Source organism: Mycobacterium sp. (assembly GCF_025933915.1).
Lineage (GTDB): Bacteria > Actinomycetota > Actinomycetes > Mycobacteriales > Mycobacteriaceae > Mycobacterium.
The window spans coordinates 1-49,048 of sequence record NZ_JAICZA010000014.1 but is presented as its reverse complement, the minus strand read 5'-3'; the positions used below and the strand labels follow the sequence as shown (position 1 = coordinate 49,048).

Sequence of the window (49,048 nt, the reverse complement as noted above, 5' to 3'; positions counted from 1 at the left end):
GGTGGAATCGAAAAGGCCACCCGCACGCAGGCCCGCGATCACCCCGAATCCGATTCCCAGCACCGCCTCGACGGCCAGGGCGATCAACGACAGCCGCAGGGTAATCGGAAACGCATGTGCGAGAACGTCACTGACCGGGAGCCCGGAATAGGCGCGGCCAAGGTCACCGTGCAGAACTCCGCCGAGGTAACGCAGGTACTGCACGATGAACGGATCGTCGAGGTGGTAGCGGGCGTGCAGCTGCGCGGCGACAGCCGGCGTCAGCGGGCGGTCGCCGGCGATCGCGGCCAACGGGTCGCCGGGCAACAGGAAGACCATGCCGTAGATCAGCAACGTGGCGCCGACGAATACGGGCACCATGACGGCGATCCGGCGCGCGATATACCAACCCATGTCAAACCTTGACGATGTTCTCGTAGTCGGGCAGCCCGTTCCAGGTGACCGTGACGTTGCTGACCTCGGACGACCACCCGACCACGCTGATGTAGTTCCACAGCGGAACAACGGGCATGTCGTGGAAGAGAATTCGTTGGGCCTCGTTCGCCAGCACGGTGGCCTGCGGCAAGTCGGGTGCGGCTTCGGCCGTCGCCAGCGCGGCGTCGAACTGCCGGCTGGAGTAGCCGACGTCGTTGGATCCCGCGCCGGTCGCGAACAGCGGGGCGAGGAATTCGATCATCGACGGATAGTCGCCTTGCCATCCGGCGCGAAACGCGGTGGCGATGCTGCGGTTGGTGATCTGGGTGCGAAAGGCCGCGAAGGTGGGCTGCGGCGCGCCGACCGCGTCGATGCCCAGCACGTTCTTGATGCCGTTGGCCACGGCGTCCACCCAGTCCTGGTGTCCCGCGTCGGCGTTATAGGCGATCGCGTAGCGTCCGCTCCACGCCGAGATCGCATCGGCCTGCGCCCAGAGTTGCCGCGCCCGTCCGGGATCGAAGTCCAACGCGTCGCTGCCGGCGATGTTCGGATCGAATCCGGGAAGAGACCGGGCAGTGAAATCGCGTGCGGGACTGCGGGTGTCGACGAAAATCTGTCGGGAGATCTGCGGCCGGTTGATCGCGGCCGACAGCGCCAGGCGGCGCAGCCGGCCTTCCTCACCGCCGAAATGCGGCAGCCGCAACGGGGTGTCCAGGCTCTGGTTTATCGCGGCCGCTCCGCTGGTGACCTTGTCGCCGAGGTCGCGCTTGTAGACCGGCAGGGCGCTGGGTGGGATGGTGTCCAGCACGTCGAGGTTGCCCGAGAGCAGGTCGGCGTAGGCGGTGTCCAGGTTGGCGTAGAACTCGAACCTCAGCCCCCTGTTGTGCGGCCTGCGGTTGCCGCGGTAACCGGGGTTGGGCCGCAAGTCGATTCGGACGTTGTGCTCCCATGCCGGCCCGTCCGGTCCCTCGGCGAGTTGGTACGGGCCGTTGCCGATCGGATGTTGGCCGAACGCGTTCATGTCGCGAAAGGCGGCCTCCGGCAACGGATAGAAGGCGCTGTGGCCCAATCGCAACCTGAAGTCGATGGTCGGTGCCTTCAACCGAACGGCGAACTCCAGGTCGTTGACCACCCGCAGCCCGGACATGGTGGTCGCCGTCGGCTTGCCGTCCCGGGTGAGACCGGCGACCGCGTCGAATCCCTGTATCGGGCTGAAGAAGCTTTGCTGCAGTTGGGCATTGGTGCTCAACGCCCCGTAGTTCCAGGCGTCGACGAACGAATGCGCCGTCACCGGTGAGCCGTCGGTGAACGTCCAGCCGGGTTTGAGGATGATGCGGTAGTCGACATTGTCGGCGGTGTCGATCGACTGGGCGACCTCGGGCGACGGATGGCCGGCGGCATCGTAGGACATCAGCCCGGCGAAGAGCCGGTCGAGGATCCGGCCGCCTTGGCTGTCGTTGGTGCCGGTCGGGATCAGTGGGTTCGGTGGTTCCCCGCCGTTGACCACCACCAGATCCGGGCTGAGGACACCGCCGCCACAACCCACCAGCGAAGCGACCGTGAGCATTGCGACGGCGAGCGGGGCCAGCAAGGCCACCGGGGTCCGCATCCGACGCATGACACCCGACCCTAGGGCCTGAAGTCGCGCGGCGGTGGCCCGGTCGTGGCTCGATCAGACCGCGGTGACCGGGTGCACCTGCAACTCACAGGCCTCAATGGTCGCCGACACCGTCACGACGTTGGTGGTGTCGGGCGGATTGACGAGCAGCTCCGTGTACGTGGGGCACGGCTTTCCCTCGCCGTCGACGGCAACGCTCTCCACGATCGCCTGCCCCTGGGTCGAGATGGACAGAATGACGGCGGGTGCCACATTGACGCCGGCCGCCAGGCCGCCCATGTAGCCGCGCAGCGTGGGCCGGGCATGCACCGATGGGCCGCCAGCGCCCGAGTCGACCCCGGCATATCCCGTGAGCGTGCAGGGCTCGGCGCCGCCGGCGAGGGCGAACATCAGGGTCACCGCGCGGTGCCCCGCCGCGGCCTCGGTGGGGGCGGCCGTCACGGCGATCTGGTCCGACCAGCACGGCGTCGGCGCGTCGAGAGTGTCGGCGGGTATGGCCGCCGCGGGCCACCCCAGCACGGCGGCGGCGGCGTAAGTCGTTGCGGCCGCGGCAAAACTGGGGACCAGTCGGTGGATGCTCCGCACATGACCCGGCACACCGGTGATTATCCGCCATGAGCGCGGGCTTTGACCCCGGATTCGAGCGCTCGGTTGCCGCTCCCGCGGCTACGGCGCGCACGGCTAGCCTCGATTGCCCGGCTCCGCACTCGCACCGTTTCGGCGCTCGTCGTCGCCGGGCTAGGCTCGATTGCCGAAGAGCACGACGCCGGCCACCTGACGGCGCAGTCTCGACACAGGAGAGAAGCCAGTGACCGCCACCCACTCCGCGGGCCCCTCGTCCTACCCCCCGTCGGCGCAATTCGCCGAGCAGGCCAACGCGGGCGAGGAGCTGTACCGCGAGGCCGAGCAGGACCGGCTGGCTTTTTGGGCCAAGCAGGCCAATCGGCTGTCCTGGGCGAAGCCGTTCACCGAGGTGCTGGACTGGTCCGGCGCACCGTTCGCCAAGTGGTTTGCCGACGGCAAGCTCAACGTCGCTTACAACTGCGTGGACCGCCATGTGGAGGCCGGCCACGGGGATCGGGTCGCCATCCACTGGGAGGGCGAACCCGTCGGCGATCACCGCAGCCTGACCTATTCCGATCTGCAAGCCGAAGTGTGCAGGGCCGCCAACGCGCTGACCGATCTCGGTCTGGTGGCCGGTGACCGGGTGGCGATCTACCTGCCGCTGATCCCCGAGGCGGTGATCGCGATGTTGGCCTGCGCGCGGCTGGGCATCATGCACAGCGTCGTGTTCGCCGGCTTCACCGCCAAAGCGTTGCAAGCCCGCATCGCCGACGCGGACGCCAAGCTGTTGATCACCAGCGACGGGCAATACCGTCGCGGCAAGCCCGCGCCCCTCAAGGACGCCGCCGACGAGGCGGTCTTGGACCCGGACAGCCCCATCGAGCACGTTCTGGTGGTGCGGCGCACCGGAATTGACGTGGCCTGGAATGACGGCCGCGATCTGTGGTGGCACGACGTCGTCGACGCGGCCTCCCCCGAACACGCCCCGCAGCCGTTCGACGCCGAGCAGCCGTTGTTCCTGCTGTACACGTCGGGAACCACCGGCCGGCCCAAGGGCATCGTCCACACCAGCGGCGGCTATCTGACGCACGCCTCCTACACGCACTACTACGTCTTCGATATCAAGGCCGACAACGACGTGTTCTGGTGCACGGCCGACATCGGCTGGGTCACCGGACACACCTACGGTGTCTACGGCCCACTGTCCAACGGGGTCACCGAGGTTCTCTACGAAGGCACGCCCGACACCCCGACCCAGCATCGCCATTTCGAGATCATCGAAAAGTACGGCGTGACAATCTATTACACCGCGCCCACGCTGATCCGCACGTTCATGAAGTGGGGCCGCGAAATTCCCGACGCGCACGACCTGTCCAGCCTGCGGCTGCTGGGTTCGGTCGGCGAGCCGATCAATCCTGAGGCATGGCGCTGGTATCGAAGGGTGATCGGCGCCGAGCGCCTTCCGATCGTCGACACCTGGTGGCAGACCGAGACGGGGGCCACGATGATCTCCCCGCTGCCCGGAGTCGCTGCGGCGAAACCGGGTTCGGCGATGACGCCGCTGCCGGGTGTCTCGGCGAAGATCGTCGACGACCACGGCGACGAGCTGCCACCCGGCAACGACAAGGGCGAGCACGCCACCGGTTACCTGGTGTTGGACCAACCGTGGCCGTCGATGCTGCGCGGCATTTGGGGCGATCCGCAACGTTACGTCGAGACCTACTGGTCCAGGTTCGCCGAGCAAGGCTGGTATTTCGCCGGTGACAGCGCCTATTACGACGCCGACGGGGCCATCTGGGTGGTAGGCCGGATCGACGACGTGATGAACGTGTCGGGTCATCGGCTCTCGACCGCCGAGGTGGAGTCGGCGTTGGTCGGCCACGTGGCGGTGGCCGAGGCGGCGGTGGTCGGCGCGACCGACGAGACAACCGGTCAGGCCATCTGCGCGTTCGTCGTCCTGTGCGCCGAATTCGAAGTGCACGACGGGATCGTCGACGACCTGCGCGTCGAGGTGGCCCGGGAGATCTCCCCTATCGCCCGTCCGCGCGAGGTGCACGTGGTGCCGGAGCTACCCAAGACCCGCAGCGGCAAAATCATGCGCAGGCTGTTGCGGGACATCGCCGAAAACCGGGAATTGGGCGACACTTCGACGCTGCTCGACCCCGGCGTGTTCGACGCGATCAGAGAGGCGAAGTAGTCGGTGCGGTTCAGCCCGGTAACGGGGCGAACCCGGTACCGGGCCGGTGCTTGGCGTTGATGTCGGCCAGCACCGCGTTGAACGACACCACCACCGCCGGGGTGTGCAACGGGATGTACTTGACAATGCAGGTCGGCAGGTTGTCGCTGAACGCTCCGTGGATCATCCCGACCAACTCGTTGTTCACGGTCACCGGCGCGCCGGAGTCACCCGGTTGGCCGCAAACCTGCATCACGATGGTGCCCGGGGTCTGACCCATTCCCCAGGTGACGCCGCACGAATTGCCGGTTGTGCGGCCCTGTTTGCAGGCGATCTCGCCGAAGGCCGGGTCCGGACCGATGCCGCTGATCAAAAACCCGTTGAAGTTGGCCACCGGTGTCACTTTGGCCGGATCGAACTTGATCACCGCGTAGTCGAGGTTGTCGTTACCGGCGACCATGGTGCCCAATACGCCCGCGTTTTCCGCGCCCTCGGCGGCGACATGAGCGCCCGGGCCCCCGCAATGCGCGGAGGTGAAACCGATGAGCTCGCCCGCGGCATCGCCACCGATCGTGGTCAGGGTGCACATGGTGTCGCCGTTGATGACGATGCCCGCACCACCACCCAGCGGGATCCTGACATCAGCGGCGGCGGCGTGGCCATGCGAACCCAGCGCGGCCACGAGCAGGGCAACTATCGCTACCGAGAAGCACCGGTGCGCCCTCCGCACAGCCTCACTCCCATCGGTCGGCCGGACATCGCGGCCGGCTTCGCCGAGTGTAATCGGCCGGGAAGCCCTTGGTCGCTCCAGCGGCGCGCCCCGAACCGACCGCTTTCTGTCCGAACCGAACTGGCCGGTGGCTGGTCGCAGTGTTCGGCTGGCCTCGTCTGGCTTCGTCTATTCAGGCGCCGCATGGCAACATAAAACGCGACGACGACGAGCCTGGCGATGACGAAAGAGGACGGTCTGTGAGCAAAGCCGATGGCAAGAACGGTGTGCCCAGCACGCTGACCACGATTCCGTTGACCGACCCACATGCCAGCCCCGCCGAGCCGTCGATCGGCCACCTGATCAAGGATGCGACCGCCCAGGTCTCCACGCTGGTGCGCGCCGAAGTCGAACTCGCCCGCGCCGAGATCACCCGGGACGTCAAAAAGGGCCTCACCGGTAGCGTTTTCTTCATCGCCGCGCTGGTGGTGCTGTTTTACTCCACCTTCTTTTTCTTCTTCTTCGTCGCCGAACTGCTCGACACCTGGCTGTGGCGCTGGGTGGCGTACCTGATCGTCTTCGGGGTCATGGTGGTGGTCGGCGCCCTGCTGGGCCTGCTTGGCTTCCTCAAGGTGCGCCGGATCCGCGGGCCGCGCCAGACCATCGAATCGGTAAAAGAGACCCGCACCGCGCTGACGCCCGGCCATGACAAAGCCGCCGGCTCGGAATTCAGGGCCGAGCAACTCACCGAGCGCCACGGTAGGCACGCGAAGCCGGGAAACGGCGCCGCACCCGATCCCTCGGGCTGGTAGATGGCGCCGCCGGATCCGTCGGTAACCCGCATCGACGGGCCGTGGCGCCATCTGGATGTGCACGCCAACGGCATCCGCTTTCACGTCGTCGAGGCCCTTCCTCCCAGCGCGGCCGGCGGCCTGCCCCCGACGGCGCGGCCGTTGGTAATGCTGCTGCACGGATTCGGATCGTTCTGGTGGTCCTGGCGTCATCAGCTGCGCGGGCTGACCGGGGCGCGGGTGGTCGCGGTCGACCTGCGCGGCTACGGCGGCAGCGACAAGCCGCCCCGCGGCTACGACGGCTGGACACTGGCCGGCGACACGGCCGGGCTCATCCGTGCGCTCGGACACTCCTCGGCGACACTGGTCGGTCACGCCGACGGCGGGTTGGCCTGCTGGGCCACCGCGCTGCTGCATTCGCGGCTGGTGTCGGCCATCGCGCTGATCAGTTCGCCGCACCCCGCGGCGTTGCGACGATCCACGTTGACCCGACGCGACCAGGGTTATGCGCTGTTGCAGACGCTGCTGCAATATCAAGTGCCGTTGTGGCCCGAACGCCTGTTGACCCGAGACAACGCGGCCGAGATCGAACGCCTGGTCCGCAGCCGAAGCTGCGCCAAATGGCTTGCATCCGAGGACTTTTCCGAAACCATCGGCCATCTGCGCACGGCGATTCAGATCCCGGGGGCCGCGCACTGCGCACTGGAATACCAGCGCTGGGCGGCGCGTAGCCAGCTGCGCGACGAGGGCCGGCGGTTCATGAGGTCGATGTGCCAGCAGCTCAGTGTGCCGCTGCTGCACCTACGCGGCGAGGCGGATCCCTACGTGCTCGCGGACCCGGTCGATCGGACGCAACGCTATGCCCCGCAGGGGCGCTACGTATCCATCGCCGGCGCAGGGCATTTCAGCCACGAAGAGGCGCCCGAGGACGTCAACAGGCATCTGACGAGATTCCTCGACCAGGTGCACGGGTCCCGAGCCAGTCTCAACTGACGCAGGACCCGGTGCCCACCATCTGCGTGTCACCGATTTTGGCGAGCTGACCGGCCACCTCCTCGGCCGTCAGCACGAAGCCGGTGTCGGGGTCGTCGACCGCCGCGCCGAACACCACACCGAGCACTTGACCGTCGAGGTCGATCAACGGGCCGCCCGAATTGCCTTGCTCCACACCGGCTCTGATGGTGTAGACGTCGCGGGTTACCGGTGCCGGGTCGCGGTAGATGTCGGGACCGCTCAACTTGATCAGCTCCCGGATCCTGGCCGGGGTCGCGGTGAAGTTGCCCCCGCCGGGATAACCCAGCACGACGACGCTGGCACCTGTTTTCGCCTCGGTCTGCGCGAAAGGCAAAGGGGGCGGCGGCAAGTTGGGGACCGCCAGGATCGCGATGTCGACCGACGGATCGTAGGAAACCACGGTGGCGTCGAGAGGATTGCCGCTGGCGTAGATCTGAACGCTGTTGGAGCCGGCCACCACGTGCGCATTGGTCATCACCCGGTCGGGCGCGATCACGAATCCGCTGCCCTCCAACACTTTCTGGCAGCTGGGCGCCAGGCTGCGCACCTTGACCACGCTTGGGGCGGTGGCCTGCACCACGGGATTTCTGGCCAACTCGGGGTCGGGCGATTCGACCGGAATGACCGGGGTGCGGCTGAACGGCTCCAGCACCGCCGGCAGGCCGGAGGTGTTCAGCAGCGCGGAAAGCCGCTTGGGCACCGTTTGGAGCCACGGCGGCGCTACCTCGTTGACCTGAGCCAAGACTCGCGAACCCCGGACCGCGGCGGCCAGCTCGGGCTGGTCCTTCGACTGTGTCAGCGGCGTCGCCAACAACCACGCCGCCGTCAACACCACGACAAGCTGAACTCCCACCCCGATGATCGAGTCGACCGTTCGGATGGAGCGGCTGCGGATCGCGCCCCGGACGGCGCGTCCCAACACCACGCCGGCGACCTCACCGATGACGACCAGCGCGAGGATCAAAAACAGTGCCGCAAACAATTTGGCGCGCGGCGCCGCGATGTGGCTGACGAGGTGGGGCGCCAGCAGCACCCCGGCGATCGCGCCGAGCAACACCCCCACAAAGGAGAGCAGCGAACCCAACGCGCCCGACCGCCAGCCCGAGACCGCCGCGATGAAGGCGACCGCCAGCACGGCGACGTCCAGCCACTGCGACGGGGTCATCGAATTCATGTTCATCGGGGCGGCTCACCCCGTTCACCGACCAGCGCCATCGCCGCGTCCAGCTCCCGCTCGTCGTCCGTGTCCCAGGGCCGGGCCCAGCCGGCGACGTCGAGCAACGCGGAGATCACCTGGCCAGTGAATCCCCAGACCAGCATCTCGTTCAGCAGAAAAGCCGGGCCGGCCCACCGGCGGCCGAGATCGCCGCGATATACCATCAGCCGGTTTTCCGGGTTGATGAAGGCGCGCACCGGAACTCGCGCCACGATCGCCGTTTCGGCCTCGTTGACGACGGTGACCGAGCCGGGATCCGGCGAGTACGCCAGGACCGGGACGACGTGAAACTGCGAGGGCGCGATGAACATCCGCTCCATGGTGGCCAGCGGATGAAGCCTGCTGACGTCGATTCCGGTTTCCTCGCGGGCCTCGCGCAGGGCGGTGGCCACCGGGCCGTCGTCGGTGGCGTCGGCGGCGCCGCCGGGAAATGCCGCCTGGCCGGCGTGGTGGCGCAAGGTCGACGCTCGCACGGTGACCAACAGGTCGGCGTCGTCGGGGGGGCCACCGTCGGGCGGGCCGGATTGCGGGCCGGAGAACAGCACCAGGACAGCGGCTTCGCGGCTGGCTCCGCGCAGGGCGGTGACGGTCGATGCGGCCTTGGTGGTGATCATCGCCAGCACGTCGGCCGGCAGCCGGCGCCGGGCCGCGTCGGGAATGTCATCGACGTTGTCGACCAGCGGACGCAGCCAAGGCGGGCAGGCGTCAGGCGTCAGCGGAACGGTCCCGCGCGCGGGGGCGGGGTCCCCATTCCGCAGGGGCGAACCCCCAGCACTCACGGGCCCTCCAGTCGGTTCAATTTTTCCGCTTATCCCCTGTCGGTTCCGATCGCGGCCGCGATCTCGTCGGCAGTGTTGAAAGCTCGTGGCAGCGTCTGGGCAACGCTACCGTCCGGCCGCAGAACCACCGTCGCGGGCATCACATTTACCACCCGCAGCGCGGCCGCGACCCGACGACGACCGTCCTGCAAGGTCGGCAGCCTTACGCCGAGCTCGGCCAGCCGCAGCAAGGCGGCGGTCTCGTTCTCGTCCTGATGCACCGTCACCACCATCACGTCTGAACCGACCCGTCGTTGGTACTCGGCCATCGCGGGCAGTTCGGCGGCGCACGGCGCGCACCAATACGCCCACAAGTTGAGGACCACCCGGCGCCCGGCAACCGCGCGCGCGACATCGACAACCGAACCGTCGGCGGCGCACTCCGCCGTCACACCGCGCAGCGCCTCGGGGCCTGGACCGCTTCCGGCGCCGGGACACGGCGGCAGGCCGGCGCGTTGCCGTGGACCCGCCAACGCGGCGGCGGTATCGGCGTCGCGGTGTTCGCGGTCCGCCATTGTCTGATCGGTCGCCTGATCGGTCGACGGCGTCCTGGTCGTGGCGGAGTGGTCACGCAGTTCGGCCACCAGCGCCACAATCAGCGCCACCACCACCGCCAGAATCGCGATGTGCCAGCGCACCTTCCGGGTCAAGCTCGGCCTCAAATTAGGCATGCGGCCCCTGTGCGAGTCGGATCCGGCGCGGCTTACAGCCCGGCCAACGCGAGCAGGTGCTCGGTCTCCGGACCCCGCACCAGGGGCGCGGCCAACAACGCTTCGGTGGGACCGAGGCCGTAGGAAGGACAATCCTTGGCGATCAGGCAGACGCCGCACGCGGGTTTGCGCGCGTGGCACACCCGACGGCCGTGGAAGATCACCCGGTGGCTCAACATGGTCCAGTCACTGCGCTCGATCAGCTCGCCGACGGAGTGCTCGATTTTGACCGGGTCCTTCTCCGTGGTCCAGTGCCACCTGTGCACGAGCCGTGCGAAATGAGTGTCGACGGTGATGCCGGGGATCCCGAAAGCGTTTCCCAGGATCACGTTGGCGGTCTTGCGACCCACCCCGGGCAGCGTGACCAGCTCGGCCATGGTGGCAGGCACCTCCCCGTCGAACCGTTCGACCAGGGCCTGGCCCAGGCCGATCAGAGAGGACGCCTTATTACGGAAGAAGCCGGTCGGACGGATCAGGTTCTCCAGTTCGTCGCGGTCCGCCCGCGCGTAGTCCAGCGCCGACGGATACCGCTTGAACAGCACCGGCGTCGTGAGATTGACCCGTTTATCGGTGCTCTGCGCCGACAGGATCGTGGCCACCGTCAGCTCCAGCGGCGTGGTGAAATCCAGCTCGCAGTGCGCATCCGGAAACGCCTGTGCCAGTGCACGATTCATACGCCGCGCCCGTCGCACCAAGCCGACTCGGGATTCCTGCGACCAGCGCCCGGTGTCGACGCCGGCGGCCTTGGCGGACGTTGACTTCGAGCGCCCGGACGACTTTGCCACTGTCACCTACGACAGAGTACTGATTTCGTGATCTCGCTGAGACCCCGTGTTGATTCAAGGCCATGTTTACTCTTCGTGTGTCATGGTTGCTGGTGGCCGGTGTTCCGGCGCTGCTGATGCTGGCGGCGCTGGGTCTGGGGCGGCTCGAATCCGAGCTCGCCCATGACCCGATGGCGGTGGCCGATGTCGACGACTTTCTCGAGCGTGCAGGCGGCGTCGAGATGCGCACGCTGGCCTCCGAGGGCATGCCGGAGGCGCTCGAATACCTGCATCGGCGCGAGGCCCGGCAGCTGCCCGGTCCCGTGTCGACCGCGCGCGCCGGCGGACCGCGGCACGCCGCGCCGTCATTTGTAATCGGCTTCGTCGACCGCGATGAGATGACGCTACCGACGCGAATCCACGGCCATTCGCACGTCAATCCGCAATTTAGGGCACCTCGACACGCCAATCGTGTGTAGCGTTGGCACGTTAGACACAATGGCGTTCCTCTAGACTCGTCACGCGAGCAAGGGATCAGCCTGCCCGTATCACATTAAATTTCTGGGAAAGTTGAAGAGGCAACGTGGACGAGATCCTGGCAAGGGCAGGAATCTTCCAAGGGGTTGAGCCCGGCGCGGTCACAGCACTGACCAAGCAGCTGCAACCCGTCGACTTCCCCCGCGGACACACAGTCTTCGCCGAGGGGGAACCGGGGGATCGGCTCTACATCATCGTCGCGGGGAAAGTGAAGATCGGTCGCCGTTCGCCCGATGGACGCGAGAACCTGCTGACGATCATGGGCCCGTCGGACATGTTCGGCGAGTTATCGATCTTCGACCCGGGTCCGCGAACTTCCAGCGCCACCACCATCACCGAGGTGCGTGCGGTGTCGATGGACCGAGACGCGCTGCGGGCGTGGATCGCCGATCGTCCCGAGATCGCCGAGCAGTTGTTGCGGGTGCTGGCCCGACGGCTCCGCCGCACCAACAACAACCTGGCCGACCTCATCTTCACCGACGTGCCCGGCCGGGTCGCCAAGCAGCTGCTGCAACTCGCCCAGCGGTTCGGCACCCAAGAAGGTGGCGCCATGCGGGTCACCCACGACCTGACGCAAGAAGAGATCGCGCAGCTGGTGGGGGCTTCCCGGGAGACGGTGAACAAGGCGCTCGCCGATTTCGCCCACCGCGGCTGGATCCGGCTGGAGGGCAAGAGCGTGCTGATCTCGGACTCCGAGCGGCTCGCGCGCCGAGCGAGGTAAGCGCGGGCGCTAGCTGCGCAGATAGTCCAGCTGCACCTGAACCGACCATTCGGCGGCGTCCCACAGCTTCTCGTCGACGTCGACGTAGACGTGCTCGACGATCCGGCGGGCACCCGCGTCCTCGCCGAGTTCGCGCAACGCGGATCGCACCTGCTCCAGTCGCTCATGCCGGTGCGCAAGGTATCCCCGCGTGACGGCGTCCAGGTCGGGCAGCTCCGGCCCGTGCCCGGGCAACACGGCGCGACGGCCCAGCCCGCGCAGCCGGTGCAACGATTCCAGGTAGTCGGTCAGGCTGCCGTCCTCCTTGTCCATGACGGTCGTGCCGCGGCCCAGCACCGTATCGGCGGTCAGCACGGCGTCGTCGAGCACGAAGGACAGCGAATCGGCGGTGTGGCCGGGGGTGGCCATGACCTTGATCTTGAGCCCGGCCGCGTCGATCACCTCGCCGTCGATCAGCTCACCGCCAAGACCCCGCAGAAAGCCACTGCCCGCCGAGCGGACCGTCGCGCCGGTCCGCTCGACCAGCTTGTCGATGCCGTCGGTGTGATCGCCGTGTCGATGGCTGATCAGCACCAAACCGATGCGGCCCAGCGCGGCGATCCGCGCGATGTGCCCGTCGTCGTCGGGCCCGGGATCCACGATGACCAGCTCGTCGCTCCGCGGGCCGCGCAGCACCCAGGTGTTGGTGCCTTCGAGCGTCATCAGGCCGGGGTTGTCGGCCAACAGGACCGAGACCGTGTCGGTGACCCGCCGCAACCTGCCGTAGGCGGGATGGCTCAGCGACTCGGCAACCTCGGTCACGGACGTCAGCCGACCTCCACGATCAGCTCCACTTCCACCGGCGCGTCCAGTGGCAGCTCGGAGACGCCGACCGCCGAACGCGCATGCGCGCCCAGGTCGCCGAACACCTCGGCGAGCAGGTCGGAGGCCCCGTTGATGACGCTCGGCTGGTCGTTGAAACCGGGAGCGGACGCGACGAACCCGACGACCTTCACGACCCGGGTCACCGAGTCGATACCCACCAGCGAGTCGACCGCCGCCAGCGCATTGAGGGCGCAGACTCGCGCCAGCACCTTGCCCTCGTCCGGGGTGACCTCGGCTCCGAGCTTGCCGGTACCCATCAGCTTTCCGGCCTGCATCGGCAGCTGGCCCGCGGTGTAGACCAGGTCACCGGTGCGCACCGCCGGCACATAGGAGGCCAGCGGCGCGACCACCTCCGGCAGCGCCAGACCGAGCTCGGAGAGGCGGGCCTTCCAGGAGGGCTGGGCACTCATCGGACCGACGTCGTTACTTAGGGCGTTTCAGGTAGGCGACGTGCTGCTCGCCGGTCGGCCCGTTCAGCACGGACACCAGCTCCCAGCCGTCGGCGCCCCACTGGTCGAGGATTTGTTTGGTGGCGTGCGTCAGCAGCGGGACGGTGACGTACTCCCATGCGGTCACTTGGCTCATGCGCCGAGCTTATCGGTCGGAGGTGAACCGCTCCGGCCAGCCCGGCCGGGCTAGCATGCGAAGGTGGCAACCACATCGAGCGGCGGTAGCGCCGTCGGCTGGCCGGCGCGCTTGACCAAGGCCCGCTTACATTTTGTGACCGGCAAAGGCGGTACGGGTAAGTCGACGATCGCGGCCGCGCTGGCGCTGACGCTGGCGGCCGGGGGCCGCAAAGTCCTCCTCGTGGAAGTCGAGGGGCGCCAAGGGATTGCGCAACTCTTCGACGTACCGCCCCTGCCGTTTCAGGAGGTGAAGATCGCGACCGCCGAACGCGGCGGTCAGGTCAACGCCCTGGCGATCGACATCGAGGCCGCGTTCCTGGAATACCTCGACATGTTCTACAACCTGGGCATCGCGGGTCGCGCGATGCGCCGCATCGGTGCGATCGAGTTCGCGACGACCATCGCGCCCGGTCTGCGTGACGTGCTGCTCACCGGCAAGATCAAAGAGACGGTGATACGCGTCGATAAGAATCGGCTCCCGGTTTATGACGCGATCGTCGTCGACTCCCCCCCGACGGGACGGATTGCGCGTTTTCTGGATGTCACCAAGGCCGTGTCCGATCTGGCCAAGGGCGGCCCGGTGCACTCGCAGGCCGACGGCGTGGTGAAGCTGCTGCACTCCGATCAGACCGCCATTCACCTGGTCACACTCCTGGAGGCACTGCCCGTCCAGGAGACCCTGGAAGCCATCGAGGAGCTCGCCGAGATGCAGCTGCCAATCGGCAGTGTGATTGTGAACCGCAACATTCCTTCCTACCTGCAGCCGGCGGATCTGGCGAAGGCCGCCGAAGGGGATGTCGACGCGGATTCTGTACGAACTGGGCTGGAAATGTCTGGAATCACGTTGAACGACAATGACTTCGCCGGTCTGCTGACAGAGACGATCGAGCACGCGACGGTGATTGCCACGCGCACCGAGATCGCGCAACAGCTCGATGCATTGAAGGTCCCGCGGCTGGAACTTCCAGCGATTTCCGACGGCGTCGACCTCGGTAGCCTTTACGAACTGTCGGAATCGCTCGCGCAACAGGGAGTCCGATGAGCGTCACACCGAAACAGCTTGATATGGGCGCTATCCTGGCCGACACCACTAATCGGGTGGTGGTGTGCTGCGGCGCGGGTGGCGTGGGCAAGACCACCACCGCCGCCGCGATCGCGCTGCGCGCCGCCGAATACGGCCGCAACGTCTGCGTCTTGACGATCGACCCGGCCAAGCGGTTGGCCCAGGCGCTGGGGGTCAACGACCTCGGCAACACGCCGCAGCGAGTCCCACTGGCGGCGGAGGTCCCCGGCGAGCTGCACGCGATGATGCTCGACATGCGTCGTACCTTCGACGAAATGGTGGTCCAGTACTCCGGACCCGGTCGCGCACAAGCGATTCTGGACAACCAGTTCTATCAAACCGTCGCCAGTTCCCTCGCCGGCACGCAGGAGTACATGGCGATGGAGAAGCTGGGTCAGCTGCTGGCCGAGGATCGCTGGGACCTGGTGGTCGTCGATACCCCGCCGTCGCGCAATGCCCTGGACTTCCTGGACGCCCCCCAGCGACTGGGCAGCTTCATGGATAGCCGCTTGTGGCGGCTGCTGCTGGCGCCAGGCCGCGGTATCGGCCGGTTGGTCACCGGCGCAATGGGTTTGGCCATGAAGGCGATGTCCACGATCCTGGGCTCACAGATGCTCGGCGACGCCGCGGCGTTCGTGCAGTCACTGGATGCCACATTCGGTGGTTTCCGGGAGAAGGCCGATCGCACTTATGCGCTGCTGAAAAGGCGTGGCACGCAATTTGTTGTCGTGTCGGCGGCCGAGCCCGATGCGCTGCGCGAGGCATCCTTCTTCGTCGACCGGCTGTCGCAGGAAGGGATGCCACTCGCCGGGCTGGTCTTGAACCGCACGCATCCGATGTTGTGCTCGCTGCCGGCCGAGCGGGCGATCGACGGAACCGAAATGCTGCAGCAAGAGGCCGACTCCGAAGCCGCGTCATTGGCCGCAGCCGTGTTGCGAATTCATGCTGACCGCGCCCAAACCGCCAGGCGGGAAGTCAGATTGCTTTCCCGATTCACCGGGGCCAACCCGCACGTGCCGGTCGTCGGCGTTCCGTCACTGCCCTTTGACGTTTCGGATTTGGAAGCGTTGCGTGCCCTCGCCGACCAGATCACTTCGGTCGGTGACGATGCGGGCCGGGCAACGGCCCGCTGAGGAATCGGCCAATCCGGCCACGTCGCGTAGGCCGCACCCCGACAGCGAGGTGGGCGGTTAGCGCTGCGGCGAAAAGTCAGCCGGCGGTGCGGCTTCGGCTCTTGTCGAAGAAGTCGGCCCAGGACACCACCTCGGGGTGCTGCTTGAGCAACGCGCGGCGTTGCCGCTCGGTCATGCCGCCCCAAACCCCGAACTCGACCTTGTTGTCCAGCGCGTCTGCCGCGCACTCCTGCATCACCGGGCAGTGCCGACAGATCACTGCCGCCTTGCGCTGGGCCGCGCCGCGGACAAACAGTTCGTCGGGATCGGTCGTGCGACACAGAGCCCTCGAGACCCAAGCGATCCGTTCTTCAGCGTCGACACTGTGGAGTACCCCTTGTGCGGCTGCAATGTTTGTCCTGCGCGCCGCCGGCCGAATTGGTGACACGAACTGTTCCCTTCCCTACCGGCCGCCCGTCACGGCCGCCCTCCTGGGTGCAGATCCCGCCTTGCGATCTACGCCTCATATGTACTTCGGTGTTACCTGAATCTCACCGTGTGTCTAAGTTAGGTGGTCAGGTGCCAATTGCGCAACAGTCCGATAACGCTTTTTTTGGGACGATCGTGCCGTCTCGTCCCAAAAGATGGGCGAGGAAGTGATCTTGCACACTGTGTTACCCGTTTGACCTGTGACGCAACCGCAAATTCTCGAGGTCGGCCCCGTGCCCGGATTGCCGCGATTTCTGGGTGAACTTGCAGCGTGGCGGCGTGACTGGGGGCCGCTACTGTAGTAGCCATGTCAGACCGCCCCCCGGCCGCGCTCACGATTCTGAAGCTCGCGGGGTTCTGTTTGTTGGCCAGTGTCGTCGCCACGGCCCTCCTCTTCCCCGTCGCCGGTGGGATAGGCCTGGTGTCCAACCGGGCCTCGGAAGTGGTCGCCAACGGCTCCGCGCAGCTGCTCGAGGGCGAGGTACCGGCCGTGACGACGATGGTCGACGCCAAGGGCAACACCATCGCGTGGCTGTATTCGCAGCGCCGGTTCGAGGTGCCCACCGACAAGATCGCCAACACGATGAAGCTGGCGATCGTCTCCATCGAGGACAAGCGTTTCGCCGACCACAACGGGGTGGACTGGAAGGGCACGCTGACTGGCTTGGCCGGCTACGCCCGTGGTGACGTGGACACGCGGGGCGGTTCGACCATCGAGCAGCAATACATCAAGAACTATCAACTGCTGGTCACCGCGAAGACAGACGCGGAGAAGCGCGCGGCGGTGGAAACCACCCCGGCGCGCAAGCTGCGCGAGATCCGGATGGCGCTGACGCTGGACAAGACCTTCACCAAGCCCGAGATCCTGACCCGGTATCTGAACCTGGTCTCGTTCGGCAACAACTCGTTCGGCGTGCAGGATGCGGCCCAGACCTACTTCGGCATCAACGCCTCCGACCTGAACTGGCAGCAGGCGGCGCTGCTGGCGGGCATGGTGCAGTCGACCAGCGCGCTCAACCCGTACACCAACCCCGAGGGCGCTCTGGCGCGACGAAACTTGGTGCTGGACACCATGATCGAGAACATCCCGCAGGAGGCCGACGCACTGCAAGCCGCGAAGGCCGCACCGCTGGGTGTCCTGCCGCAGCCCAACGAGCTGCCCCGCGGCTGCATCGCGGCGGGCGATCGGGCGTTCTTCTGCGACTACGTGCAGGAGTACCTGTCGCGGGCCGGGATCAGTAAGGAACAGGTGGCCCGGGGCGGCTATCTGATCCGCACCACCCTGGACCCGGACGTGCAGATCCCGGTCAAGTCCGCCATCGACAGGTTCGCCAGCCCGACACTGCCGGGCATCTCGAGCGTGATGAGCGTGATCCAGCCCGGCAAGACGTCGCACAAGGTGATGGCGATGGCCAGCAACCGCACCTACGGGCTGGACGTCGACGCCGGTCAAACCATGCGCCCGCAACCCTTCTCGCTGGTCGGCGACGGCGCGGGATCCGTCTTCAAGATCTTCACCACGGCCGCGGCCCTGGACATGGGGATGGGCATCAACGCCACCCTCGAGGTGCCGGGCCGCTTCCAGGCGAAGGGCATGGGTAGCGGCGGGGCCAAGGGCTGCCCGAAGGACAACTGGTGCGTGATCAACGCCGGCAACTACCGCGGGTCGATGAACGTGACCGACGCGTTGGCCACCTCGCCCAACACCGCGTTCGCCAAGCTGATCCAACAGGTCGGCGTGACGCGCACGGTGGACATGGCGATCAAACTCGGGCTGCGGTCCTACGCCGACCCCGGCACCGCCCGCGACTACAACCCCGACAGCAACGAAAGCCTGGCCGACTTCGTCAAACGGCAGAACATCGGCTCGTTCACCCTGGGCCCGATCGAGGTGAACGCGCTGGAGCTGTCCAACGTCGCGGCCACACTCGCCTCGGGCGGCACCTGGTGCCCGCCGAACCCGATCGACAAGCTGGTGGACCGCAAGGGCAATGAAGTCGCCGTGACCACCGAGACCTGCGACCAGGTCGTCCCCGAGGGTCTCGCCAACACCCTGGCCAACGCGATGAGCAAGGACGCCGTGGGCGGCGGCACGGCGGCCGGTTCGGCCGGTTCGGCCGGCTGGGACCTGCCGGTGTCCGGCAAGACCGGCACCACCGAGGCCCACCGCTCCTCGGGCTTTGTGGGCTTCACCAACCACTACGCGGCGGCCAACTACGTCTACGACGACTCCACCAACCCCACGGACTTGTGCTCTTCCCCGTTGCGCCACTGCGGCGAGGGCGACCTGTACGGCGGTAACGAGCCCGCGCGCACGTGGTTCACCGCGATGAAGCCGATCGCCACCAGTTTCGGGCCGATACAGCTGCCGCCCACCGATCCGCGCTACGTCGACGGCTCACCCGGGTCGCGGGTGCCGAGCGTGGCGGGCCTGGATATCGACGCGGCACGCCAGCGCGTCAAGGAGGCGGGCTTCCAGGTCGCCGACCAAAACAACTTCGTCAACAGCAGCGCAAAGCAGGGCGAGGTGGTCGGAACGACACCGAGCGGCGCAACGATTCCGGGGTCGATCATCACCATCCAGGTCAGCAACGGCATCCCGCCGGCCCCGCCTCCGCCGCCCGAAGGTGCGCCGGTGCCGGTCGGCTCGCAGGTCGTCGAGATCCCGGGGCTGCCCCCGATCACCATTCCGCTGCTGGCGCCGCCGCCGCCGGCGCCCGGTCAGCCGCCCCCATAGGCGTGAGATACGCTGCCGGTCCGTGACCGGCAGTAGGCTGCCACCATGCCTGATGCTCAAGTCCCGATTGCCCGGCTCCTGATGCGCGCCGGTGCAGCGGCGCTCGGTTCGAGCGTCGCCGGCCTCGGCTATGCCGCGATCATCGAGCGCAACGCGTTCGTCCTGCGTGAGATCACTATGCCCGTGTTGAGCCCGGGCTCCACACCGCTGCGCGTGCTGCATATCAGTGATCTCCACATGACGCCCGGCCAGCGCCGCAAACAGGCGTGGCTGCGGGAGCTGGCCGGCTGGGAACCCGACCTGGTGGTCAACACCGGCGACAACCTGGCCCACCCGAAGGCCGTCCCCGCGGTCATCCAGGCCCTGGGTGACCTGCTGTCGCGGCCGGGTGTCTTCGTGTTCGGCAGCAACGACTACTTCGCCCCCACCCTGAAGAACCCGCTGAACTACGTGACCAACCCGTCGCACCGGGTGCGTGGTGAACCTCTGCCCTGGCAGGACCTGCGGGCGGTGTTCACCGAGCGCGGCTGGCTCGATCTCACCCACACTCGGCGCGAGTTCGAGGTGGCGGGCCTGCACATCGCCGCCGCGGGCGTGGACGACCCGCACCTCGACCGGGACCGCTACGACACCATCGCCGGCCCGGCCAGCCCGGCCGCGAACCTGCGGCTGGGGCTGACCCATTCCCCGGAACCCAGGGTGCTGGACCGCTTCGCCGCCGATGGCTACCAACTGGTGATGGCCGGACACACCCACGGCGGGCAGGTGTGCCTGCCGTTCTACGGCGCCCTGGTGACCAACTGCGGCCTGGACCGCTCACGGGCGAAGGGGCCGTCCCGGTGGGGCGCACACATGCAGTTGCACGTCTCCGCGGGGATGGGTACCTCGCCGTTCGCGCCGGTGCGGTTCTGCTGCCGGCCGGAGGCGACCATGCTGACGTTGATCTCCTCCCCGATGGGCGACCGCGACGCGGCCAGTGACCTAAGCCGTTCGCAGCCAACAGTTTCGGCGCGTTGACCGACCGGACCCGGATCGCGGTCCGCAGCCGCTCGCGTGACTGGACGGACAACGCGATCCGGTTGATCCATGCCTGCGTGGGTTAGGAGGCCCGGCGCAGGGATTGGATCCGGCCGGCCCGGCCGAGGCGCTCGTCGAGTTCGAGCGTTCGTGCTCGTGGGCGTGACCGGGCGCACCGCGGTTCGGCACGGTTTGGCCAGCCGATAGCCCGGTGCGATAGGCTGTCGGAGCTTCAGGCGGGGTGTGGCGCAGCTTGGTAGCGCGCTTCGTTCGGGACGAAGAGGCCGTGGGTTCGAATCCCGCCACCCCGACCCATGTCGTAGCAGCACTACCGTTTCATCGTCGCCAGGTTGCGCCAAAAGTTTTTGAGGCTGTCCGTTCCGCCGAACAGCGTCGTGAAATTTGTGGAGTCGACGAGCACGATGTCACCGGCCCGGTCGGCGGCCGGCGGCATCCAGATCAACGCGTTGAATTCGCTGTTGCCCGCCTCGGTAAAGGGATGTGGCCGGTGCGGGTCGACACGTTGCCTGCCCAGCACGCGCAGCAGATCGCTTTCGGCAGCGGTGAGCTCGTAGTGCGGCAGATGTGGGTGAAAGTTCAGCGTGGTGACGTTGTTCAGCAGCCCCGGCGTATCCAGGTCGCGAAAGCCGGTGAGCGGTGCGATCTGGTTGGTTCCCTCCACCAGGGCGGGACGCAGTCCCCACGTGTTGTGCACGGGAATGTCGAGCGCCTTCATCAGCGAGCGCGTGTATGCGGTGAATCGTTGTTGCCGCGGCACCAGCGGATCCCCATGGTGCAGGTATTCGATCTGGCGCTGGGCCAGGTCGTCGGTGAAGCCGACGTCGTGGTGGGGCGCCAGCAAGAGGCAAGTGCCTTCTCGTTTCAGCCATTCGCGAATGGCGGAGATTTCCGCGGTCTCTGCTTCGGCTTCGCCGACGAGATGGTCGAGCCCGAACACCATCACGGTGTCGGCGTCGGCCAGTATCCGTTCGTCGATCGGCAGCCGGTAGCCGGCCTGGTCGATGCGCTGGAACACCGCGACCGGATGGCCCGTCAGTTCGGTCGCCAGCTGCTGGAACGCCAGCGTCGAGCGGTGGAAAAGCTCCAAGGTGCCGGCGATGCCCTGCAAGAAGTGCGCCTGATCCCATTCGGGTCCCTCGTAGCGGGGCCAGGCCGCCCTGCGCACGTCGGTCATCGTCGAAAAGCGGTTGTCCAACGCCTGCAGGCCGCGTTGGGATTCCCACGGATAGCTCCACGTCCAGTAGATGCTTATTCGCCGTCCGCCCGTGCGCGGGCGCGCCAGGTGGGTTTGGTTGTAGCTGCGTGCGCCAGGCAGTGCGCTCATGATCGTTCCCGGTTATTGGTCAAGCGTGGCGAGGTATCGGATGGCGTTGATGCCTGGCAGGAAGAAGTACGCCCCACCGGTGAGCGTCGTGAACGCAGGGAGCCCCTTGAGAACTCGACGGATTGGCCGCTTCGGTATCTTGAATTCCATTGTGCCGTCCTGTGTTCCACAGATCGGGTCGTGCTCGTTGCCCAGCTCATGGAACGTGCGGTCATTGATCCATACGTTCTGGGCGAATTCGAACTGCCGGATCAGGCTGGCACAGATGATGAACGCGGCGATCCCGCGGTCTAGGCCGTCGTCGGGCGCACCCTCAGCAAGCGCAGGCCCGTAGGTGGCGCCGCGGCGGATCATTCGTCGCCGATTCATGTTGGGCGCGGTGTCGCGCGGGTTGAGCCGTCGGGCGTGCGCGCCCAGAGGGCACGCGTATCCGTGTGGGTCCATCTCCTTGTAGCCGAAGTCGTTGTTGCGCATCGAATCCTCGCCCAGCTCCGGGTCATCCCTGTCGGGCGCGAGGACCAAAGGAGCGCCGCTGCGCCATCGACCCATGAATTTCGCCGCCAACAACTCCTCGTCCTCGGGCCCACGGGCCTGCGAACGGATGTAGTCGCGGAACAACGCCACGTGCTCGTGTAGCCGTCGGTACGCCGCATAGGTGCCGTTGCGCGCCAGTACGGCCGGCTGGGGCAGATGGGCCACCGGGCCGATCTCGTCGGGATAGCCGAGGATGAACTCCCCGGCCTTGAGCGGTTGACCCGAGCCGGGTGTGGGTTCCTCGCCGGACCCTTCGATCACCGGCTGCGACAAGCGATCCCGAAAACCGAAATGGTCGTGGGCGTAGTTGAACGGAGGTGTCGCGTTCAGATCCAGATGCGACAGCCTGCGCACGCCTGCGCACCTTCTCACCAGGTCATCGTGGGCCTGGGTGGCGCGGAGGTGTTCGGCGTCGTCACGAGCGAACAGGATAGCGATCGCGTGCAGATCGTCGCCGGCCAATCCTCCGACCCAGTTATCGGGGTGGTTGTGCCCCGTGTCGCCGAGAATGTCCGCCCTGGCGGCCATGCCCTGCCGGAACTCTTCGGGAAAGCTTAGGAGAGCCTCCTCGGGTACACCGAGCGCCCGAAGGCCGTTCCAGGTGAAGCCCAGCGTGACCCAGCGCTTGGTGTCGTCCATGGTGTCTCGCACCGACGCGGCGGACTCCACGACATCGACCATTTCGGTCAGCCATGCCCGACCGACCACCGGGGTGTCGAAAGAGAGAAACTCGTAACGTCCGGTCAGGGCCGGCGTACGCGTCAGCAGGATGTGCTGGATGTCGTCGAGCTCAAGCATCTGCACGCTCCGATGGGCGTCATTGCATCTGATCCAGCATGGTGCCGAACGCCGCCTTCAGCCGCAGCGCCTTCTTGATCTCGTCAGCCGTGACATAGGGGTATTCCCCGTACTCCAAAAAGCTCGGGCAATGGTGCTCGCGGACGAACTCGACGAAGGCGGCCGGGTTCTCGCGCCAGTCTTCGGGAAAGCCCTCGAGGTTGGTGAAGACCGTGGTGATCCCGGCCTGGCCGAACAGCTGCACCGCGTCCTCGGTGTACTTGTCGAAGTCGGTGTCGAAGATGCCTTGGTACTGGAAGTGCAGCCCCGATCCGATGTCGAAGAGCTGCCAGCGTAAGTAGTGCAGCCGCAGCGGGGCCAGCACTTCGGGATCGGCCTTGATGGCTTCTTCGATCTGCTTGCCGTAGGCGCGAACCGCTTCTTCCCGGCCTTCCTTGACCTTGGCGATGATCGAAAAGCCATAGCAGGCTGGGGTGCGGGGATAGACCGGCCCGTAGCGACCGCGTTCAAGCTCGAAATAGCCTTCCTTGGGGATGGCCATGGCCGCCGGCCAGATCCACTCGTCTTCGGTTGCCGCCATTGTCGCTCCCAAGTCAGGCCGGTGCGCCGGACGCTACCACCTGACGTCGCCCGCGCAACCCGGATCAAACTGCGTCGGAGCATGGACACCCCGCTGCGAAAGATGCGCGCCGGATGGTCGAAGGCGCGACTCAGCGGTGACGTAACCCCGCGCGCAACGCCGTGGATGCCATGTGCCTGCCCGAACGTGCTGTGGCCCCGGGTATCTCGCGACCCAGTGGCCCACTACTAGGCTTCCAACTCCGGTTCCAGCCGCTGCCGCCCGCCGTGAGGCGCGACCCCAGGCGTGCGCCGGGGACCGCGCGCGGGAAGGGGCGCGACCCCGGTCCAGCTCCGCAATTGCGTGCGCCCCACCAGACGGCAATGGTGCGTGGTGGCCAATTGGCGAGCCGCCTTCGTGAACGTCTGGTTGGTCACGACGACCGTCCGAATACAGCCGTGCTGCGCCGCCCCGGAAACGACCTGCTGGACCGCGGCGACGCCGACGGACTTTGCCAGCCTTTTGCATTGAACGGCCATGCGCGCGCCGTCCTTCTTGGCGATCAGGTCCACGCCGTAGTCGCCCGTGCTCGCCGTCGGCGTGACGCTATAGCCCGCGATGCGAAGCTGCGCCGCAACGAATTCCTCGAACTCGGCACCGGACATCCGATCGATGGCCCGCAACCCCGATTTCGCGCATTTGAGGTCGCGCCGCCACTGCGCGTCGGCCTGATAGCGGTCCCGCTGCACCGAGAGCCACCACAGGATGATCACCGCCAAAGCGAGCCCACCCAGCCCGGCCAAACATCCCCCCAGCAGGCTGCCGGTGGCCTGTTGCGCGTAATACCACGGGAGCGCTAACCCCAGCACGAGGAGCGATCCCAGTATCTTCTCCATGACTCCTCAACGTGCCGTTGGCGCCGACGCAGACTTGTCCGCTGAACCTAGTTCAAGCCTGTGACATTTCGGCGCAGGCGCGAGGCCGCGCTGCGGCACGCTGCGCGTCTCCCCTGGCACGGGGAGCCGACCGTAGAACCAGTGCGGCGTTACGCGCAGTCGGCGCAGACTGGAAGGCCGGAGCTGGAGTGGCGCAGCCGGCTCCGATGCTGCACCAAATAGCAACTCGAGCAGGTGAACTCGTCGGCCCGCTGCGGAATCACGGTCACCGTCAGCTCTTCCCCGGACAGGTCGGCGCCGGGCAGTTCGAAGAAGTGCGCATCATTGGGGTCCTCGTCGACCACGGCGGTGCCAGCCCCCTGCAGGGTCGGTGCCAGCTCGCGAAGTGAGGACTTGTCCTGGGTGTCGTTGTCGGATACACGGCGTGCGTCGTAGTCAGTGGTGGTCGCCATCGGAGTTCCTCCCTGCTCTCAAGCGGGCTGACGCACTTTCCTGTACTCACCCGTGGCGCATGCAGTACCCCGTTCACGCACGCCCTACACCGATCTGAGAGAGAAATTTCGGCTGCACTATGCGATCGCTTACGCGCCAGGAGGTCTCCGCTCGCGCCCGGGCGTGACGAGCCGGCCGGCCGGGGCGGCAATCGGATGTGAATACTCGTGAGAACCGCTGTGTACCAGTGTCATTCGTACGGATGACCGGTATGAAAGTCGCCGCCGTTTTGCGGACCGCCACGACGTCCCGCCCCTGGCTGGTGTCAGCCCGGCCCGGCATGGGTATGCCCGGCACATGACACGCGGCACACCCGCCGTCCTGTTCGACGTCGACGGAACCCTGGTGGATTCCAACTACCTGCACGTCCACGCATGGCGGCGCGCTTTCGACGCCGAAGGCATCGTGGTGGCGTCGTGGCAGATCCACCGCTGCATCGGCATGGACGGCTCGAGGCTGGTGCGAACGCTGTCCGACGACGCGCCGCCCGACGTACAGGAGCGGCTCAGTGACCAGCACAGCCGGTACTACCGGGAGATCACCGCGCTGTCAGAACCGTTGCCCGGAGCGCGCGCACTGCTGCGCCGCGTCGCGGACCTGGGGCTGCAGGTCGTGCTCGCCAGCTCGGCACCCGAGGACGAATTGAAGATCTTGCGCACGGTGCTCGATTGTGACGACGTCATCTCCGAGACGACGTCGTCCCGTGACGTCGACACCGCCAAACCCGAACCGGGCATCGTGCGGGTCGCGCTGGACCGGGCCGGGGTGGATGCCGAGCACGCCGTGTTCGTCGGGGACGCCGTATGGGATGCCCACGCGGCGGCGGGTGCGGCGGTGCCGTGCATCGGGCTGCTGTGCGGCGGCATCTCCCGCGCGGAGTTGCAGGAGGCCGGGGCCGCCCCGATCTTCGCCGATCCGCAAGACCTGCTCGACCATCTGGAATCAACCCGGATCGCGGCGCTCGCGCCCGGCCGCTGACTGAGAGCGCGTGTCCATTCCGCGAGTGCGCAGCATCAGTGGCAGCACGAACCAGAAGAACGTGAACAGCGGCAGCGCGCACGCTCCGGCGACCAGCCCCACATTCCGCCCGGCGACCGCGGCGAAAATGATGACGGTCATGCCGATAAGCGCCAGGCCGAGCAGGCCCAGCCCGGCATAGGCACAGCGGTGAGCGGCGGACACGAGAACCTGAAGCCGATGACGCCGGAAAAGTATCCGGTGCATGGCAACCGGGGCGATCAGCAACACCGTAGCGCTCACCGAACACACCACCGTGGCCAGATAGACATCGCGCATGTGGTGTCCGAGCACATCGAAACGCTGCTGAAACGGCAGCGTCAGCAGGAAACCGGTCAGCAGCTGCACCCCGGTCTGAACCACGCGCAGCTCCTGCAGCAGGCTGTTCCAATTGCGGTCCAGCCGTTGCACTTCGGTTTCGCCACGCTCACGGCGATCCCATCGCTGGTCGTCGCGCGGATGATCGACGTCCATAGCGGTGATCATCGCACCTGGCGCGCCGGGTGTCGCGGGTGAAGTGCTATCAGTTGAGTTTGCCGTCCCGCACCGCGGTCAACGCATCGTCGAGCGTCGGGTACAGCGGGAAGGTCTTGTCCAGACCGGTCAGATGAATCGGCCGCCGGGTGGCCGGGCCGCGCGCGACCACGCCGAACCCGGTGTCCTTGCCCAACTTCTCGTAGGTCGCGGCCAGGATCTTCAGCCCGACCGAACCAAGGAACTCCACCGCCGAGAGATCGATGACCAGCGCCGGGGGATTCTCCACAACGACTGCGCCGATGGCCTGTTCCAGGGCGGGAGCCGTGACCAAATCGATTTCGCCGCTGACACTGACCACGGAAACACCGTCGTGGTCCTCAACCAACGTGGTAATCGAGTCAGGAGCTGACAATGGCAATCCTTTGTCCTGGGCCGTGGCGTCGTTCAACCCTAGCCTGCCGTACGAACTGCGGGAAGAATATGCCCTCTACACGTGCCCCGCGACAACCCAGGCTAGTCTCACAAACGGGAACTGCAGACCGCAGGGCGTGACGTGTACTCGGGAGGCCTGGGGAGGCCATATGTCTGATTCGCCGTCGGATTTCAACAGTACCGGCACCACAGCGCAAGTCGTCGGCATTTCCAGCGAGGGGTTGTTGCCCCAGCTAGTTCAGCATCTCCGGCAGAATCGGACCGTTTTGCGGGAGGAATGGGCCCGCCGCATCACCGAGGCCGAGCTGCTCACCGCGATGACCCCTGAGGAGCTGTTTTCCGAAGCGACGGCCGTCTACGACAACTACGTCGAGGTACTCGAGACCGGAAGCGTCGAGGCGCTGCAGGCCTATGCGCGTGACCTGTCCGAACGCATCATCCCGCGAGGCGTGGAAACCGACGAGGTCGTCGGCATCGTCCTGCTGCTCCGCGACGTGCTGGCGCGCTCGTTGTTCGAGAAGTACCAGACCGAATTCGAGATGCTCAACCGGGTGCTGGACGCCTACGAGCCGGCGGCCAACCGGATCGCCAATACCGTCGCGGTCAGCTTCGTGCAGGAACGCGAGCGCATCATCCGCCAGCAACAGGAGGCGATCCGGGAGCTGTCGACGCCGGTGCTGCAGGTGCGTGAACAGCTGCTGATCCTGCCGATCATCGGTGTGCTCGACAGTCAGCGCGCTCGCCAGGTCACCGAGCAGCTGTTGCGGGCCATCCGCGCCAACCGCGCGAAGGTGGTGGTTATCGACATCACCGGCGTGCCGACCATCGACTCGACGGTGGCCAACCACCTGGTGCAGACGGTCGACGCGTCGGGGTTGATGGGTGCCAGCGTGATCATCACCGGCCTGTCCTCCGAAATTGCGCTGACGCTGGTGACGATCGGCCTCGATCTATCGAAGATGAACGCCGTCGGTGACCTGCAGGGTGGTATCGAGGAAGCCGAGCGATTGCTGGGTTACGAGGTCACCCGCACCGGCGACCAGACCGGGTGACAGTCAGGAACGCGAGCGCCGCATGCCAGTACCGATCCTGAAACAGGGTTCGATCCTCATCGCGTCGGTGCAGGCCGCGCTCTCCGACTCCGACGCCGAGCGGTTGCGCTACGACCTGATGGAGCGCGTCAGCCGGTTCCGCGCGCAGGGCATCATCGTCGACGTCACCGCCATCGACGTGATGGATTCCTTCGCGGCCCGGTCGCTGCGCACGATCGCGCACATGACCCGGCTGCGCGGTGCGGACACGGTGATCGTCGGTCTGCAGCCGGAGGTGGCCTTCGCGATGGTCCAGCTTGGTCTTGCGTTCGACGACATGAGCACCGCGCTGGACCTGGAGGAAGGCCTTTCCCTCCTGAATCGCCAACTGGCGCAGCGAAAACCGACGATCGGGCGCGATGGTGGCGACTGATATCGTCGTCGCCATCGACAATCCCGACGACATCGTCGACGCCCGCAAAGCCGGACACCAACTCGCCCTTGATCTGGGATTCTCCCTGACCGACGTCACGATGATCGCCACGGCGATCTCGGAAATCGCACGTAACATCACCAGCTACGCCGGTCGCGGCGCCGTCCGCGTCGGGGTGGCCGACCGGGAGGGCCGCAAGGCCCTGGTGGTGCGCGCCGAGGATCAGGGGCCGGGGATCGCCGACATCGAACGCGCGATGGAGGACGGATATTCGACCGGCCGCGGGCTGGGGATGGGGCTGCCGGGCGCGCGCCGTTTGATGGACCGGTTGGTCGTCGAGTCCACTGTCGGCCAGGGAACCGTCATCGAAATGTGGAAATGGGTCCCTCCCCGTGCATGAAAGCGGCCGCTTCGGACCCATCGAGTGGGGAAGGGCGGGCCGCCCTTTGCCCAGCGAGTACACCTCCGGCGATCGTGGTATCGCCGTCGACATCGACGGTGGGGCCGCGCTGTTCGGCGTAATGGACGGCCTCGGCCACGGGCCGGCTGCCGCGGAAGCTGCGCTGCGTGCTATCGATGCGGTCAACCGCGCCTGTTCCGAGCGGCTGGAGGTTTTGATTCAGCTCTGCCACCGCGTGCTGACCGGCACCAGAGGAGTCGCAATGACGTTGGCGCGGTTGGATTTTGCCGCCAACACGCTTACCTGGACCGGTGTCGGCAACGTCTCCGCCGATCTGGTGGCCAAGGCACCGACCGGGGCCAAGGTTCGCTCCAGTGCACGCCTCACCGCGGGCATCGTCGGCTACCGCATTCCGGAAATCAGGCCCGCGCAGGTAGTTTCGATTCGCCCCGGCGACCTACTCGTGATGAGAACCGATGGAATCGCCGAAGATTATTTGGACCACATCGACTTCTCGGCCCCCGCTATGGCTATCGCTGAGGAACTCCTCGGGAAGCACGCCAAGGAATCCGACGATGCGATGGTGTTGACCGCACGTCACAGGGGGGCGTTGACATGAGCGAGCACGACGGATTCCACGCGCAGTACGCCGCCGCGTTGCGTGCCTATCTGGACACCCGCGACGAGGCCAGCCTGGCGATCGGGTACGAGCTCGGTCGCACGGCACTACAGGAACAAATCAGCCTTCTCGAAATCGTCGAGAACCACGTACGGCTGGTCTTTGAAATCGCGCAAGACGTGCGCATCGATGCGCCGGTCGCCCTGGAGTTCCTGCTGCAGCTGCTGGTTCCGCTTGACGTGGCCATGCGCGGCTTCATCGACGGCAACAGGCGCTACGCCGAACAGCGGGCCCGCGCCGAGGGGCTGGCCGACCGCGACAAATTCCGCAACGCACTGGTGAATTCGCTGCAGGAAGGGTTCTTCGTCGCCGATCACGAAGGCTCCGTGGTCGAAACGAACAGCGCCTTCATCGAGATCATCGGGTTTCCGAGCGAGGGTTTGCCGTACCGATGGCCGCACCCCTGGCTGGTCGACACGAAGACCGCGGCCGAACAAATAGGCCAAGTGGCGAACCATGGCAGGGCCGACTACGAAGCGCCGATCCGCCACGGTGACGGGCATCTCGCCTGGGTGAAGGTGAGCATCAACGCGGTCAAGGAATCCGGCAGCGACCGCGACGCCTACGTCGGGACGGTTCGAGATATCACCGCGGAACGCGCTTTCGCGGCGCGGGAGAGCGCGGTGCTGCGCCTGGCCACGGCGGTGGCGGTGGCCAAGAGCGTGGACGAGTTGCTGTCGATCACGCTCGACGAGTGCCGCGCGGCAATCGATGTGCAACGCGTGGTCGCAGTCTCGTGGCCCAGCGGCGAGGGCGACCCGACGGTCCACGCGGCGGGCGAACCCTCGGCAGCGTCGTGGCGCGGGCTCGATCCGTGGTTGCGGCATACCTTCTCCGACGCACGTCAACAACTACCGTTGACGGCGAAAACCGTTGAGTCGCCTGATCATCCCGGTAAGGCACGAGGATTGGTCGCGGTGCTCTCCGGTACCGGGGACCTGGCGCTGTGGCTGGAGCTCCGCACACCCCGCTGGATCAGCGCGGAAGACCGCCTGCTGGTCACCGTGCTGATCAGCCATCTCAGTCTGGCAATGCAGCACGTTCGTCAGTTCGAGAACGCGCGCGAGACGTCGCTGACGTTGCAGCGTGCCATGCTGCCACCGATCCAGCCCCCGCCGGGCTTCACGGTGCGCTACGAACCCGCGGTGCTGCCCTTGGAGATCGGCGGTGACTGGTATGACGTGCTGCCGATCGGCGAGCACCGCATCGGCATCGTGGTCGGCGACTGCGTGGGCCGCGGCCTGCCGGCGGCCGCGATCATGGGGCAACTCCGCAGTTCCGCGCGCGCACTGTTGATCAATGGCGCCGAGCCCGCGGTGCTGCTCGATCAGCTCGACTCGGCGGCATCGCTCATCCCGAATGCCTATTGCACCACCGTCTTTCTCGCGATCCTGGACACCGAAACCGGGGTCCTGCAGTACAGCAATGCCGGTCACATGCCGGCCGTACTCACCGGACCCGAGCCCGGGACGACGACCCTGCTGACCGATGCCGCATCGGTACCGCTCGCGGTCCGCCGAGACGAACCGCGCCCGCAGACCACCCGGCTGCTGCCGCCCGGATCCACGCTCATGCTGTTCACCGACGGGCTGGTGGAACGCAAACACGAGTCGATCGACGACGGAATCGCCCGCGCGGCAGACGTTCTGGACCAGACGATGACATTACCTTTGGACGCCGTCGCTGACGCGATGCTTCGTGAGCTGGCGCCGGAAGCGGGGTATGACGACGATGTAGCTATGGTGATCTACCGCCACCACCAGACACCACTACGCATCGAAAGTGATGCCACCGCAGATCAATTGGTCCGTGTCCGGCACCGGCTGGCGGCCTGGCTGCGCGCCGCCCACATAACGGATGAGCCGGCCGCCGACATCGTGCTGGTCGTCAGCGAGGCCTGCACCAATTGCGTCGAGCACGCGTACCGGGGATTCGTCGCCGGGACCATGGTGGTCGAAGTCAGCCTCGGTGACGGCGAAGTACGCGCTCGGATCACTGATTACGGTTCGTGGAAGACGCCGGCCCCCAAGCCGGTCAACGGTGGCCGCGGCCTGCCGCTGATCAAAGCACTCAGCCATTCGACGGAACTCGAGACCGCCGCCACCGGCACCACCGTCGACATCACCTTCCGATTGCCGACAGAATCCGATTAGTGGACGCCGGAATATGTTGCGGCGCCGTTTGCCCGGCTCCGGTTACGGGTAGTCACCGGCGTGACCCGCACATCGACCATGACTGAACCCTTCCTGCCCGCGGCGCACGGGCCGCTGTCGACAGCCGTCCGTTGCGCGCTGGCGGGGCCGCCGTCGGTCGACCACTTGGCGCGCATCGGCGCACCCGTGTGTGATTCCGATCCGTACGGGCTGGATCTGCAGCTGGCGCTGTCCATGTGCTACGAGCTGCACTACCGCGGTTTCGCCGACGTGGACCCCGCGTGGGAGTGGAATCCCGCGCTGCTGGCGCTGCGCGCCGAACTCGAACGCGTGTTTTTGGCCGGCGTGCGCCGCGATGTCGGGCCCATCGAACCCAATCAGACCGCGGCCGCCGAAATGGATGCGATCTCGATCGAACCCGTCGACGGCACCGGCCCCTCGTATTACCTGCGTGACACCGGAACGTGGCAGCAGATGCGCGAATACTTCGTGCACCGCTCGCTGTATCACCTCAAGGAGGGTGATCCGCACGCGTGGGCCATTCCGCGCCTGATGGGCACCGCCAAAGCGGCCTTCGTAGCCGTCGAGTTCGACGAGTACGGCGCCGGGCAGGGCCCGCGACTGCACCAGCAACTGTTCGCCGATCTGCTGGTGGCGGCCGGGCTGGATGCGACGTATTGGGGTTACGTCGATGCGGTACCCGCCGAATCGCTGGCGGTGGTCAATCTCATGTCGCTGTTCGGACTGCACCGCTCGTTGCGCGGCGCGGCGATCGGACACTTTGCGTCGACCGAGATCACTTCACCGCCGGGATCCCAACGCATGGTGCAGGCCCTGCAGCGCATGCAGGCGCCGGCGGCCTGCATCGGTTTCTACAGCGAGCACGTCGAGGCCGACGCGGTACATGAGCACGTCGTGCGCGGCGACGTGGTCGGCGATCTCGTCGCGCGAGAGCCGCAGCTCGAACAGGATGTCATTTTCGGGATCCGCGCACATGCCGCGGTCGAAAACCGCTTGGCGGAAATGATTATGGCGTCTTGGAAGCAGGATCAGACGTCGTTGCGGCAGCCGCCGCAGTAGCGGTCTTGTTGAGGCGCCGGCACCTGCGATGGCTGGTGTCGCACAAGGGATACCTGCCGCTGCGCCGGCAGGTACAGATCGCCACCATGAAACGGTCGGACTCGATGATCTCGCCGCCGGGCATCTCGATCCGCACCGGACCCGACACCAGCACCGGACCGTTGGGAACCACCTGAACCCGGGTGGGACTCATCGCTTTTCCGCCCGAATCACAATCAACTCCTCTTCCCTGCGCCCGCGCGGTATCAGGCCGACATCTTCCAACCAGTTGGCTCGTGCTGACATCACCGGGCCAAACGGAATCCATTTCGAGGCAATCACTTCCGCATCCATACCCGCCCACTTGAGGGAATCCAGCGACTGTTGAACACCGGCGAGTGCCGAGTGCACCAACAGCAGGGATCCACCGTCGCGCAACAGCTTCGGTGCCGACTCGCACAGCGGGTCGAGGATCAGGCGGCCGTCTCGGCCGGCATTCCATGCCCACGACGGTCCGACCGCCGGGCAGATCTCTTCCACCTCAGCGCCGGGTGGCGTCGGCACGTAGGGCGGATTCGACACCACAACGTCGAACGGCGCGCACTCCACCGCGGCTATCCATGACCCCTCGCGAACGTCGACCTGTACGCCGGCGGCCGCGGTGTTTCTCCGGGCGCAGCGTACGGCCTGCGGGCAGATGTCGAAGGCCGTCGCATCGGCACAGCCCATCTCCGCAGCCGCGATCGCGACGAAGCCGCTGCCGGTGCAGAGGTCCAGAACCCGCCGTCCCGGGATCAGACCGGTGTCGTGCATCACATCCACCAGCAGTCTGGAATCCTGTTGTGGCTGATACACGTTGTGCGTGGGCAAGACTGCGGGCTCGGGATACGTGGTCGTCACTGTTGGCCTTTCGAGAACCCTGACACGGATCGCCGCTCACCACGGCTTGGCGGGATAATGCCCGCAAACCAGCGCATTCAAACCGACCGGCCGAAAAGTCGTCGCGGCTAACCGGCCGTCACAGGAGCGAACTGCTTCAGGATCGCCGCACAGAACGCCGGGAGGTCCGATGGCGACCGGCTCGAGATCAGATTGCCGTCGACGACGACCTCCTTGTCTACCACGTGGGCGCCCGCGTTGCGGAGATCGGTGCGGATGCTGGGATAGGACGTCAGCGTCCGGCCCACTGCCACACCGGCTTCCGCGAGCGTCCAGGGTCCATGACAAATGGCGGCCACCGGTTTCCCCGACCTGACGAAATCACGGACGAAGGAAACGGCGGAGCTGTCCATGCGCAGCTTGTCCGGGTTCACGGTGCCGCCCGGGAGCACCAGGGCGTCGAATTCGTCCACCGACGCCTCGGATACTTTCCGGTCGACGACGAAGGTCCCGGCCGGCTCGAGGTCGTGGTTACGCGCCTGAATCTCGCCGTCTTCGAGGGACAGCACCTCGACGTGGGCGCCGGCGTCCCGCAGCGCCGCGCGCGGCTGTTCGAGCTCCACCCTTTCCACACCGTCGGCCGCTAGGAACGCTACTTTCGTGCCTCGCAATTTTTTTGACATCGCCGTCTTCCTTCCTGCGAACAACGATTCTTCTCAGGCCCAGGCCGATATTGGCACCGTCGGGCGACTTCACCAATGTGGCTGTGGTGTCGCCTGATTGGTCGCTCATCATCACTCCTGCTTACCGGAACCCCGGCTTCGCCGTAACGCGGACGGCGCGACACACCTGAGATCAGCTCGCTGCCTCGCGCAGCGCCCCAAGCAAAGGCTCGGCGGCCTCTTTGAGGAACCTTTCCTGGGTTTCTCCGCCGATCTGCAGGAGCGCGATGTCGGTGAACCCGGCTTCCCAGTAGGGCCGGACGCCCTCGACAATCGCATCGAGGTCAGGTCCACAGGGAATGGTGTCCGCCACGTCGCCGGGACGTACGAATTGGGTCGCCCCGGCGAAGCCGGCCGGGGTCGGTAGGTCGGCGTTCACCTTCCAGCCTCCGGCAAACCAGCGGAACTGGTCGTGCGCGCGCTTGACGGCGGTGTCACGGTCGGGATCCCAGGCCACCGGTATCTGGCCGATCACCCGCCCGCCGCCGGCGAGGTTGGCGGCTTGGCGAGCACCGTGCCAGCCGTGGACGAGTTCTGCCTTGGGCTCGGTTGCGATCAGATGGTCGGCCAGCTTGGCGAATTTTTCGATCGCCTTGGTGCCGCCGACGGCCACCCCGATGCCGATCGGGATGTCGGGCACGTCCCACAACCGCGCGGAGTCGACCTGGAAATAGTCGCCGGTGAAGTCCACCAGCTGCCCGCCGAACAGTTCCCGGATGATCTTGATGGCCTCACGCAGCATGTCTTGCCGACGGGAAATGGTGGGCCAGCCCTTGCCGACGACGTGCTCGTTGAGGTTTTCGCCGCTGCCCAGGCCCAGGGTGAACCGGCCGTCGGACAGGATCTGCACGGTGGCCGCCTGCTGGGCGACGACGGCCGGGTGATACCGCATCGTCGGGCACGTCACGTACGTGTAGAGGTCTACCCGTTCGGTGGCCTGTGCCACCGCACCCAGAACTGCCCAGGCGTTGGGCGCGTGTCCCTGCGAGGTGAGCCACGGCGAAAAGTGGTCACTGCACACGTGAAAGTCGAAACCGCGCTGTTCGGCCGAAATGGCGTATTGGACAAGCTCTTTGGGTCCACTCTGTTCGGTCATCAAAGTGTAGCCAAAATTGGTCATGCGCAATTGGGTACCCGGCTGCACCGGGGACAAACGACACCGCCGAACCGGTCAGGAAACGTCAACCGGACAGCGGCCTAAAGGCGCTCTTTGACGGCGGCCGACAAGCGGGCGCCGTCGGCCTTACCGGCGGCGATCGCAGTCGCGGCCTTCATCACCATGCCCATCTGCTTCATGCCCGGCCGCTCGCCGATTTCCTCCGCGACCTGCGCGATCGCGGTATCGGCAACGTCGGCCACCTCCGCCTCGGTGAGGGGAGTGGGCAGGTACTCGTCGATGATCCGCGCCTCGGCGTGCTCGTTGGCGGCGAGCTCTCCGCGCCCGTTCTGGGTGTAGATCTCCGCGGATTCGCCGCGTTTGCGCGATTCCTTGGCCAGCACCTTGATGACTTCCTCATCGGTGAGGTCTTTGGCCTGCTTACCGGAGACTTCCTCGGTTTGGACCGCGGCCAGCAGCATGCGCAGGGTGGCCGTTCGCAGCTTGTCCTGGGCCTTCATCGCCGCGGTCAGGTCCGCCCGGAGCCGGGATTTGAGTTCCGCCATGCCTGAGACGCTACGCGCGGGCGGGGGGTCAACGCGGTCAACATTGTGAAATGCCACGACCGCCGACAGGATGGAGCCCATGACGAACGACGCGCCCGGCTGCAAAGGCCTCGGGGTTCGGTGAGCGCGCCGCCGCCTGGTTATCCGGTTGGGCCCCCATCGGCATACGGCCCACAACGTGAATACGGTCCGCCCCCGGCTTACGGCACCCCGGCGTATGGCCCCCCGCCGCCCGGCTACGGGGTCCCGCCGGGTTACCCGCCCCCACCGGGCTACGGGGCCCCGTCCGGATACCGACCCCCACCCGGCTACGGGTCTCCACCCGGCTTCGGCCCGCCGCCGGGATACGGAACGGTCAAACCCGGGATCATCCCGCTGCGACCGCTGACCCTGGGCGACATCTTCAACGGCGCGGTCGGCTACGTCCGCGCCAATCCGAAAGCGACATTGGGTCTGACCGCGATCGTCGTGGTGGCGATGCAGATCATCACCAAGGCCGCCTTCTTCGGGCCGTTGGCCGCCCACGACAGGTTCACCACCGACCAATCCGACGGGCTGACCGTGGGGGTCCTGGGCGCCTGGTCGGCGTCGGTGGGGGCCGGCCTCCTGGTGGGCTGGCTGGGCGGCATGCTGTTGTCCGGAATGCTCACCGTCATCGTCGGGCGGGCGGTCTTCGGGTCGTCGATCACCATCGGTGAAACCTGGGCCAAGATCCGCGGGCGGCTGCCGGCCTTGCTCGGCCTGGCCCTGCTGGAGGCCGTCGTGGTGGCGGCGCTGGCCGGCCTGGTCGCGGTGATCATCGGGGTGCTGGCGGCGATCGGTCATGCCGCGGCGGCCGTGGTGCTGGGCATCCCGCTGGTGCTGGTCGTCGTCGCGGCGCTGGTGTATCTGTACACGGTGGTGCTGTTCGCCCCGGTGCTGATCGTGCTGGAGCGCCTGCCCGTGCTCGACGCGATCGCCCGATCGTTCAAGCTGGTCCGCAACGGATTCTGGCGCGTGCTGGGCATCCGGACACTCACCTTCCTGGTGGCCTCCATCGTCGCCAACGCCGTCGCGGTGCCGTTCAGCATCGTCGGCCAGGTTCTCCAGATCACGTCGTCCGGCACGGCTTTCCTGGCCAGCACCGCGGTCCTGTCCGTCGGGGCGGCGATCGGCGAGATCATCACCGCACCGTTCAACGCCGGAGTCATCGTCCTGCTGTATACCGACCGCCGGATGCGCGCCGAGGCGTTCGACCTGGTACTACAGACCGGAGCCGCCCAGGGACCCTACGCGGCCGCGTCCACCGACCATCTCTGGCTGACGCGGCCCCTGTAACGGCTGAGCGAGGACTAGCTGAGCATGCCTTCCATCGACATCGACCGCGATGCCGCACACCGCGCCGCCCAGGACGAACTCAACAAACCGATCTATTCGAAGGGTTCGGCGGGGGACCAATTCCTCGACTGGCTCAACGACCTGATCTACCGGCTGCTGCAGGAGACGTCCTCGGTACCGGGCGGATGGTTCACCGCGACAGTGCTTTTCATTCTGCTGGCGATCGCCGTGGTAGCCGCCTTCCACCTCGCGCGGCGCACCATGCGCGCCCGTCGCGGCGGTGACCATCTGTTGTTCGAAACCGCACAACTGACCGCCGCCCAGCATCGCGCCACGGCGGAAAGCTGCGCGGCCGAAGGTGATTGGGCGGCGGCGATACGCCACCGGCTGCGCGCCGTCGCCCGCCAGCTCGAGGAGACCGCCGTGCTGGCGGCGGCACCCGGTCGTACGGCCAACGAGTTGGCCCGCGACGCCGGCGCCGCGTTGCCGCACCTGGCTGGCGAATTAACCGAAGCGGCAACGGCTTTCAACGATGTCACCTACGGTGAGCTGCCCGGAACCCAGGCCGCCTACCAGATGATCGCCGACCTGGACGACCACCTGCGATCCCGCTGGCAGGGTGTCCCGGCGGAGCCCGGCCGGCCCGCCGTAGCCGACTCGTGGGCGCAGGTGCGCTGATGGCGACGGTCGCCGATAACCGCCCGGAAACCGCGCCGCGGGGTCGGCGCTCCTGGCGTTGGGTGCTCGTCACGCTGCTGGTGCTCGCCGCCATCGCCGGCGTCGATGCCTACCTGAGTGCACCGCGGCCCGGTGCGCGGATGGATCCGGCGTCGACCGGGCCGGGCGGTGCCCACGCGCTGGTGGAGTTGCTACGCGACGCCGGCGTCGACGTCGTCGTCGCCAACAACATCGCCGACGTCGAGCATGCGGCACGCCCGGACGCGCTGGTCCTGGTGGCAAAAAGCCAGTACCTCACCGACACGCTGCTGCACCGGCTGGCGAAGATCCCCTCGGATCTGCTGCTGGTGGATCCGACGACGAGGGCCCGCGAGGAGCTGCTGCCGGGCGTGAGCGTATCGGGTGCCAGCGGCTTCGACAGCGACCCGAATTGCACTCTGCGCGAGGCTGTTCGGTCCGGATCGGTGCGGTTCGGCCCGAGCAACACCTATGCGGCCAAGGACGGCCGGGCGATGTCCCGCTGCTACGACGGCGCGCTGATCCGCTTCCGGAACGGCGGCCGGATCATCACCGCGGTCGGCAGCACCGATTTCATGACCAACGGCAGCCTGCTGCAGGCGGGCAACGCCGCGCTGGCGATGAACCTGGCCGGCGATCGGCCCCGGCTCGTCTGGTACGCACCCCATTACGTCGAGGGTGAATCCGCCGCGAGGGCTTCGCTTTTCGAGCTGATTCCGCAGAACGTGATCTGGATCGTGTGGCAGCTGGCGCTGGTGGTGCTGCTGGTCGCCGCGTGGAAGGGTCGCAGGCCCGGGCCGTTGGTGGCCGAGGAGTTGCCCGTGGTGGTACGCGCGTCGGAGACCGTCGAGGGTCGCGGTCGGCTGTATCGGTCCCGTCGGGCGCGTGATCGCGCCGCCGCGGCGCTGCGCACGGCCACGGTCGCGCGGCTGCTACCGCGGCTCGGCCTGGGCGCCGGCGCTGCGCCGGCGGCGGTGGTTTCCACGGTGGCCCAGCGCATCCGGTGCGACGCCGGGTTCGTCTCCTACCATCTGTTCGGTCCGCCTCCGACGACCGACAACGACCTGTTACAACTTGCCCGTGCGCTCGACGAAATCGAAAGGCAGGTGGCACACCCGTGACACAATCCTCTACCGCCGAATCCCCCACCACTGAATCGGCACGTGAGGCGCTGCTGGCGTTGCGCGCCGAACTCGCCAAGGCCGTCGTCGGACAGGAGGGCGTGGTCAGCGGCCTGGTGATCGCGCTGCTGTGCCGCGGCCACGTGCTGCTGGAAGGCGTTCCGGGAGTGGCGAAGACGCTGCTGGTCCGGGCGCTGTCCGCGGCGCTACGGCTGGAGTTCAAGCGAGTGCAGTTCACCCCCGACCTGATGCCCGGCGACGTGACGGGTTCCCTGGTGTACGACGCGCGCACCGCCGCGTTCGTGTTCCGGCCCGGCCCGGTGTTCACCAACCTGCTGCTGGCCGACGAGATCAACCGGACCCCGCCCAAAACCCAGGCCGCGCTGCTCGAGGCGATGGAGGAGCGCCAGGTCAGCGTGGAGGGTGAACCCCAGCCGCTGCCCGACCCCTTCATCGTTGCCGCGACCCAGAATCCGGTGGAGTACGAGGGCACCTACCAGTTGCCCGAGGCCCAACTGGACCGCTTTTTACTCAAGCTGAATGTGACCCTGCCGCCGCGGGACGCCGAGATCGCCATCCTGCACCGGCACGCGCACGGCTTCGATCCCCGGGATCTGTCGGCGATCAAGCCGGTGGCCGGGCCGGCCGACCTGGCCGCCGGCCGCGACGCCGTCCAACACGTGCTGGTCGCCGACGAGGTGCTCGGCTACATCGTCGACATCGTCGGGGCCACCCGCTCCTCCCCCGCGCTGCAGCTGGGCGTGTCCCCCCGCGGCGCGACCGCCCTGTTGGCCACGGCGCGCTCCTGGTCCTGGCTGTCGGGCCGCAACTACGTCACTCCCGACGACGTGAAGGCCATGGCCCGCCCGACGCTGCGGCACCGGGTGATGCTGCGACCCGAAGCCGAACTCGAAGGGGCCACGCCCGACGGCGTGCTCGACGGGATTCTGGCGTCGGTTCCGGTGCCCCGCTAGTGGTCCTGACCGGACGCACCGGGCTGGTCGCGCTGATCTGCATCCTGCCCATCGCGGTGTCGCCTTGGCCGGCAACGGCTTTCGTGGCCCTGCTGGTGGCGCTGGCCGTCGCGGTGGCCGTCGATGCCGGATTGGCAGCCCGCACTGCCGGACTGCGCTACGTCCGTTCCCCGGATCGCTCCGCCCGGCTCGGGGAGCAGGCGGATTCCGCGCTGTTGATCCACAACGACGGCCGTCGGCGGTTCCGCGGCCAGATCCGCGACGCCTGGCCGCCCAGCGCCCGCGCGCACCCGCGCATCCACCCGGTGAACATCCCGGCCGGGCAAGATCAGCACGTCCAGACTCGGCTGGAACCGGTGCGCCGCGGCGACCAGCGGGCCACGGTGATCACCGCCCGATCGATCGGCCCGCTGGGTTTGGCGGGACGGCAAGGTTCGCAATCGGTGCCGGGGCAGCTGCGGGTGCTGCCGCCGTTCCTGTCGCGCAAGCATCTGCCGTCACGGCTCGCCAAGCTGCGCGAGATCGACGGCCTGCTGCCCACGCTGGTGCGCGGGCAGGGGACCGAATTCGATTCGTTGCGAGAGTATGTCGTCGGGGATGACGTGCGCTCGATCGATTGGCGCGCCACCGCGCGTCGCGCCGATGTGGTGGTGCGCACCTGGCGCCCGGAACGCGACCGGCGCGTGGTGATCGTGCTCGACACGGGTCGCACCGCGGCGGGCCGGGTCGGGGTCGATCCGACCGCCTCCGATCCCGCGGGCTGGCCGCGGCTGGATTGGTCGATGGACGCCGCGCTGCTGCTGGCCGCACTCGCCTCCCGGGCGGGGGACAATGTCGACTTCCTCGCCCACGACCGGGTGATCCGGGCGGGCGTCTTCGGCGCCTCGCGCACCGAACTGCTTGCGCAGCTGGTCGACGCGATGGCTCCCCTGCAGCCCACGCTCGTCGAATCCGATTGGCGGGCAATGGCCTCCGCCATCGCACTGCGTGCCCGCCGGCGATCACTGGTGGTACTGCTGACGGATCTCAATCCGACCGCCCTCGACGAGGGTCTGCTGCCGGTGCTGCCGCAGCTGGCGGCCAAACATCACCTGCTGCTGGCCGCGGTTTCCGACCCGCGGGTCGATCAGATGGCCGCCGGGCGCTCGGATGCCGCGGCGGTCTACGACGCGGCGGCTGCCGAACGATCCCGCAACGACCGCGGCGCCATCGCCACGCGGCTGCGCCGCAGCGGGGTGGAAGTCGTCGACGCCCCGCCCGCCGAACTGGCGCCCGTTCTCGCCGACCACTATCTGGCGATGAAAGCGACCGGGCGCATGTAATCTGCACCGCGAAACCGCAACTACCTACGCATTTCCCGAGTACGGGCGTCGGCAGTTGCAGTCTCGCGGAACTCAGCCGGTGGGTATCACATCCGGTGCGTCTTCGATGTCCCCGCTTTCCCCGGCTTTGACGCCCCGGCGGCCGAAGTAGGCGACGTAGGACAAGAACGCCAGCTCGGCGATGATGCCGATACCGACTCGTACGAAAGTCGGCAACGGCGACGGCGTCACCAGCGCTTCGATCAACCCTGAGGTCAGGAGCACGGCGACCAGGCCCACGGCTACCGATACGACGGCGCGGCCCTGTTCGGCCAGCACCTGCCCCCGGGGGCGGTCTCCGGGCGAGATCACCGACCACCCCAACCGCATTCCCGTTGCCCCCGCGAGGAATACGGATGTGAGCTCCAAGAGTCCGTGGGGGACAAGCAATCCCAGTAGCAGGCCACCCTTGCCGGCCGAGAACATCAGGCCGGCGATCACACCCAGATTGGCGGCATTTTGAAACAGCACAAAGGGAATCGGCAGCCCCAGCACCACGGAGAGCGCGATGCATTGAGCGGAAACCCAGGAATTGTTCACCCAGATCTGCAGCGCGAACGCGGCGGCGGGATGCTCGCTGTAGTAGGACTCGACATCGTGATTGACCAATTGCTGGATGTCACTGGGCGTTCCGAGCGCTGACTGCACCTCCGGACTGCCGGCGACCCACAGCGCGACGACCACGACCACCGCGAAGAACGCCGCCGCCGTGGCCACCCACCACCGCCAGGTGCGGTACGCGACGACCGGGAAAGAGACCGTCCAGAACCGGACGAACGTACTGCTCAGCGGGGCGTGAGCACCGGTCACCGCGGAACGCGCCCGCGCGACCAGACTCGAGAGCCGGCCGACCAGCATCGAATCCGATGACGTCGAACGCAGTATCGATAGGTGAGTGGACGCCCGCTGGTAAAGCTCGACAAGTTCGTCGATTTCCGCGCCGCTCAGCGACCGGCGCCTCCCGATCAATCGGTCGAGGCGGTCCCACGTACCGCGATGAGCCAGCACGAATGCATCGACGTCCACCCTGGGCAGCCTAATCGCCCACCGGGCACCTGTACCGTTCGAAGTTATGTCGGAGGTGGTGACCGGGGACGCAGTGGTGCTGGACGTGCAGATCGCCCAGCTGCCGGTGCGGACGTTGAGCGCGCTGATCGATATCGCCGTCATGGTTGTCTTCTTATTTCTCGGATCGCTGTTGTGGGCCGCCACCCAGACTCAGTTCGACAGCGCGCTGAGTAACGCCATCCTGCTCATATTTACGGTGCTGGCAATTGTCGGCTACCCGTTGATCCTCGAAACGGCGACGCGGGGACGCTCGGTCGGCAAGATCGCGTTGGGCCTGCGCGTCGTGTCCGACGACGGCGGCCCAGAACGCTTCCGCCAGGCGTTGTTTCGCGCTCTGGCCTCGCTGGTGGAGATCTGGATGCTCTTCGGGAGCCCGGCCGTCATCTGCAGCATATTGTCGCCCAAGGCCAAACGAATCGGCGACATCTTCGCGGGCACGGTGGTGGTCAACGAACGCGGACCCCGGCTGGGGCTGCCGCCGACGATGCCTCCGGCGTTGGCCTGGTGGGCATCGTCGCTGCAGCTGTCGGGCCTGTCCGCCGGCCAGGCCGAGGTCGCGCGTCAATTCCTTTCCAGGGCACCGCAGCTCGACCGCCAGCTGCGCATGCAGATGGCTTACCGGATCGCCGGTGACGTGGTGTCCCGCATTGCGCCGCCACCGCCGCCCGGCGTCCCGCCGGAGCTGGTATTGGCCGCCGTCCTTGCCGAACGGCACCGCCGCGAGCTGGCTCGGCTGCGCCCGGCTGTGCCCGCCCCGGGCTGGCCCACCATGCCACCGGGGTCGGTGCCGCAACACCCCGTCCCGTGGCCGGAATCGGGGCCGCTCCGCCCGGGGCCGGGATACGGCGGATCACCGGGCGGTTTCGCACCGCCGCACTGACGGCTGCTGCTAGCCGGCGACGCTCGCGGCCATGAGGACGACGTCGGCAATCAGCAGCGCCCATCCGAAAAGCGGGACCGCGATGCCGCCGCGGTGCTTGGCGGTGAAAAGCGAGATGACGATGACGACGACCGCGACCGCGGGTGCGCCGTAGAACGCGACGCCGAAATCGATCCCGCCGTGGCCCAGGTTGGGACAGGTGCGGTCACTGCAGCCGGCGGTGCCCATCACCGCACCGAGCGCGAAGAGCATGACGATCGCGGCGCCGGGCACCGTCGCCAGCGCCAACCCCCAGTTGACCCACGGCCACGTGTTCCGGCGCGGGGCGCCATCGGGGTTCCCGAACGGGGCCGCGCCTCTATCGACCGTCACGTCGTTGTCAGCGTCCATCCCTCAGTTCCTACCCGCCGTCTGCCCTAGGCAAACCGCCTCCCGGGCCGAGCCGGGCGAGTGCGCCTAGAGTTCCCGCAGGTCAGGAAGCCTAAACGATATTCGTCAACATATCTCGTTGCATCGCGTTAGTGTTCGATATATCGTGATATTTCGTGACGCACGACCGATGCGCACCCACGAACGCAAGGACAGAAAATGAGCAACCCATTCACTCCCCCCGAGGGACCCTTCGGCGGCCGGCCCGGCTTCGGATTCGGCCTGCGTCCCGGCCCCGTCGACCGGCGTGCCCTCCACGAGGCACGACGCCAGGCCCGCCGGGATTTCCGCGAACATCTCCGCGACCACGCCGGCGGCGGCCACGAAGGCCCGTTGGGCTTCGATCCCGGGTTCAGCCCGGGCTTCGGCCCCGGGTTCAGCCCGGGCTTCGGCCCCGGCTTCGGCTTCGGTCCCGGTGGTCGACGCGGCGGCTGGCGCCGCGGCGGCCCGAACCGCGGCAAGCGCGGTGACGTGCGAGCCGCCATCCTGACGTTGCTGGCCGAGCGGCCGATGCACGGCTACGAGATGATTCAGCAGATTGCCGAACGCAGCAACGGGCTGTGGAAGCCGAGCCCCGGCTCGGTGTACCCGACCCTGCAGCTGCTCGACGACGAAGGCCTGATCACCGCGAGCGAAACCGCGGGCAGCAAGAAGCTTTTCGAGCTGACCGAGGAGGGCCGCGGGGTGGCCGGGAAGATCGAGACCCCACCGTGGGACGAGATCACCGAAGGCGCCGACCCGGGTCACCTGAACCTGCGGGCGGCCGTGGGCCAGTTGTTCGGCGCCGTCGGGCAGTCCGCTCTTACCGTCTCCGCCGAGCAGCAGCAGCGCATCGTCGACATTCTCAACAACGCGCGTCGCGAGATCTACGGGATTCTCGGCGAAGACTGATTCCCGTCAGCGGACCCCGGGTCAGGTCACTTCAGGTTACGGAGACCCAATCCAGGGTCCGCTGCACGGCTTTGCGCCAGCCCGCATAACCCGCGGCGCGCTGCTCGTCGTTCCAGGCCGGTGTCCAACGCTTGCCCTCTTGCCAATTCGCACGCAGGTCTGCCGGATCGGCCCAGAACCCCACGGCCAGACCCGCCGCGTACGCCGCGCCCAGCGCGGTCGTCTCGGCGACCACCGGCCGGACGACATCCACACCCAGCACGTCAGCCTGAATCTGCATGCACAGGTCGTTACCGGTGATACCGCCGTCGACCTTCAGAACCTCAAGGCGCACACCGGAATCCGCCGCCATAGCGTCCACCACGTCGCGACTTTGGTAGCAGATCGCCTCCAGGGTCGCCCGGGCCAGGTGCGCGTTGGTGTTGAACCGGGACAGGCCGACGATGGCGCCGCGCGCATCGGATCGCCAGTAGGGCGCAAACAACCCGGAAAACGCCGGGACGAAATAGACTCCGCCGTTGTCGTCGACCTGGCGCGCCAGCGATTCGCTTTGCGCGGCCCCGCTGATGATGCCCAGCTGATCGCGCAGCCACTGCACGGCCGCACCGGTCACCGCGATCGAACCCTCAAGCGCGTAAACGGGTTTGGCATCCCCGAACTGGTAGCAGACGGTGGTCAACAGCCCGTTCTCGGACCGCACGATCGTCTCACCGGTGTTGAGCAGCAGGAAATTTCCGGTGCCATACGTGTTTTTGGCCTGCCCCTCGGCCAGACACACCTGACCCACCATCGCCGCGTGCTGATCACCGAGCACGCCGGTGATCGCAATCTCTCCCCCCGCGGGGCCGGTCTGGATCGTCACCCCGTAGGGCTGCTGAGACGACGACGGCCCGATCGTGGGCAGCATCGCGCGGGGGATGGAGAAGAACGACATCAGCTCGTCGTCCCAGTCGAGGGTCTCCAGGTTCATCAGCATGGTCCGGCTGGCGTTGGTCACATCGGTGACGTGCACGCCGCCCCGCGGTCCGCCGGTCAGATTCCACAACACCCAGGTGTCGGCGGTGCCGAACAACGCATCGCCGCGCTCGGCGGCGTCGCGCACCCCGTCGACATTCTCCAAAATCCATTGCAGTTTCGCGCCGGAGAAGTACGTCGCCGGGGGAAGCCCCGCTTTGCGACGGATCACCTGGCCGCGGCCGTCGTGTTCGGCCGCCGCCGCGATCCGGTCGGTACGGGTGTCCTGCCAGACGATCGCGTTGTAGTAGGGCCGCCCGGTCTTTCGGTTCCAGACCAGCGTCGTCTCGCGCTGGTTCGTGATACCCAGCGCGGCAATGTTTTTGGACGTCAGGTTGGCGCGGTTCAGCACCGACGTGAGCACCGAGGAGGTGCGCTCCCAGATCTCGACCGGGTCGTGCTCGACCCAGCCCGCCCGGGGCAGGATCTGTTCGTGCTCGAGTTGGTGGCGGGCCACTTCGGCACCCCCGTGATCGAAGATCATGCAGCGGGTGCTGGTGGTTCCCTGGTCGATGGCGGCGATGAATTCGGCGGACTCGGCCAACTGCTCTCCTTCACGCGTGAGCTCGGACACTTTTGCGGCAAAAGTCCATCATGGTCTATCCGCCCGCACGCGAGGCCGCAACCGTGACGCTGGAGAGCTTGCGTTACGGGCGGTAACCCTGTTGCATCTGCGTTGTGGGCGAAGAGGTCAAGCGCACCACGTACGACAGCGCACACCGCCGGGAATACCGGCGCAAGGTTCAGCTGTGTCTGAACGTGTTCGAGACGATGCTCGCCCAGTCGCGCTTCGATTCGAAACAGCCGCTCACCGGCATGGAGATCGAGTGCAACCTGGTCGACGCCGACTACCAGCCGGCCATGGCCAACCGCCACGTCCTGGACGCCATCGGAGATCCGGCGTACCAGACCGAATTAGGCGCCTACAACATTGAATTCAATGTTCCGCCGCACGCGCTGCCCGGACACACCGGCCTGGATCTCGAGGCCGAGGTGCGGGCGAGCCTGAACGACGCCGAGATCAAGGCCGGCGCCGCCGACGGCGCGCACATCGTCATGATCGGCATCCTGCCCACCCTGATGCCCGAACACCTGGACCACGACTGGATGAGCGAGTCGACGCGCTACGCGGCGCTCAACGATTCGATCTTCACCGCCCGCGGCGAAGACCTTCCCATCGACATCGACGGCCCCGAACCGCTGAACTGGCACGCCGAGACGATAGCGCCCGAATCCGCTTGCACCAGCATGCAATTGCATCTGCAGCTGGCCCCGGAGACGTTCGCCGCCAACTGGAACGCGGCGCAAATCGTGGCCGGCCCGCAGCTGGCACTGGGCGCCAACTCGCCGTACTTCTTCTCCCATCAGCTCTGGGCGGAAACCCGCATCGAGCTGTTCACGCAGTCCACCGACACCAGGCCGGAGGAGCTGAAATCCCAGGGTGTGCGGCCGCGAGTGTGGTTCGGCGAACAGTGGATCACCTCGGTCCTCGACCTGTATCAAGAGAACATCCGCTACTTCGGATCCCTGTTGCCCGAGGTGTCCGAGGAAGACCCGGTCGCCGAGCTGGCCGCCGGACGCACCCCGCAGCTGTCCGAACTGCGTCTGCACAGCGGCACCGTCTACCGGTGGAACCGCCCGGTGTACGACGTGGTCGACGGGCGCCCCCATCTGCGGCTGGAGAACCGGGTGTTGCCGGCCGGCCCGACAGTCGTTGACATGCTGGCGAATTCGTCGTTCTTCTACGGCATGCTGCGCAGCTTGTCCGAGGCCGACAATCCGTTGTGGGCCCGCATGGATTTCGCGGTGGCGGAGGCCAACTTTCTGACGGCGGCGCGCCACGGCATCGATGCCCGGCTGCGCTGGCCCGGCGTGGGCTCCGGGATGAGGGAGGTGGCGGCGCGCGAACTGGTGCTGGACACGTTGCTGCCGATCGCCGACGAGGGATTGCGGCGCTGGGGCGTCGATGCCGAGGTGCGCGACCGGTTCCTGGGGGTCATCGAGGGCCGCGCCCGCTCGGGCCGCAACGGTGCCAGCTGGCAGGTTTCCACCGTGCGGGCCCTGGAAGACGGCGGGATGAGCCGGCCCGCGGCGCTGGCCGAGATGCTGCGCCGCTACTGCGAGCACATGCATGCCAACGAGCCGGTGCACACGTGGGAGACCTGACGGCGGGTACGTTGGGAACCATGACGCCTGATCAGATTGTGGACTGGGACAGCGTATATCGCGAGGAGGGCGAGTTCGAGGGTCCGCCGCCCTGGAATATCGGCGAGCCGCAGCCGGAGCTGGCCGCCCTGATCGCGGCCGGCAAGTTCCGCAGCGACGTGCTGGATGCGGGCTGCGGAATCGCCGAGCTGTCACTGGCGCTGGCCGCCCAGGGTTACACCGTGGTCGGCATCGACCTCACCCCCACCGCGATCGCGGCGGCGACCACGGCGGCGGCCGATCGCGGGCTGACCACGGCCAGCTTCGTGCAGGGCGACATCACGACGTTCGACGGCTATGACGGACGGTTCTCCACCGTTGTCGACAGCACGCTGTTTCATTCGCTGCCGGTGGAGGGCCGCGACGGCTACCTGCGCTCGATCCACCGCGCGGCGGCCCCGGGGGCCAGTTACTTCGTGTTGGTCTTCGCCAAGGGCGCCTTCCCCGAGGAGTGGGAAACCAAGCCCAACGAGGTCGACGAGGACGAGCTGCGCGCCGCGGTGAGCAAGTACTGGGAGATCGACGAGATCCGGCCGGCCTATATCCACGCCAACATTCCGCCCATCCCCGACGGTCCGCAGCACGATCGCGACGAGAGGGGCCGGATGAAGATGCCGGCCTACCTGCTGACCGCGCACAAGGCGAGCTAGCCGGTCGCGGTCGCCGCGGTCGCGGCGATGAGCGCCTCGGCGAAGGTCTCCAGGTCGTCGGCCGCGGTGTCCAGGTGCGGTGAGATCCGCAGCAGCGGCTCCGCCAGCTCCAGCGGCGCCCGCTGCACGCCGACGAACGTGGTGAGGATCCGACGTTCGGCGAGCAGCCAGGCCCGCACCGCTTGCGGGTCGGCACCGTCGGTCGGGGCCAAAGTCGTTATGGCGCTGGGTTCTTCGACTTCCTCGATCACCGCCCACCCGGCCACGTCGGCCAGCACCGTGCGGCTCAGGCCGCCGAGCTCGGCCAGACGTGCACTGACGGCCGCCGGCCCGTACGCCAGGTGCTCCCCCAGCGCCAGCGAAAACCCCACGCGCGCGGCCACATTGGCTTCGCCGAATTCGAGCTGCTGGGCCACCGTCGGCGACCCCGATGCCCGGGCCCACTCCGGCGCCGCCAGCCTCGGGCGCAGGCCTTCCATCAGCTCCCGGCGCACCGCGAGCATCCCGACGCCGCGCGGCCCGGCGATCCACTTGCGCGACGAGGAATAGGTCGCATCGGCCCCGGCCGCGCAGTCCACCTGGCCCAGCGCCTGCGCCGCGTCGACGACCAGCGGCAGCCCGAGCTCGCGGCAGAGTTGGGCGATCATCGAAACCGGTTGCACCACACCGCTATGGCTGGCCACCGCGGTCAGGTGCACCAGGTCCGGCGGGTCGGTGTCGAGGGCCAGCGCGGCGTCGTCAAGCGCGACCCGGCCGTCGTCCAGGGTCGGCAGCAGCCGGCGGTCGAATCCGTGGGCGGCCAGCATGGCCAGGTTGGGGCCGTATTCGCCGGGCAGGCACGCCACCGTCCGTCGGTCCGCCGCCGCTGGCCAGCCGCCCAGCAACAGATCCAGGGCATTGAGCGAGCCGGTGGT

53 protein-coding genes and 1 tRNA gene are annotated in these 49,048 nt (G+C 67.1%); 26 read left to right on the top strand and 28 right to left on the bottom strand.

All coding sequences use genetic code 11. The features are described 5' to 3' along the window. From Q0W90_RS03945 to Q0W90_RS03935, 3 genes are all read right to left on the bottom strand, one after another. A partial coding sequence (locus tag Q0W90_RS03945; protein ID WP_297773250.1) for an ABC transporter permease occupies nucleotides 1–393 on the bottom strand: 393 nt, incomplete at its 3' end. Nucleotide 394: 1 nt separating this feature from the next. Beyond that, complete coding sequence (locus Q0W90_RS03940) at nucleotides 395–2,023, bottom strand: ABC transporter substrate-binding protein (RefSeq protein ID WP_297698120.1); 1,629 nt, start codon at nucleotides 2,021–2,023, stop codon at nucleotides 395–397. A 63-nt stretch (nucleotides 2,024–2,086) separates the two neighbouring features. Next, the gene (locus Q0W90_RS03935) at nucleotides 2,087–2,629 is read right to left on the bottom strand and encodes a DUF4232 domain-containing protein (protein WP_297592722.1); all 543 of its coding nucleotides are present in this window, start codon (nucleotides 2,627–2,629) and stop codon (nucleotides 2,087–2,089) included. Nucleotides 2,630–2,840: 211 nt separating this feature from the next. Here Q0W90_RS03935 and acs point away from each other — a divergent pair, with 211 nt between their 5' ends. Beyond that, nucleotides 2,841–4,793, top strand: coding sequence for an acetate--CoA ligase (gene acs, locus Q0W90_RS03930; protein WP_297592719.1), 1,953 nt, complete (start codon nucleotides 2,841–2,843; stop codon nucleotides 4,791–4,793). Nucleotides 4,794–4,803: 10 nt separating this feature from the next. On the opposite strand, the gene Q0W90_RS03925 is transcribed toward acs, so the two are convergent. Further along, complete coding sequence (locus Q0W90_RS03925; RefSeq protein ID WP_297773248.1) at nucleotides 4,804–5,502, bottom strand: serine protease; 699 nt, start codon at nucleotides 5,500–5,502, stop codon at nucleotides 4,804–4,806. Nucleotides 5,503–5,741: 239 nt separating this feature from the next. Between Q0W90_RS03925 and Q0W90_RS03920 the strand changes: the two genes are divergently transcribed. Together Q0W90_RS03920 and Q0W90_RS03915 are read left to right on the top strand one after the other, a co-directional pair. Beyond that, nucleotides 5,742–6,293, top strand: coding sequence for a phage holin family protein (locus Q0W90_RS03920; protein ID WP_297592715.1), 552 nt, complete (start codon nucleotides 5,742–5,744; stop codon nucleotides 6,291–6,293). Then, the gene (locus Q0W90_RS03915; protein ID WP_297773245.1) at nucleotides 6,294–7,265 is read left to right on the top strand and encodes an alpha/beta hydrolase; all 972 of its coding nucleotides are present in this window, start codon (nucleotides 6,294–6,296) and stop codon (nucleotides 7,263–7,265) included. Here the strand turns inward: Q0W90_RS03915 and marP are convergent. Genes marP through nth form a run of 4 tightly spaced genes read right to left on the bottom strand, consistent with a single transcriptional unit; the run spans nucleotide 7,258 to nucleotide 10,704 of the window. Further along, entirely contained in the window at nucleotides 7,258–8,451 is a 1,194-nt protein-coding gene (gene marP / locus Q0W90_RS03910; RefSeq protein WP_297592711.1) for an acid resistance serine protease MarP, read from the bottom strand. The genes Q0W90_RS03915 and marP overlap by 8 nt on opposite strands. Before the next feature lie 11 nt (nucleotides 8,452–8,462). Next, nucleotides 8,463–9,281 (bottom strand): CoA pyrophosphatase, encoded by an 819-nt coding sequence (locus Q0W90_RS03905; protein ID WP_297592709.1) that lies wholly within the window; start codon nucleotides 9,279–9,281, stop codon nucleotides 8,463–8,465. Between the two features lie 29 nt (nucleotides 9,282–9,310). Continuing rightward, nucleotides 9,311–9,991: a TlpA disulfide reductase family protein gene (locus Q0W90_RS03900; RefSeq protein WP_297773242.1), complete on the bottom strand. Its 681-nt coding sequence runs from the start codon at nucleotides 9,989–9,991 to the stop codon at nucleotides 9,311–9,313. A gap of 32 nt (nucleotides 9,992–10,023) precedes the next feature. Further along, a complete protein-coding gene (gene nth / locus Q0W90_RS03895) occupies nucleotides 10,024–10,704 on the bottom strand; it encodes an endonuclease III (RefSeq protein WP_297698122.1) in 681 nt (226 codons plus the stop codon). A 173-nt stretch (nucleotides 10,705–10,877) separates the two neighbouring features. Here nth and Q0W90_RS03890 point away from each other — a divergent pair, with 173 nt between their 5' ends. Then, complete coding sequence (locus Q0W90_RS03890) at nucleotides 10,878–11,273, top strand: hypothetical protein (protein WP_297592704.1); 396 nt, start codon at nucleotides 10,878–10,880, stop codon at nucleotides 11,271–11,273. Nucleotides 11,274–11,377: 104 nt separating this feature from the next. Then, the gene (gene crp, locus Q0W90_RS03885; protein WP_007772229.1) at nucleotides 11,378–12,052 is read left to right on the top strand and encodes a cAMP-activated global transcriptional regulator CRP; all 675 of its coding nucleotides are present in this window, start codon (nucleotides 11,378–11,380) and stop codon (nucleotides 12,050–12,052) included. A gap of 9 nt (nucleotides 12,053–12,061) precedes the next feature. On the opposite strand, the gene Q0W90_RS03880 is transcribed toward crp, so the two are convergent. From Q0W90_RS03880 to Q0W90_RS03870, 3 genes are read right to left on the bottom strand one after another with little or no spacing between them, the layout of a single operon-like run. Beyond that, nucleotides 12,062–12,853 carry an MBL fold metallo-hydrolase gene (locus Q0W90_RS03880; RefSeq protein WP_297592685.1) on the bottom strand — a complete coding sequence of 264 codons (792 nt, stop codon included), beginning with the start codon at nucleotides 12,851–12,853 and terminating at the stop codon, nucleotides 12,062–12,064. Nucleotides 12,854–12,858: 5 nt separating this feature from the next. Next, entirely contained in the window at nucleotides 12,859–13,326 is a 468-nt protein-coding gene (locus Q0W90_RS03875) for a RidA family protein (RefSeq protein WP_297592683.1), read from the bottom strand. A gap of 13 nt (nucleotides 13,327–13,339) precedes the next feature. After that, a complete protein-coding gene (locus Q0W90_RS03870; protein ID WP_297592681.1) occupies nucleotides 13,340–13,501 on the bottom strand; it encodes a DUF4177 domain-containing protein in 162 nt (53 codons plus the stop codon). A 63-nt stretch (nucleotides 13,502–13,564) separates the two neighbouring features. On the opposite strand from Q0W90_RS03870, the gene Q0W90_RS03865 reads away from it, so the two are divergent. After that, a complete protein-coding gene (locus Q0W90_RS03865) occupies nucleotides 13,565–14,584 on the top strand; it encodes an ArsA family ATPase (protein ID WP_297592679.1) in 1,020 nt (339 codons plus the stop codon). After that, nucleotides 14,581–15,738, top strand: a complete 1,158-nt coding sequence (locus tag Q0W90_RS03860; RefSeq protein WP_297592677.1) for an ArsA family ATPase — start codon at nucleotides 14,581–14,583, stop codon at nucleotides 15,736–15,738. The genes Q0W90_RS03865 and Q0W90_RS03860 overlap by 4 nt, the downstream gene beginning before the upstream one ends. A gap of 76 nt (nucleotides 15,739–15,814) precedes the next feature. On the opposite strand, the gene Q0W90_RS03855 is transcribed toward Q0W90_RS03860, so the two are convergent. Then, nucleotides 15,815–16,165 carry a WhiB family transcriptional regulator gene (locus Q0W90_RS03855; RefSeq protein ID WP_297592675.1) on the bottom strand — a complete coding sequence of 117 codons (351 nt, stop codon included), beginning with the start codon at nucleotides 16,163–16,165 and terminating at the stop codon, nucleotides 15,815–15,817. A 348-nt stretch (nucleotides 16,166–16,513) separates the two neighbouring features. Between Q0W90_RS03855 and ponA2 the strand changes: the two genes are divergently transcribed. The 3 genes from ponA2 (at nucleotide 16,514) to Q0W90_RS03840 (ending at nucleotide 20,271) form a co-directional block, all read left to right on the top strand. Next, complete coding sequence (gene ponA2, locus Q0W90_RS03850) at nucleotides 16,514–18,943, top strand: transglycosylase/D,D-transpeptidase PonA2 (RefSeq protein WP_297773236.1); 2,430 nt, start codon at nucleotides 16,514–16,516, stop codon at nucleotides 18,941–18,943. Between the two features lie 45 nt (nucleotides 18,944–18,988). Next, nucleotides 18,989–19,960 (top strand): metallophosphoesterase, encoded by a 972-nt coding sequence (locus Q0W90_RS03845; RefSeq protein WP_297592671.1) that lies wholly within the window; start codon nucleotides 18,989–18,991, stop codon nucleotides 19,958–19,960. A 237-nt stretch (nucleotides 19,961–20,197) separates the two neighbouring features. Beyond that, nucleotides 20,198–20,271: transfer RNA gene (locus Q0W90_RS03840), tRNA-Pro, on the top strand. A 17-nt stretch (nucleotides 20,272–20,288) separates the two neighbouring features. Here the strand turns inward: Q0W90_RS03840 and Q0W90_RS03835 are convergent. From Q0W90_RS03835 to Q0W90_RS03815, 5 genes are all read right to left on the bottom strand, one after another. Continuing rightward, complete coding sequence (locus Q0W90_RS03835) at nucleotides 20,289–21,305, bottom strand: hypothetical protein (protein ID WP_297592669.1); 1,017 nt, start codon at nucleotides 21,303–21,305, stop codon at nucleotides 20,289–20,291. Nucleotides 21,306–21,317: 12 nt separating this feature from the next. Then, the gene (locus Q0W90_RS03830) at nucleotides 21,318–22,637 is read right to left on the bottom strand and encodes a peroxidase (protein ID WP_297592667.1); all 1,320 of its coding nucleotides are present in this window, start codon (nucleotides 22,635–22,637) and stop codon (nucleotides 21,318–21,320) included. Between the two features lie 19 nt (nucleotides 22,638–22,656). Then, nucleotides 22,657–23,217: a hypothetical protein gene (locus Q0W90_RS03825; protein WP_297592665.1), complete on the bottom strand. Its 561-nt coding sequence runs from the start codon at nucleotides 23,215–23,217 to the stop codon at nucleotides 22,657–22,659. A gap of 227 nt (nucleotides 23,218–23,444) precedes the next feature. Next, complete coding sequence (locus Q0W90_RS03820; RefSeq protein ID WP_297700130.1) at nucleotides 23,445–24,092, bottom strand: restriction endonuclease; 648 nt, start codon at nucleotides 24,090–24,092, stop codon at nucleotides 23,445–23,447. Nucleotides 24,093–24,241: 149 nt separating this feature from the next. Next, on the bottom strand, nucleotides 24,242–24,544 hold the full coding sequence (locus Q0W90_RS03815) for a DUF4193 domain-containing protein (protein WP_297592663.1): 303 nt from the start codon (nucleotides 24,542–24,544) through the stop codon (nucleotides 24,242–24,244). A gap of 337 nt (nucleotides 24,545–24,881) precedes the next feature. Here Q0W90_RS03815 and Q0W90_RS03810 point away from each other — a divergent pair, with 337 nt between their 5' ends. Beyond that, entirely contained in the window at nucleotides 24,882–25,562 is a 681-nt protein-coding gene (locus Q0W90_RS03810; protein ID WP_297592662.1) for an HAD family hydrolase, read from the top strand. Here Q0W90_RS03810 and Q0W90_RS03805 read toward each other — a convergent pair. Then, nucleotides 25,527–26,075 (bottom strand): DUF6328 family protein, encoded by a 549-nt coding sequence (locus Q0W90_RS03805; RefSeq protein WP_297773230.1) that lies wholly within the window; start codon nucleotides 26,073–26,075, stop codon nucleotides 25,527–25,529. The two genes, Q0W90_RS03810 and Q0W90_RS03805, sit on opposite strands and share 36 nt — an antisense overlap. Before the next feature lie 49 nt (nucleotides 26,076–26,124). Beyond that, complete coding sequence (locus tag Q0W90_RS03800; protein WP_297773227.1) at nucleotides 26,125–26,490, bottom strand: STAS domain-containing protein; 366 nt, start codon at nucleotides 26,488–26,490, stop codon at nucleotides 26,125–26,127. Between the two features lie 169 nt (nucleotides 26,491–26,659). On the opposite strand from Q0W90_RS03800, the gene Q0W90_RS03795 reads away from it, so the two are divergent. The 6 genes from Q0W90_RS03795 to Q0W90_RS03770 all read left to right on the top strand — a co-directional run bounded on the left by Q0W90_RS03795 (nucleotide 26,660) and on the right by Q0W90_RS03770 (nucleotide 32,286). Continuing rightward, nucleotides 26,660–27,562: an STAS domain-containing protein gene (locus Q0W90_RS03795; RefSeq protein ID WP_297592656.1), complete on the top strand. Its 903-nt coding sequence runs from the start codon at nucleotides 26,660–26,662 to the stop codon at nucleotides 27,560–27,562. A gap of 22 nt (nucleotides 27,563–27,584) precedes the next feature. Continuing rightward, nucleotides 27,585–27,974 carry an STAS domain-containing protein gene (locus tag Q0W90_RS03790; RefSeq protein ID WP_297592654.1) on the top strand — a complete coding sequence of 130 codons (390 nt, stop codon included), beginning with the start codon at nucleotides 27,585–27,587 and terminating at the stop codon, nucleotides 27,972–27,974. After that, a complete protein-coding gene (locus tag Q0W90_RS03785; protein ID WP_297592768.1) occupies nucleotides 27,964–28,374 on the top strand; it encodes an anti-sigma regulatory factor in 411 nt (136 codons plus the stop codon). The genes Q0W90_RS03790 and Q0W90_RS03785 overlap by 11 nt, the downstream gene beginning before the upstream one ends. After that, nucleotides 28,367–28,993 (top strand): SpoIIE family protein phosphatase, encoded by a 627-nt coding sequence (locus Q0W90_RS03780; protein ID WP_297592652.1) that lies wholly within the window; start codon nucleotides 28,367–28,369, stop codon nucleotides 28,991–28,993. The genes Q0W90_RS03785 and Q0W90_RS03780 overlap by 8 nt, the downstream gene beginning before the upstream one ends. Then, a complete protein-coding gene (locus tag Q0W90_RS03775) occupies nucleotides 28,990–31,206 on the top strand; it encodes a SpoIIE family protein phosphatase (RefSeq protein WP_297773225.1) in 2,217 nt (738 codons plus the stop codon). The genes Q0W90_RS03780 and Q0W90_RS03775 overlap by 4 nt, the downstream gene beginning before the upstream one ends. Nucleotides 31,207–31,284: 78 nt before the next feature. Further along, nucleotides 31,285–32,286, top strand: a complete 1,002-nt coding sequence (locus Q0W90_RS03770; RefSeq protein ID WP_297700126.1) for an iron-containing redox enzyme family protein — start codon at nucleotides 31,285–31,287, stop codon at nucleotides 32,284–32,286. Here the strand turns inward: Q0W90_RS03770 and Q0W90_RS03765 are convergent. The 5 genes from Q0W90_RS03765 to Q0W90_RS03745 form a co-directional block, all read right to left on the bottom strand. Further along, a complete protein-coding gene (locus tag Q0W90_RS03765) occupies nucleotides 32,234–32,479 on the bottom strand; it encodes a CDGSH iron-sulfur domain-containing protein (protein ID WP_297700124.1) in 246 nt (81 codons plus the stop codon). The two genes, Q0W90_RS03770 and Q0W90_RS03765, sit on opposite strands and share 53 nt — an antisense overlap. After that, complete coding sequence (locus Q0W90_RS03760) at nucleotides 32,476–33,165, bottom strand: HemK2/MTQ2 family protein methyltransferase (RefSeq protein ID WP_297592644.1); 690 nt, start codon at nucleotides 33,163–33,165, stop codon at nucleotides 32,476–32,478. Before Q0W90_RS03760 ends, Q0W90_RS03765 begins: the two co-directional genes overlap by 4 nt. A 107-nt stretch (nucleotides 33,166–33,272) precedes the next feature. Further along, entirely contained in the window at nucleotides 33,273–33,827 is a 555-nt protein-coding gene (locus Q0W90_RS03755; protein ID WP_297592642.1) for a type 1 glutamine amidotransferase domain-containing protein, read from the bottom strand. Between the two features lie 172 nt (nucleotides 33,828–33,999). Next, the gene (locus Q0W90_RS03750) at nucleotides 34,000–34,986 is read right to left on the bottom strand and encodes an LLM class F420-dependent oxidoreductase (RefSeq protein ID WP_297592640.1); all 987 of its coding nucleotides are present in this window, start codon (nucleotides 34,984–34,986) and stop codon (nucleotides 34,000–34,002) included. Nucleotides 34,987–35,063: 77 nt separating this feature from the next. Beyond that, on the bottom strand, nucleotides 35,064–35,528 hold the full coding sequence (locus tag Q0W90_RS03745; RefSeq protein ID WP_297592638.1) for a GatB/YqeY domain-containing protein: 465 nt from the start codon (nucleotides 35,526–35,528) through the stop codon (nucleotides 35,064–35,066). Between the two features lie 120 nt (nucleotides 35,529–35,648). Between Q0W90_RS03745 and Q0W90_RS03740 the strand changes: the two genes are divergently transcribed. From Q0W90_RS03740 to Q0W90_RS03720, 5 genes are read left to right on the top strand one after another with little or no spacing between them, the layout of a single operon-like run. Next, a complete protein-coding gene (locus Q0W90_RS03740) occupies nucleotides 35,649–36,845 on the top strand; it encodes a hypothetical protein (RefSeq protein WP_297592636.1) in 1,197 nt (398 codons plus the stop codon). 24 nt (nucleotides 36,846–36,869) lie between these two features. Next, on the top strand, nucleotides 36,870–37,523 hold the full coding sequence (locus tag Q0W90_RS03735) for a DUF4129 domain-containing protein (protein ID WP_297773221.1): 654 nt from the start codon (nucleotides 36,870–36,872) through the stop codon (nucleotides 37,521–37,523). Continuing rightward, a complete protein-coding gene (locus Q0W90_RS03730; RefSeq protein WP_297773218.1) occupies nucleotides 37,523–38,662 on the top strand; it encodes a DUF4350 domain-containing protein in 1,140 nt (379 codons plus the stop codon). Before Q0W90_RS03735 ends, Q0W90_RS03730 begins: the two co-directional genes overlap by 1 nt. Next, nucleotides 38,659–39,636 (top strand): MoxR family ATPase, encoded by a 978-nt coding sequence (locus Q0W90_RS03725; protein ID WP_297592630.1) that lies wholly within the window; start codon nucleotides 38,659–38,661, stop codon nucleotides 39,634–39,636. Before Q0W90_RS03730 ends, Q0W90_RS03725 begins: the two co-directional genes overlap by 4 nt. Then, nucleotides 39,636–40,958, top strand: coding sequence for a DUF58 domain-containing protein (locus tag Q0W90_RS03720; RefSeq protein WP_297592628.1), 1,323 nt, complete (start codon nucleotides 39,636–39,638; stop codon nucleotides 40,956–40,958). Before Q0W90_RS03725 ends, Q0W90_RS03720 begins: the two co-directional genes overlap by 1 nt. Before the next feature lie 72 nt (nucleotides 40,959–41,030). Here the strand turns inward: Q0W90_RS03720 and Q0W90_RS03715 are convergent, their stop codons facing one another. Beyond that, complete coding sequence (locus Q0W90_RS03715; RefSeq protein WP_297592626.1) at nucleotides 41,031–42,023, bottom strand: stage II sporulation protein M; 993 nt, start codon at nucleotides 42,021–42,023, stop codon at nucleotides 41,031–41,033. A 46-nt stretch (nucleotides 42,024–42,069) separates the two neighbouring features. Between Q0W90_RS03715 and Q0W90_RS03710 the strand changes: the two genes are divergently transcribed. Beyond that, nucleotides 42,070–42,945 (top strand): RDD family protein, encoded by an 876-nt coding sequence (locus Q0W90_RS03710; RefSeq protein ID WP_297592624.1) that lies wholly within the window; start codon nucleotides 42,070–42,072, stop codon nucleotides 42,943–42,945. A 9-nt stretch (nucleotides 42,946–42,954) separates the two neighbouring features. On the opposite strand, the gene Q0W90_RS03705 is transcribed toward Q0W90_RS03710, so the two are convergent. Then, entirely contained in the window at nucleotides 42,955–43,335 is a 381-nt protein-coding gene (locus tag Q0W90_RS03705) for a hypothetical protein (RefSeq protein WP_297592622.1), read from the bottom strand. Between the two features lie 198 nt (nucleotides 43,336–43,533). On the opposite strand from Q0W90_RS03705, the gene Q0W90_RS03700 reads away from it, so the two are divergent. Beyond that, a complete protein-coding gene (locus Q0W90_RS03700; RefSeq protein ID WP_297773215.1) occupies nucleotides 43,534–44,265 on the top strand; it encodes a PadR family transcriptional regulator in 732 nt (243 codons plus the stop codon). 31 nt (nucleotides 44,266–44,296) lie between these two features. On the opposite strand, the gene glpK is transcribed toward Q0W90_RS03700, so the two are convergent. Beyond that, nucleotides 44,297–45,823 (bottom strand): glycerol kinase GlpK, encoded by a 1,527-nt coding sequence (gene glpK, locus Q0W90_RS03695; RefSeq protein WP_297592618.1) that lies wholly within the window; start codon nucleotides 45,821–45,823, stop codon nucleotides 44,297–44,299. A 134-nt stretch (nucleotides 45,824–45,957) separates the two neighbouring features. Between glpK and Q0W90_RS03690 the strand changes: the two genes are divergently transcribed. Beyond that, entirely contained in the window at nucleotides 45,958–47,445 is a 1,488-nt protein-coding gene (locus Q0W90_RS03690) for a glutamate--cysteine ligase (RefSeq protein ID WP_297699403.1), read from the top strand. Nucleotides 47,446–47,465: 20 nt separating this feature from the next. Further along, nucleotides 47,466–48,134: a class I SAM-dependent methyltransferase gene (locus Q0W90_RS03685; protein WP_297592615.1), complete on the top strand. Its 669-nt coding sequence runs from the start codon at nucleotides 47,466–47,468 to the stop codon at nucleotides 48,132–48,134. On the opposite strand, the gene egtE is transcribed toward Q0W90_RS03685, so the two are convergent. Continuing rightward, on the bottom strand, nucleotides 48,131–49,048 hold a 918-nt coding region (gene egtE / locus Q0W90_RS03680), incomplete at its 5' end, for an ergothioneine biosynthesis PLP-dependent enzyme EgtE (RefSeq protein WP_297773212.1). The genes Q0W90_RS03685 and egtE overlap by 4 nt on opposite strands.

What these genes read in the sequence shown, in the direction of transcription:
- Q0W90_RS03940 (WP_297698120.1), bottom strand. Translation starts at nt 2,023, where the DNA reads ATGCGGACCCCGGTGGCCTTGCTGGCCCCGCTCGCCGTCGCAATGCTC.
- Q0W90_RS03915 (WP_297773245.1), top strand. Translation starts at nt 6,294, where the DNA reads ATGGCGCCGCCGGATCCGTCGGTAACCCGCATCGACGGGCCGTGGCGC.
- marP (WP_297592711.1), bottom strand. Translation starts at nt 8,451, where the DNA reads ATGACCCCGTCGCAGTGGCTGGACGTCGCCGTGCTGGCGGTCGCCTTC.
- Q0W90_RS03900 (WP_297773242.1), bottom strand. Translation starts at nt 9,991, where the DNA reads ATGCCTAATTTGAGGCCGAGCTTGACCCGGAAGGTGCGCTGGCACATC.
- nth (WP_297698122.1), bottom strand. Translation starts at nt 10,704, where the DNA reads ATGAATCGTGCACTGGCACAGGCGTTTCCGGATGCGCACTGCGAGCTG.
- Q0W90_RS03890 (WP_297592704.1), top strand. Translation starts at nt 10,878, where the DNA reads ATGTTTACTCTTCGTGTGTCATGGTTGCTGGTGGCCGGTGTTCCGGCG.
- Q0W90_RS03875 (WP_297592683.1), bottom strand. Translation starts at nt 13,326, where the DNA reads ATGAGTGCCCAGCCCTCCTGGAAGGCCCGCCTCTCCGAGCTCGGTCTG.
- Q0W90_RS03870 (WP_297592681.1), bottom strand. Translation starts at nt 13,501, where the DNA reads ATGAGCCAAGTGACCGCATGGGAGTACGTCACCGTCCCGCTGCTGACG.
- Q0W90_RS03860 (WP_297592677.1), top strand. Translation starts at nt 14,581, where the DNA reads ATGAGCGTCACACCGAAACAGCTTGATATGGGCGCTATCCTGGCCGAC.
- ponA2 (WP_297773236.1), top strand. Translation starts at nt 16,514, where the DNA reads ATGTCAGACCGCCCCCCGGCCGCGCTCACGATTCTGAAGCTCGCGGGG.
- Q0W90_RS03845 (WP_297592671.1), top strand. Translation starts at nt 18,989, where the DNA reads ATGCCTGATGCTCAAGTCCCGATTGCCCGGCTCCTGATGCGCGCCGGT.
- Q0W90_RS03835 (WP_297592669.1), bottom strand. Translation starts at nt 21,305, where the DNA reads ATGAGCGCACTGCCTGGCGCACGCAGCTACAACCAAACCCACCTGGCG.
- Q0W90_RS03830 (WP_297592667.1), bottom strand. Translation starts at nt 22,637, where the DNA reads ATGCTTGAGCTCGACGACATCCAGCACATCCTGCTGACGCGTACGCCG.
- Q0W90_RS03825 (WP_297592665.1), bottom strand. Translation starts at nt 23,217, where the DNA reads ATGGCGGCAACCGAAGACGAGTGGATCTGGCCGGCGGCCATGGCCATC.
- Q0W90_RS03820 (WP_297700130.1), bottom strand. Translation starts at nt 24,092, where the DNA reads ATGGAGAAGATACTGGGATCGCTCCTCGTGCTGGGGTTAGCGCTCCCG.
- Q0W90_RS03815 (WP_297592663.1), bottom strand. Translation starts at nt 24,544, where the DNA reads ATGGCGACCACCACTGACTACGACGCACGCCGTGTATCCGACAACGAC.
- Q0W90_RS03810 (WP_297592662.1), top strand. Translation starts at nt 24,882, where the DNA reads ATGACACGCGGCACACCCGCCGTCCTGTTCGACGTCGACGGAACCCTG.
- Q0W90_RS03805 (WP_297773230.1), bottom strand. Translation starts at nt 26,075, where the DNA reads ATGGACGTCGATCATCCGCGCGACGACCAGCGATGGGATCGCCGTGAG.
- Q0W90_RS03795 (WP_297592656.1), top strand. Translation starts at nt 26,660, where the DNA reads ATGTCTGATTCGCCGTCGGATTTCAACAGTACCGGCACCACAGCGCAA.
- Q0W90_RS03790 (WP_297592654.1), top strand. Translation starts at nt 27,585, where the DNA reads ATGCCAGTACCGATCCTGAAACAGGGTTCGATCCTCATCGCGTCGGTG.
- Q0W90_RS03775 (WP_297773225.1), top strand. Translation starts at nt 28,990, where the DNA reads ATGAGCGAGCACGACGGATTCCACGCGCAGTACGCCGCCGCGTTGCGT.
- Q0W90_RS03770 (WP_297700126.1), top strand. Translation starts at nt 31,285, where the DNA reads ATGACTGAACCCTTCCTGCCCGCGGCGCACGGGCCGCTGTCGACAGCC.
- Q0W90_RS03765 (WP_297700124.1), bottom strand. Translation starts at nt 32,479, where the DNA reads ATGAGTCCCACCCGGGTTCAGGTGGTTCCCAACGGTCCGGTGCTGGTG.
- Q0W90_RS03755 (WP_297592642.1), bottom strand. Translation starts at nt 33,827, where the DNA reads ATGTCAAAAAAATTGCGAGGCACGAAAGTAGCGTTCCTAGCGGCCGAC.
- Q0W90_RS03750 (WP_297592640.1), bottom strand. Translation starts at nt 34,986, where the DNA reads ATGACCAATTTTGGCTACACTTTGATGACCGAACAGAGTGGACCCAAA.
- Q0W90_RS03745 (WP_297592638.1), bottom strand. Translation starts at nt 35,528, where the DNA reads ATGGCGGAACTCAAATCCCGGCTCCGGGCGGACCTGACCGCGGCGATG.
- Q0W90_RS03735 (WP_297773221.1), top strand. Translation starts at nt 36,870, where the DNA reads ATGCCTTCCATCGACATCGACCGCGATGCCGCACACCGCGCCGCCCAG.
- Q0W90_RS03730 (WP_297773218.1), top strand. Translation starts at nt 37,523, where the DNA reads ATGGCGACGGTCGCCGATAACCGCCCGGAAACCGCGCCGCGGGGTCGG.
- Q0W90_RS03710 (WP_297592624.1), top strand. Translation starts at nt 42,070, where the DNA reads ATGTCGGAGGTGGTGACCGGGGACGCAGTGGTGCTGGACGTGCAGATC.
- Q0W90_RS03705 (WP_297592622.1), bottom strand. Translation starts at nt 43,335, where the DNA reads ATGGACGCTGACAACGACGTGACGGTCGATAGAGGCGCGGCCCCGTTC.
- Q0W90_RS03700 (WP_297773215.1), top strand. Translation starts at nt 43,534, where the DNA reads ATGAGCAACCCATTCACTCCCCCCGAGGGACCCTTCGGCGGCCGGCCC.
- Q0W90_RS03685 (WP_297592615.1), top strand. Translation starts at nt 47,466, where the DNA reads ATGACGCCTGATCAGATTGTGGACTGGGACAGCGTATATCGCGAGGAG.